The 56626-nt window shown below is 72.2% G+C and carries 47 protein-coding genes, 1 tRNA gene and 2 pseudogenes (1 of these 50 only partly in view); 15 read left to right on the top strand and 35 right to left on the bottom strand.

Translation table 11 applies throughout. The features are described 5' to 3' along the window. Positions 1 to 429 carry the 5' portion of a GNAT family N-acetyltransferase gene (locus AB0M16_RS23725; RefSeq protein ID WP_365346023.1) on the bottom strand. Its footprint begins 132 nt before the window's first position, so 429 of the gene's 561 nt are visible here — the first part of the coding sequence; the start codon lies at positions 427 to 429; the stop codon falls past the left edge of the window. Further along, positions 426 to 587, bottom strand: a pseudogene (locus tag AB0M16_RS23730) (GntR family transcriptional regulator); the annotation flags it as partial. The gene AB0M16_RS23725 and the pseudogene AB0M16_RS23730, both read right to left, overlap by 4 nt. Before the next feature lie 191 nt (positions 588 to 778). Here AB0M16_RS23730 and AB0M16_RS23735 point away from each other — a divergent pair. After that, positions 779 to 982, top strand: coding sequence for a helix-turn-helix domain-containing protein (locus AB0M16_RS23735; RefSeq protein ID WP_365346025.1), 204 nt, complete (start codon positions 779 to 781; stop codon positions 980 to 982). Between the two features lie 63 nt (positions 983 to 1045). Then, positions 1046 to 2233, top strand: a complete 1188-nt coding sequence (locus tag AB0M16_RS23740) for an integrase (RefSeq protein WP_365346027.1) — start codon at positions 1046 to 1048, stop codon at positions 2231 to 2233. Positions 2234 to 2279: 46 nt separating this feature from the next. Here the strand turns inward: AB0M16_RS23740 and AB0M16_RS23745 are convergent. From AB0M16_RS23745 to AB0M16_RS23815, 15 genes are all read right to left on the bottom strand, one after another. After that, a tRNA-Thr gene (locus tag AB0M16_RS23745) sits at positions 2280 to 2353 on the bottom strand. A 96-nt stretch (positions 2354 to 2449) separates the two neighbouring features. After that, entirely contained in the window at positions 2450 to 4006 is a 1557-nt protein-coding gene (locus tag AB0M16_RS23750; RefSeq protein WP_365346029.1) for an alpha/beta hydrolase, read from the bottom strand. Positions 4007 to 4116: 110 nt separating this feature from the next. Beyond that, positions 4117 to 5319, bottom strand: coding sequence for a DNA polymerase III subunit delta' (locus tag AB0M16_RS23755; RefSeq protein ID WP_365346031.1), 1203 nt, complete (start codon positions 5317 to 5319; stop codon positions 4117 to 4119). Between the two features lie 94 nt (positions 5320 to 5413). Beyond that, positions 5414 to 8737 (bottom strand): dTMP kinase, encoded by a 3324-nt coding sequence (tmk, locus tag AB0M16_RS23760; RefSeq protein ID WP_365346033.1) that lies wholly within the window; start codon positions 8735 to 8737, stop codon positions 5414 to 5416. A 119-nt stretch (positions 8738 to 8856) separates the two neighbouring features. Further along, positions 8857 to 11682, bottom strand: coding sequence for a type I DNA topoisomerase (topA, locus tag AB0M16_RS23765; RefSeq protein ID WP_365346035.1), 2826 nt, complete (start codon positions 11680 to 11682; stop codon positions 8857 to 8859). A gap of 236 nt (positions 11683 to 11918) precedes the next feature. Then, on the bottom strand, positions 11919 to 12116 hold the full coding sequence (locus AB0M16_RS23770) for a hypothetical protein (RefSeq protein ID WP_365346036.1): 198 nt from the start codon (positions 12114 to 12116) through the stop codon (positions 11919 to 11921). A 303-nt stretch (positions 12117 to 12419) separates the two neighbouring features. Beyond that, positions 12420 to 13211, bottom strand: a complete 792-nt coding sequence (locus AB0M16_RS23775) for an ABC transporter permease (protein WP_365346038.1) — start codon at positions 13209 to 13211, stop codon at positions 12420 to 12422. Between the two features lie 39 nt (positions 13212 to 13250). Beyond that, complete coding sequence (locus AB0M16_RS23780) at positions 13251 to 14021, bottom strand: ABC transporter permease (RefSeq protein WP_365346152.1); 771 nt, start codon at positions 14019 to 14021, stop codon at positions 13251 to 13253. Beyond that, complete coding sequence (locus AB0M16_RS23785; RefSeq protein ID WP_365346040.1) at positions 14021 to 15112, bottom strand: ABC transporter ATP-binding protein; 1092 nt, start codon at positions 15110 to 15112, stop codon at positions 14021 to 14023. Before AB0M16_RS23785 ends, AB0M16_RS23780 begins: the two co-directional genes overlap by 1 nt. 269 nt (positions 15113 to 15381) lie before the next feature. Next, the gene (locus AB0M16_RS23790) at positions 15382 to 16386 is read right to left on the bottom strand and encodes a helix-turn-helix domain-containing protein (protein WP_365346042.1); all 1005 of its coding nucleotides are present in this window, start codon (positions 16384 to 16386) and stop codon (positions 15382 to 15384) included. Further along, positions 16383 to 17954 (bottom strand): methyltransferase, encoded by a 1572-nt coding sequence (locus AB0M16_RS23795; RefSeq protein ID WP_365346045.1) that lies wholly within the window; start codon positions 17952 to 17954, stop codon positions 16383 to 16385. The genes AB0M16_RS23790 and AB0M16_RS23795 overlap by 4 nt, the downstream gene beginning before the upstream one ends. 181 nt (positions 17955 to 18135) lie before the next feature. Next, positions 18136 to 18765 (bottom strand): small secreted protein, encoded by a 630-nt coding sequence (locus AB0M16_RS23800; protein ID WP_365346047.1) that lies wholly within the window; start codon positions 18763 to 18765, stop codon positions 18136 to 18138. 190 nt (positions 18766 to 18955) lie between these two features. After that, positions 18956 to 21310 (bottom strand): sodium-translocating pyrophosphatase, encoded by a 2355-nt coding sequence (locus AB0M16_RS23805; RefSeq protein ID WP_365346049.1) that lies wholly within the window; start codon positions 21308 to 21310, stop codon positions 18956 to 18958. A gap of 266 nt (positions 21311 to 21576) precedes the next feature. Next, positions 21577 to 22035 (bottom strand): ATP-binding protein, encoded by a 459-nt coding sequence (locus tag AB0M16_RS23810; RefSeq protein ID WP_365346051.1) that lies wholly within the window; start codon positions 22033 to 22035, stop codon positions 21577 to 21579. A gap of 56 nt (positions 22036 to 22091) precedes the next feature. Beyond that, a complete protein-coding gene (locus AB0M16_RS23815; RefSeq protein WP_265865258.1) occupies positions 22092 to 22445 on the bottom strand; it encodes an STAS domain-containing protein in 354 nt (117 codons plus the stop codon). Between the two features lie 79 nt (positions 22446 to 22524). Here AB0M16_RS23815 and AB0M16_RS23820 point away from each other — a divergent pair, with 79 nt between their 5' ends. Next, positions 22525 to 25092: a DEAD/DEAH box helicase gene (locus tag AB0M16_RS23820; RefSeq protein WP_365346053.1), complete on the top strand. Its 2568-nt coding sequence runs from the start codon at positions 22525 to 22527 to the stop codon at positions 25090 to 25092. A gap of 40 nt (positions 25093 to 25132) precedes the next feature. Here AB0M16_RS23820 and AB0M16_RS23825 read toward each other — a convergent pair. The 7 genes and pseudogenes from AB0M16_RS23825 to ssd all read right to left on the bottom strand — a co-directional run. Next, positions 25133 to 25402: pseudogene (locus AB0M16_RS23825) on the bottom strand (Rv3654c family TadE-like protein); the annotation flags it as partial. Beyond that, positions 25399 to 25755, bottom strand: coding sequence for a TadE family type IV pilus minor pilin (locus AB0M16_RS23830; RefSeq protein WP_365346055.1), 357 nt, complete (start codon positions 25753 to 25755; stop codon positions 25399 to 25401). The pseudogene AB0M16_RS23825 and the gene AB0M16_RS23830, both read right to left, overlap by 4 nt. After that, entirely contained in the window at positions 25742 to 25939 is a 198-nt protein-coding gene (locus tag AB0M16_RS23835; protein WP_365346154.1) for a DUF4244 domain-containing protein, read from the bottom strand. Before AB0M16_RS23835 ends, AB0M16_RS23830 begins: the two co-directional genes overlap by 14 nt. Positions 25940 to 25987: 48 nt before the next feature. After that, on the bottom strand, positions 25988 to 26737 hold the full coding sequence (locus AB0M16_RS23840; protein ID WP_365346156.1) for a type II secretion system F family protein: 750 nt from the start codon (positions 26735 to 26737) through the stop codon (positions 25988 to 25990). 2 nt (positions 26738 to 26739) lie between these two features. Next, entirely contained in the window at positions 26740 to 27600 is an 861-nt protein-coding gene (locus tag AB0M16_RS23845; RefSeq protein ID WP_365346158.1) for a type II secretion system F family protein, read from the bottom strand. Between the two features lie 5 nt (positions 27601 to 27605). Further along, entirely contained in the window at positions 27606 to 28757 is a 1152-nt protein-coding gene (locus AB0M16_RS23850) for a TadA family conjugal transfer-associated ATPase (protein ID WP_365346057.1), read from the bottom strand. Continuing rightward, the gene (gene ssd, locus AB0M16_RS23855; RefSeq protein WP_365346160.1) at positions 28754 to 29860 is read right to left on the bottom strand and encodes a septum site-determining protein Ssd; all 1107 of its coding nucleotides are present in this window, start codon (positions 29858 to 29860) and stop codon (positions 28754 to 28756) included. The genes AB0M16_RS23850 and ssd overlap by 4 nt, the downstream gene beginning before the upstream one ends. A 481-nt stretch (positions 29861 to 30341) precedes the next feature. Between ssd and AB0M16_RS23860 the strand changes: the two genes are divergently transcribed. Further along, a complete protein-coding gene (locus AB0M16_RS23860) occupies positions 30342 to 31196 on the top strand; it encodes an HAD-IB family hydrolase (RefSeq protein ID WP_365346059.1) in 855 nt (284 codons plus the stop codon). A 341-nt stretch (positions 31197 to 31537) separates the two neighbouring features. Here the strand turns inward: AB0M16_RS23860 and AB0M16_RS23865 are convergent, their stop codons facing one another. After that, entirely contained in the window at positions 31538 to 32356 is an 819-nt protein-coding gene (locus AB0M16_RS23865) for an oxidoreductase (RefSeq protein WP_365346061.1), read from the bottom strand. Between the two features lie 103 nt (positions 32357 to 32459). Here AB0M16_RS23865 and AB0M16_RS23870 point away from each other — a divergent pair, with 103 nt between their 5' ends. Next, the gene (locus AB0M16_RS23870; RefSeq protein ID WP_365346063.1) at positions 32460 to 33446 is read left to right on the top strand and encodes an ATP-binding protein; all 987 of its coding nucleotides are present in this window, start codon (positions 32460 to 32462) and stop codon (positions 33444 to 33446) included. A gap of 171 nt (positions 33447 to 33617) precedes the next feature. On the opposite strand, the gene AB0M16_RS23875 is transcribed toward AB0M16_RS23870, so the two are convergent. After that, a complete protein-coding gene (locus AB0M16_RS23875) occupies positions 33618 to 34943 on the bottom strand; it encodes a hypothetical protein (RefSeq protein WP_365346065.1) in 1326 nt (441 codons plus the stop codon). Between the two features lie 278 nt (positions 34944 to 35221). On the opposite strand from AB0M16_RS23875, the gene AB0M16_RS23880 reads away from it, so the two are divergent. The 6 genes from AB0M16_RS23880 to AB0M16_RS23905 all read left to right on the top strand — a co-directional run bounded on the left by AB0M16_RS23880 (position 35222) and on the right by AB0M16_RS23905 (position 43261). Continuing rightward, positions 35222 to 37666, top strand: a complete 2445-nt coding sequence (locus AB0M16_RS23880) for a SulP family inorganic anion transporter (protein ID WP_365346067.1) — start codon at positions 35222 to 35224, stop codon at positions 37664 to 37666. Positions 37667 to 37859: 193 nt separating this feature from the next. Then, a complete protein-coding gene (gene acs / locus AB0M16_RS23885; protein ID WP_365346069.1) occupies positions 37860 to 39815 on the top strand; it encodes an acetate--CoA ligase in 1956 nt (651 codons plus the stop codon). A 256-nt stretch (positions 39816 to 40071) separates the two neighbouring features. Then, on the top strand, positions 40072 to 41475 hold the full coding sequence (gene nhaA / locus AB0M16_RS23890) for a Na+/H+ antiporter NhaA (RefSeq protein WP_365346071.1): 1404 nt from the start codon (positions 40072 to 40074) through the stop codon (positions 41473 to 41475). A 37-nt stretch (positions 41476 to 41512) separates the two neighbouring features. Next, positions 41513 to 42007, top strand: coding sequence for a phage holin family protein (locus tag AB0M16_RS23895; RefSeq protein WP_365346073.1), 495 nt, complete (start codon positions 41513 to 41515; stop codon positions 42005 to 42007). Beyond that, positions 42004 to 42951 carry an alpha/beta hydrolase gene (locus tag AB0M16_RS23900; protein ID WP_365346075.1) on the top strand — a complete coding sequence of 316 codons (948 nt, stop codon included), beginning with the start codon at positions 42004 to 42006 and terminating at the stop codon, positions 42949 to 42951. Before AB0M16_RS23895 ends, AB0M16_RS23900 begins: the two co-directional genes overlap by 4 nt. A gap of 121 nt (positions 42952 to 43072) precedes the next feature. Beyond that, on the top strand, positions 43073 to 43261 hold the full coding sequence (locus tag AB0M16_RS23905) for a hypothetical protein (protein WP_365346077.1): 189 nt from the start codon (positions 43073 to 43075) through the stop codon (positions 43259 to 43261). Between the two features lie 81 nt (positions 43262 to 43342). On the opposite strand, the gene AB0M16_RS23910 is transcribed toward AB0M16_RS23905, so the two are convergent. The 3 genes from AB0M16_RS23910 to nth all read right to left on the bottom strand — a co-directional run bounded on the left by AB0M16_RS23910 (position 43343) and on the right by nth (position 46523). Next, the gene (locus AB0M16_RS23910; protein WP_365346079.1) at positions 43343 to 44542 is read right to left on the bottom strand and encodes a MarP family serine protease; all 1200 of its coding nucleotides are present in this window, start codon (positions 44540 to 44542) and stop codon (positions 43343 to 43345) included. A 47-nt stretch (positions 44543 to 44589) separates the two neighbouring features. Further along, on the bottom strand, positions 44590 to 45288 hold the full coding sequence (locus tag AB0M16_RS23915) for a CoA pyrophosphatase (protein ID WP_365346081.1): 699 nt from the start codon (positions 45286 to 45288) through the stop codon (positions 44590 to 44592). A gap of 164 nt (positions 45289 to 45452) precedes the next feature. Continuing rightward, on the bottom strand, positions 45453 to 46523 hold the full coding sequence (gene nth / locus AB0M16_RS23920) for an endonuclease III (protein ID WP_365346083.1): 1071 nt from the start codon (positions 46521 to 46523) through the stop codon (positions 45453 to 45455). Between the two features lie 144 nt (positions 46524 to 46667). Between nth and AB0M16_RS23925 the strand changes: the two genes are divergently transcribed. Next, positions 46668 to 47342 (top strand): Crp/Fnr family transcriptional regulator, encoded by a 675-nt coding sequence (locus AB0M16_RS23925; RefSeq protein WP_046910193.1) that lies wholly within the window; start codon positions 46668 to 46670, stop codon positions 47340 to 47342. A 79-nt stretch (positions 47343 to 47421) separates the two neighbouring features. Here AB0M16_RS23925 and AB0M16_RS23930 read toward each other — a convergent pair whose 3' ends face one another. The 5 genes from AB0M16_RS23930 to AB0M16_RS23950 form a co-directional block, all read right to left on the bottom strand. After that, complete coding sequence (locus tag AB0M16_RS23930; RefSeq protein ID WP_365346085.1) at positions 47422 to 48306, bottom strand: SPFH domain-containing protein; 885 nt, start codon at positions 48304 to 48306, stop codon at positions 47422 to 47424. Between the two features lie 82 nt (positions 48307 to 48388). Further along, on the bottom strand, positions 48389 to 49219 hold the full coding sequence (locus AB0M16_RS23935; RefSeq protein ID WP_365346087.1) for an MBL fold metallo-hydrolase: 831 nt from the start codon (positions 49217 to 49219) through the stop codon (positions 48389 to 48391). Continuing rightward, positions 49216 to 50115: an NUDIX hydrolase gene (locus AB0M16_RS23940; protein WP_365346089.1), complete on the bottom strand. Its 900-nt coding sequence runs from the start codon at positions 50113 to 50115 to the stop codon at positions 49216 to 49218. Before AB0M16_RS23940 ends, AB0M16_RS23935 begins: the two co-directional genes overlap by 4 nt. A gap of 179 nt (positions 50116 to 50294) precedes the next feature. Beyond that, on the bottom strand, positions 50295 to 50771 hold the full coding sequence (locus AB0M16_RS23945) for a RidA family protein (protein ID WP_365346091.1): 477 nt from the start codon (positions 50769 to 50771) through the stop codon (positions 50295 to 50297). Continuing rightward, on the bottom strand, positions 50768 to 50929 hold the full coding sequence (locus AB0M16_RS23950; RefSeq protein ID WP_005314434.1) for a DUF4177 domain-containing protein: 162 nt from the start codon (positions 50927 to 50929) through the stop codon (positions 50768 to 50770). Before AB0M16_RS23950 ends, AB0M16_RS23945 begins: the two co-directional genes overlap by 4 nt. A 114-nt stretch (positions 50930 to 51043) precedes the next feature. Here AB0M16_RS23950 and AB0M16_RS23955 point away from each other — a divergent pair, with 114 nt between their 5' ends. Beyond that, positions 51044 to 52006, top strand: coding sequence for an ArsA-related P-loop ATPase (locus AB0M16_RS23955; protein ID WP_365346093.1), 963 nt, complete (start codon positions 51044 to 51046; stop codon positions 52004 to 52006). Between the two features lie 122 nt (positions 52007 to 52128). Beyond that, the gene (locus AB0M16_RS23960; protein WP_365346162.1) at positions 52129 to 53427 is read left to right on the top strand and encodes an ArsA family ATPase; all 1299 of its coding nucleotides are present in this window, start codon (positions 52129 to 52131) and stop codon (positions 53425 to 53427) included. Positions 53428 to 53471: 44 nt separating this feature from the next. On the opposite strand, the gene AB0M16_RS23965 is transcribed toward AB0M16_RS23960, so the two are convergent. Continuing rightward, positions 53472 to 53816 (bottom strand): WhiB family transcriptional regulator, encoded by a 345-nt coding sequence (locus tag AB0M16_RS23965; RefSeq protein ID WP_046910200.1) that lies wholly within the window; start codon positions 53814 to 53816, stop codon positions 53472 to 53474. Positions 53817 to 54177: 361 nt separating this feature from the next. Between AB0M16_RS23965 and AB0M16_RS23970 the strand changes: the two genes are divergently transcribed. Further along, a complete protein-coding gene (locus AB0M16_RS23970) occupies positions 54178 to 56412 on the top strand; it encodes a transglycosylase domain-containing protein (RefSeq protein WP_365346096.1) in 2235 nt (744 codons plus the stop codon). Positions 56413 to 56626: the final 214 nt, after the last annotated feature.

Consider the following 56626-nt stretch of genomic DNA (forward strand, 5'->3'; position numbering starts at 1 on the left):
GTACTCAAAGCCGTGCCGCAGGTAGTAGTCCTGAAGCGGCTTGTTTGTGGTCCACGCGTCGAGCCGGAGCCACTTGGCGCCGGAACGATACGCCTGATCACCCGCCCAATCGAGCAGCCGCCCACCGAGGTCTTGCCCGGCATGCGTGCGCGCCACGGTCAGCTTGTTCACGAACCGGGACTCCTCCCGGAGTTCCTGGTCCGTCCATAGTCCATCTTCCGCTTCCGGGGTCAACGTGATCGTCGCGGCAGTCGCCGAACCGTCACGAACCATGAACACCACTCCGGCCTCGATCGTGGCGAGAAGCCTGTCGGCCGGGTACGGGCGCTGCCACTGGTCCGTACCGAGGGCCGTGAGCCACGACGCGGCTTCCTGACGGAACGCGAGCAGCACATCCAAGTCATCTGCGGTCGCTCGCTCGATGATCACTGCGGTTCGTCCTCCTGCCGAGCGGACAGCGTGCCGATCTCGTAGTTCATCCGGTTCAAGTCACCCCGGAAGGTCGTGATCGTGCAGCGGATGGCCTTGTCCGCCGAGTAGCCAGTGCGCGTCCAGATCAGCACCGGGACGCCGGCGCCAATGTCGACCTGATGTAGCGGCTACGCGATCAGCCCCCGGTTCGGCGCGTAGCCGCTACACGACCCCTCATCCGCTACACGACCCCTCATCCGCTACACAAAAACACCCGCTGACCTGCGATGTAGTGGATGTAGCGGATGTGGCGGACTTCCCAGAACGGGGTCGATAGGCCCCGGCATCCACGCAGGAGGCATGCGCAGTGACCACCGCCGTGAAGCCCGCCACCGCCCGCGCACTGTTCACCGTCGAGGCGGCCGCCGAATACCTCTCCTTCGGACGCTCGACCGTCTACGAACTGATGGCCGCTGGGGACCTGCCGTACGTGAAGGTGGGTCGCTCCCGCCGTATCCGACTGGTCGAACTGGACGCGTTTGTGGCGCAGTTGCAGCCCCAGACCAACTGACCTACGAACACCCAGAGGCGCTTCCGGAGTTCACCGGGGGCGCCTCCCTCATGGAAGGAAGCAATGAGCCCCCGCAAGCTGAATATGGAGTCGTCCGTCTACTTCGGAGCGGATGGCTGGTGGCACGGACGGGTCACCATGGGTGTGAAGTCCGACGGCAGCCCCGACCGCCGTCACCGCCGCGCCAAGACGGAGACCGAGGTCCGTCGGAAGGTCAAGGAGCTGGAGAAACTCCGGGACGAGCAGCGTGCGCCGAAGGCTGGCCGAGTGCCGACCGTCGCGCAGTGGATGGAGACCTATCTGACCACGATCGCAAGCCTGACGCTCAAGCCGCGATCGCTCGACGACTACTGGTCCAAGACCCGCAACGACATCGTCCCCGGCGTGGGGCAGCATCGACTGAACAAGCTGGAACCGGAGCACCTGGAGACCATGCATGCGGCCATGCTGCGGGCGGGGCACGCGCCCTCCCACGTGCTGAAGGTCCACCGGATTCTGTCGCGTGCGCTGAAGATTGCCCACAGGCGCCGGATGATTGTGGAGAACGTGGCGACGCTGGTCGACCCGCCCAGCGTGGACGAGACGGAAGCCAACCCCTTCACGAAGGAGCAGGCGCGAGCCTTCCTGGAGGCCGCCGCAAAGCGACCCACGTTCATGCGCTGGATGGTCGGCGTCGGGCTCGGATTCCGACAGGGCGAGACCCTGGGGCTGCGGTGGCGCTACGTCGACCTTGAGGCCGAGCTCTTCCACCCCCGCTGGCAGCTCCAACGGCTGACGTGGCGGCACGGCTGCTCCGACCCACAAGCGTGTGGCGAGCGCCTGCACCGCTTCGAGTCATGCCCGCCGAACTGCGGCACCCACAAGGGGTACACCCGCGGGTGTCCGAAGCCCTGCGAGAAGACGTGCTCCAAGCACGCGAGCGCCTGTCCCGAGCGGCAGGGAGGCGGCCTCACCTTCACCCGGCCGAAGACGAAGAAGAGCCGGAACCCCGTCCCCATCCCTCAGCCGTTCCTGCCTTACCTCCAGGAACACAAGGTGCAGCAGGCGGAAGAGCGTGCCGCCGCCGGAGACCTGTGGGAGGACCACGATGCCGTGTTCACCCGCCCCGACGGCCGGCCGCTGCGGCGGATGGGCGACACGTTCCTGCCTCAGCTCCAGCGGGGCACACCGCCCGCGCCCGTGACTGAGACCACAACTGAGACCACCGACAGCCGAGCGGCCCGCGCACGGCTTCGACGTCGCGTTCGGTAAATAAAAAAGCCCCAGGTCACGGCGAGTGAGTCCTGGGGCTGATCCGAGCCGCCTTCGGGATTCGAACCCGAGACCTACGCATTACGAGTGCGTTGCTCTGGCCAACTGAGCTAAGGCGGCATGCCCTGCGTTCCCATGGTGGGTGCAGCAGCGTCGCCAAGTCTACACAGTTTCCGGGGGTGCTCCGACCACCCCCGGCGCAGGCGGCGGCAGGGGCTATGAGCAGCGCTTTCCGTCCTTCGGGGCGGTGCCCTGCAGGAGGTAGGTGTTGATCGCGGTGTCGATGCAGTCGCTGCCGCGGCCGTAGGCGGTGTGGCCGTCGCCCTCGTAGGTGAGCAGGGTGCCGGAGGAGAGCTGGTCGGCGAGGGACTGGGCCCACTTGTAGGGGGTGGCGGGGTCGCGGGTGGTGCCGACCACGACGATCGGGGCGGCGCCCTCGGCGGTGATGCGGTGGGGGCGGCCGGTGGCCGGGGTGGGCCAGTAGGTGCAGTTCAGGGCGGCCCAGGCGAGGTTGCGGCCGAAGACCGGGGAGGCCTGCTCGAAGGAGGCGACCGACGTGTCGACGTCCGCCGGGCCGGAGAAGGCGGGCGGCAGGTCCAGGCAGTTCACGGCCGCGTTGGCGAACATCAGGTTCGCGTACGAGCCGTCCGGCTCCCGCTCGTAGTAGCTGTCGGCCAGGGCGAGCAGCGAGGAACCCTCACCGCCCATCGCGCGGGCCAGCGCCTCCCGCAGCTGCGGCCAGGCGGCCTCGTCGTACATCGCGGTGATCACCCCGGTCGTGGCGAGGGACTCGCCCAGCTGCCGGCTCTCGCTCGTCGGCACCGGCTTCGCGTCCGTCTCCCGGAAGAAGCGCTGGAGGTTGGCGAGGGCGGTCGGCACCGACTCCGTGCCCAGCGGGCAGTCGGTCTGCTTCACGCAGTCCGCGGCGAAGGCCTTGATCGCGGTCTGGAAGCCGCCGGTCTGCTCGCGGTTGAGGTCCTCGGCGGACAGGGACGGGTCCATCGCCCCGTCGAGCACCAGCCGCCCGACCCGCTGCGGGAACAACTCGGCGTAGGTGGCGCCGAGGAAGGTGCCGTACGAGGCGCCCACGTACGTCAGCTTCTCGTCGCCGAGCACCCCCCGCACGATGTCCATGTCGCGCGCCGCCTCGACGGTCGAGACGTGCGGCAGCACCTTCGCGGAGCGCTTCCGGCAGGCCGCCGCGAACTCCTTGTAGGCCACCTCCAGGGCCTTCTTCTCGGCCTCGCTGTCGGGCGTCACGTCCACCTGCGTGTACGTGTCCATCTGCGGGCCGGTGAGGCACTCCACCGGCGCGCTGCGGGCCACGCCCCGCGGGTCGACGCCCACGATGTCGTACTGCGCCCGGACCGGGGCGGGGTAGCCGATGCCCGCGTACCCCTGGAGATAGCCGACGGAGGAGCCGCCGGGCCCGCCCGGGTTGACCAGGAGCGAACCGAGGCGCTTGCCGGGGCCGGTGGCCTTCACCCGGGAGACGGCCAGGTCGATCTGCTCGCCCGCGGGCTTCGCGTAGTCGAGCGGGGCTTTCACCGTCGCGCACTGGAAGTTCGCGACTCCGCAGTCCTTCCAGGACACCTTCTGCGCGTAGTACTTCTGCAGCGCCGCCGACGGCACCCCGGCCGCGGCGGACGGCGTCCCGGCCGCTGTGGACGGCGGGGGCCCGGCCGCGTCGCTGCCGCCCGTGCAGCCGGAGAGGATGAGCCCGGCCGCCGCGAGGGCCGTGGCGGAGGTACGGAAGAGGCGCCTGGAGTCCATTCCCGGAGCGTATCGGGACCCGTACGTACCGTGTCCAATCGCCCATGTGGACAACCCGGTCCGCACACGGCTCGGTCGGCCCCGCCTGTGGACGACCCCCACGGCTCGCGTCAGTCGCGGAGCGCCATCGTCATCGCCTCCACCGCGAGCAGCGGCGCGACGTTCCGGTCGAGGGCCTCCCGACAGGCCAGCACGGCCTCGATCCGGCGCAGCGTCCGCTCCGGGGTCGTGTCGCGGGCGATCTGCTCCAGGGAGTCGCGGACGTCCTCGTTGGCCAGGGCCGACGCCGCGCGCATCTGCAGGGCGAGCACATCGCGGTAGAAGCCGGTCAGGTCGGTGAGCGCGAGGTCGAGACTGTCGCGCTGGGTGCGCGTACGGCGTCGCTTCTGACGCTCCTCCAGCTCCTTCATGGCCCCGGCCGTGCCCCGCGGCATCCGGCCGCCCTGGGCGGCGCCCAGCGCCGCCTTCAGCTCCTCGGTCTCCTTGACGTCGATCTCCTCGGCGACCTGCTTGGCGTCCTCGGCCGCCGCGTCGATCAGCTCCTGCGCCGCCCTCAGTCCGCCGCCGACGTCCCCGACCCGCAGCGGCAGCTTCAGCACCACGGAGCGGCGGGCCCGCGCCCGCTCGTCCGTGGCGAGCCGCCGCGCGCGGTCGATGTGGCCCTGGGTGGCCCGGGCCGCCGCCTGCGCGATCTCCGGCTCGACACCGTCACGGCGGATCAGCACGTCGGCGACGGCCGCCACGGAGGGCGTGCTCAGCGTCAGGTGCCGGCAGCGGGAGCGGATCGTCGGCAGGACGTCCTCAAGGGACGGCGCGCACAGCAGCCACACGGTGCGCGGCGCGGGCTCCTCCACCGCCTTCAGGAGGACGTTGGCCGCGCCCTCGGTCAGCCGGTCGGCGTCCTCCAGGACAATGACCTGCCAGCGGCGGCCCGCGGGGGACAGCTGAGCCCGGCGGACCAGGTCGCGGGTCTCCTTAACGCCGATGGAGAGCAGGTCCGTCCGCATCACCTCGACGTCGGCGTGCGTCCCGACGAGTGCCGTGTGGCAGCCGTCGCAGAAGCCGCAGCCCGGCGCCCCGCCGAGCGCCCGGTCCGGGCTCACGCACTGCAGCGCCGCCGCGAACGCCCGCGCCGCCGTGTCACGCCCGGCCCCCGGGGGGCCGGTGAACAGCCAGGCGTGCGTCATCTTGGACGCCTCGGGAGCGGGCTCGCCGGCGGCCTGCGCGGTCACGAGCGCGTCGGCGTCACGCGCGGCGGCGGCCAGCTGCTCCTCGACCCGCGGCTGACCCACGAGGTCGTCCCATACGGCCATGTCTGCTGCCCCTCCTCAGGTACGCCTCCCATTGTGGGGCAACGCTCTGACACTCCCGCCGGGCCGGCGGGCGGCCCTGGCGCCGGCCGGGCCGTCAGCGGCGGCGGCCGCGCCGGTCGTCGTCCTCGTCGTCGAACGCGCCCAGGAGCTCGTCCGCCAGGGTCGGCAGGTCGTCCAGCGGGGTCTCCTCCGCCCAGTCGGAGCGGCGCCGGGGCCGGCCCTGCTCGTCGACCTGGGGCAGCTCGCGGGTCCGGTCGTTCGACCCGGCCGACTCCGCTCGCCCGTCGCGCTCGTCCCGCGCGTCGCGCCCGTCGCGCCCATCGCTCTCGTCGCGGAAGAAGTCCTGCGGCACCCGGTCGACCGGATCCGTCCCCCGTACGGACGGGAGTACGGCGGTCTCGTCGACGTCCCCGATCCGCGGGATGACGGTGGTCTCCTCGTCGAGCTTCACGATCGGCGTGGGGACGGTGACCTCGTTCGGGGAGACGGTCGGCGCGGTGTCGCCCTCGGGCGCCTTCGCCGGCTCCGCGGCGCCGGCCTTCCCGTCCCGGGTTCCCCTTCCTGCCGCGTCGGGCTTCACGATGGGGGTCGCGACGGTGATCTCGTTCGCCGACGCCTCCGCGGCCTCGGCGGCGGCAGCGGCACGCGCCGCGGCGGCCTTCTCCGCCGCGGCCTTCTCCGCCGTGGCCCGCTCGGCCGCAGCCTTGGCCTCGGCCTCCTGGCGGGCGACCTCCGCCGCACGAGCGGCCTCCGCCGCGGCCTTACGGGCGGCCGCCTCGGCGGCCTCCTCCGCGGCCTTGCGCGCGGCCTCCTCGGCCGCCTTCCGGGCAGCCTCCTCAGCGGCCTTCGCCGCGGCGGCCTCCGCGAGCTTGCGGGCCTCCTCCGCGCGGACCAGGGCCTCTTCGGCCTTGCGCTGCTTCTCCAGGCGGCGCTCCTCGGCCTCGGCCCGCAGCCGGGCCTCCTCCTCGGCCTGCTTGCGGCGCCGTTCCTCCTCCTCGCGGCGGGCCTTCTCCTCGGCCTCGCGCCGCTTGCGCTCCTCCTCGGCGGCGATCCGCGCCTCCTCGGCGCGCAGCCGGGCCTCCTCCGCCTGGCGTTCTGCCTCCAGGCGACGGGCCTCTTCCTCCTCGGCCTTCCGCCGCGCCTCCTCCTCGGCGCGCAGCTTGGCGAGCTGCTCCTGGCGCTCGCGCTCCAGGCGCTCCTCCTCGGCCTTGCGGGCGGCCTCTTCCTCGGCGCGCTTGCGGGCGTCCTCCTCGGCCTTGCGGCGGGCCTCCTCCTGGGCCTTCACCTCGGCCTCGGAGAGCGGCAGCATCCGGTCGAGCCGGTGGCGTACGACGGTGGTGACGGCCTCGGGCTCCTGGCCGGCGTCGACGACCAGGTAGCGGCCGGGGTCGCCGGCGGCGAGGGCGAGGAAACCGGCCCGCACGCGCGCGTGGAACTCGGGCGGCTCGGACTCCAGCCGGTCGGGGGCCTCGGTGAAGCGCTCGCGGGCGGTCTCCGGGGAGACGTCGAGGAGCACGGTGAGGTGCGGGACGAGCCCGCCGGTCGCCCACCGGCTGATCCGGGCGATCTCGGTCGGGGACAGGTCCCGGCCGGCGCCCTGGTAGGCGACGGACGAGTCGATGTACCGGTCGGAGATCACGACCGCGCCGCGCTCCAGGGCCGGCCGGACGAGCGAGTCGACGTGCTCGGCGCGGTCGGCGGCGTAGAGCAGGGCCTCGGCGCGGTTGGACAGGCCGGCGCTGGAGACGTCGAGCAGGATCGAGCGGAGCCGCTTGCCGATGGGGGTGGCACCGGGCTCGCGGGTGACGACGACCTCGTGGCCCTTGGCGCGGATCCACTCGGCGAGCGCCTCGACCTGGGTGGACTTGCCGGCGCCGTCGCCGCCCTCCAGGGCGATGAAGAAGCCGGTCGCCGACAGGGCCTGCGCCGGGTCGGCGCCGCGCACCGCGTCGCGCAGGTCGCGGCGGAGCGGGACGCCCGCCCGGTCGTCGGTCTTGGCGAGGACGAGCGCGGCGACGGGCAGGAGCAGCGCACCGACCAGCATGAGGGTGAAGGCGGCGCCGCCGTGGGCGAAGACGAAGCTGCCGGAGGCGAGCCGGTGCGGGCCGATCGCGGCGGCGAGCAGCGGGGCGCCGAGGGCTCCGAGGCCCATGCCGACGCGGACGACGGCCTGCAGGTGCTCGGTGACGCGGGCCCGACGGGGCTCCTCGGTCTCCTGGTCGACGAGGCTGTGCCCGGTACGGGCGGCGACCCCGGCGGCGTACCCGGCGAAGGCGGCGATCATCAGCACGGTCGCGGTGTCCGGCACGAGGCCCATGGCGAGCAGGGCGATGCCCGTGGCGGCGAGCGCGAGGGCGAGCAGCCGGCGCCGGGAGAGCACGGTGAGCACGGATCCGGCAGTGCGGATGCCGACGGCGGTGGCGCCGCTGAGCGCCAGGATCAGCAGGGCGTACGTGACGGGCCCGCCGCCCAGGTCGTACGCGTGGAGCACGGCGACGGCCGCGGCGGCGGCGATGGCGCCGGCGACGGTGGCGCAGGCGAACACGAGCAGTCCGAGGGCGCCCGTGCGCCCCTTCTCGGCGCCCTGGTCTCCCGGGGCGGACGGCCGTCGCAGGCCCTCCAGCGGCGAGCGGGGGCGCGGGGTCTGGCCGCCCGGCAGTTCGACGAACCACAGCACGGAGACGGAGGCGGCGAAGAGTCCGGCGGCCACGTAGGAGCCGAGGGCGGCCTGGTGCTCGGTGAACCAGTCGATCCCGGTGCCGAGGAGGTTGCCGAGGAGCATCGCGAGCAGCAGGACGGCGGCGGCCGCGGGCACCGCGAGGAAGTTGGTGCGCAGGCTGAGGGTGCGCAGCGCGCCGAGGTGGTCGGGCAGCGGTCGGACGGCGGCGCCCTCGATCGGCGGGGCGGGCAGCAGCGCGGGCGCGGCGCCCTCCTTGGCGATCGTCCACAGGCGCTCGGCGGCGCCGGTGACGAAGACGGTGCCGAGCAGGAACCAGAGCGCCTTGTCGGGTGCCCAGTCGATCCACAGCGGAGCGATGACCAGCAGCGCGATCCGTACGCCGTCGGCGCCGATCATGGTCCAGCGGCGGTCGAGCGGGCCGCCGGGCGCGGTCAGCGCGGTGAGCGGGCCGAGCAGGACGGCGCCGAAGAGGACGGCGGCGAGCATCCGGGCGCCGATGACGGCGGCCACGGCGAGGGCTGCGCCCCGGTATCCGCCGCCGAGCGCGTCGGTGACGACGGCGGCCTGGAGGCCGAGCAGGATCAGGACGAGCAGGGCGAGGGCGTCGCCCGTACCGCCGACGAGCTGAGCGCTCCACAGCCTCCGCAGCGGCTGATGGCGCAAGAGGGCCCGTACCGCGCGTTCGCGGGAATCGGCGACGAGTGCGGCGTCGGTGTCTGGCTGCTCTGCTCGCGTCATCCGTCCACCCTATCCGGACCCCCTGGCTCCTCGTGGCCTCCGCCCGAACAAAGGAGCGGGGAGGGCGGGGGCCACGGCCCCCGCCCTCCCCGCGGTGTCGGGAGAGTCACTCCGGAACGTCACTCGGGCTTCGCGGCCGCCGTCTTCTTGGCAGCGGCGGCCGTCGTCTTCTTGGCCGTCGTGGTCTTCTTCGCCGCCGTCTTCTTGGCGGCGGTCTTCTTCGCCGTGGTGGCCTTCTTGGCGGCGGTCTTCTTCGCCGGCGCCTTCTTGGCCGCCTTCTTCGCGGGACCCTTGGCCCGCTTCTCGGCGAGCAGCTCGTAGCCGCGCTCGGGCGTGATCGTCTCCACGCTGTCGCCGGTGCGCAGGGTGGCGTTGGTCTCGCCGTCCGTCACGTACGGGCCGAAGCGGCCGTCCTTGACGACCACGGGCTTCTCGCTGACGGGGTCGGTGCCGAGCTCCTTCAGCGGCGGCTTGGCGGCCGCCCGGCCACGCTGCTTGGGCTGGGCGTAGATCGCCAGCGCCTCTTCCAGCGTGATCGTGAACAGCTGCTCCTCGTCGGTGAGGGAGCGCGAGTCCGTGCCCTTCTTCAGGTACGGGCCGTAGCGGCCGTTCTGCGCGGTGATCTCGACGCCCTCGGCATCGGCGCCGACGACGCGCGGCAGCGACATGAGCTTGAGGGCGTCCTCCAGCGTGACCGTGTCCAGGGACATCGACTTGAAGAGGGAGGCCGTACGCGGCTTGACCGCGTTCTTGCCGGTCTTCGGGGTGTCCTCGGGCAGGATCTCCGTCACGTACGGGCCGTAGCGGCCGTCCTTGGCGACGATCTGGTTGCCGCTGACCGGGTCGGTGCCCAGCTCGAAGTCGCCGCTCGGCTTGGCGAGCAGCTCCTCCGCATAGGCGACGGTGAGCTCGTCGGGCGCGAGGTCGTCGGGGACGTCGGCGCGCTGGTGGCCTTCCTGGTCCTTCTCACCGCGCTCGACGTACGGGCCGTAGCGGCCGACGCGCAGCACGATGCCGCTGCCGACGGGGAAGGAGGAGATCTCCCGGGCGTCGATGGCGCCGAGGTCGGTGACCAGCTCCTTCAGGCCGCCGAGGTGGTCGCCGTCACCGTTGCCGGCGTCCGCGGCGCCGCCCTCGCCGGAGCCGCCGCCCTCGCCGAAGTAGAAACGCTTCAGCCACGGCACCGCCTGGGCCTCGCCGCGCGCGATGCGGTCGAGGTCGTCCTCCATCTTGGCGGTGAAGTCGTAGTCGACGAGCCGCCCGAAGTGCTTCTCCAGGAGGTTGACGACGGCGAAGGAGAGGAACGACGGCACGAGCGCCGTCCCCTTCTTGAAGACGTAGCCGCGGTCGAGGATGGTGCCGATGATCGAGGCGTAGGTCGACGGGCGGCCGATCTCGCGCTCTTCCAGCTCCTTGACCAGGCTGGCCTCGGTGTAGCGGGCCGGCGGCTTGGTCGCGTGGCCGTCCGCGGTGATCTCCTGGGCGGCGAGCGCGTCGCCCTCGGCGACCTGGGGCAGGCGCCGCTCGCGGTCGTCGAGCTCCGCGTTCGGGTCGTCGGCGCCCTCCACGTAGGCCTTCATGAAGCCGTGGAACGTGATCGTCTTGCCGGAGGCCGAGAACTCGGCGTCCCGGCCGTCGGCCGCCGTGCCGGCGATCTTCACGGTGACCGAGTTACCGGTCGCGTCCTTCATCTGAGAGGCGACGGTCCGCTTCCAGATCAGCTCGTAGAGCTTGAACTGGTCGCCGGTCAGTCCGGTCTCCGCAGGGGTGCGGAAACGATCACCCGAAGGCCGGATCGCCTCGTGCGCCTCCTGGGCGTTCTTGACCTTGCCGGCGTAGACGCGCGGCTTCTCCGGCAGGTACTCGGCGCCGTAGAGCTGCGTGACCTGGGCACGGGCCGCCGTGACGGCCGTGTCGGACAGCACGGTGGAGTCCGTACGCATGTAGGTGATGAAGCCGTTCTCGTACAGCTTCTGGGCCACCTGCATGGTCGCCTTCGCACCGAAGCCGAGCTTCCGGCTCGCCTCCTGCTGGAGGGTCGTGGTGCGGAAGGGGGCGTACGGGGAGCGGCGGTACGGCTTCGACTCGACCGAGCGGACGGCGAAGCGGGTGTCGGCGAGGGAGGCGGCGAGCGCGCGGGCCTTCTCCTCGTCGAGGTGGAGCACGTTCGCGGTCTTCAGCTGCCCGTCGGCACCGAAGTCACGGCCCTGCGCGACACGCCTGCCGTCGACCGTCGCGAGCCGTGCGACCAGCGAGGACGGGTCGGAGGGGTCGCCGGCGCGGCCGGTGGAGAAGGTGCCGGTGAGGTCCCAGTACTCGGCGGAGCGGAAGGCGATGCGCTCGCGCTCACGCTCGACGACGAGCCGGGTGGCGACGGACTGGACACGGCCGGCGGACAGGCCGCGCATGACCTTCTTCCACAGCACCGGCGAGACCTCGTAGCCGTAGAGGCGGTCGAGGATGCGGCGGGTCTCCTGGGCGTCGACCATCCGCTTGTTCAACTCGCGCGGATTGCGGACGGCCTGCTGGATCGCGTCCTTGGTGATCTCGTGGAAGACCATCCGGTGGACCGGGACCTTGGGCTTCAGGACTTCCTGGAGGTGCCACGCGATGGCCTCGCCCTCGCGGTCCTCATCGGTGGCGAGGAAGAGCTCGTCCGACTCGGCGAGCAGGTCCTTCAGCTTCTTGACCTGGGCCTTCTTGTCGGCGTTGACGACATAGATGGGCTGGAAGTCGTGGTCGACGTCGACGCCGAGCCGGCGCACCTCGCCCGTGTACTTCTCGGGCACCTCGGCGGCGCCGCTCGGGAGGTCGCGGATGTGCCCGACGCTCGCCTCGACGACGTAGCCGGGGCCGAGGTAGCCCTTGATCGTCTTCGCCTTGGCAGGCGACTCGACGATGACGAGTCGGCGGCCGCCCTGTGCGGTCTCGCTGGTCGGGGACAACTTCGCTCTTCTCTCCGGTCGACGCTCTCTGGCACGTACTGCGTACGTGCGGCGCTGGCACGCACGGCAGCGGCACGTACGGTGACACTGTCGTCGCTGCGGAGTGTGACGGTACAACCCGCCCCCGTGTCAAACAGGGAAAGCCCGCAACGGCCACTCGAACGGTAACCCGACTCCTGCCCTTCCTGCCGCCCGGACTCCCGGACGGGCGGGGCGTCCATCCGGCCGGGCCCCCGTCAGAGGCGCCCGAAGCACCAGATCCCGAGCAGGAGGAAGACGGCGCCGAAGACGGTGGTGAGGGCGGCGGCGGCGCGCGGCTCGACCCCGAGCGCGACGGGCTGGCCCTGCCGGACCCGGACGCCCGTCCAGAGCAGCAGCGCGGCCCCGAACAGCACGAACGCCACTCCCGCGAAGACCGCCGGCCCGCTCTCCATGCCCGTACCCCGTTCCGTCGCCCGTGGCTCTTCTGCCCCCGGAGCCGAGGCTGGCACCTCCCGGCGTCGTGGGGGCGAATTCCCGGTGAACGGCGCGGACGGTCCCGAACGGTTTCACGAGGATGGCCGGTACTCCCCCTTGCCCCTCCCGTCCTTCGTCACGTCCTCCGGTCTCCTCGTTCGGTCACCTCCTTCTTCCGTCCGTTCCTTCCTTCTCCTCCTCTCCCCGCACCCGACGCCGTCCCACATGTCGGGTCGCTCACGTCGGGTCGCTCACGTCGGATCGCTCACATATCGCGTCTCTCACATCACGTCGAGCGTGGCGCGTCGCCGGCTGCCCCGCTCGAAGAGGGCGAGCAGCCCGACGGCGAGGACCGCGTAGCCCGCGCCGACCAGGAGCTCGGCCCCGAGCAGCCGCCCGTCGAGGCCGCCGCCCTCGGTCAGCCGGCGCGCCGCGTCCGCCGCGTGGGTCAGCGGCAGCAGCTCACCGGCGAGACGCAGCCCGTCCGGCAGGCTCTCCCTGGGCACGGCGGCGCCCGTCAGGAGCAGCAGCGCCGAGCTCGCCACGTTCGACACCAGGAACACGTCACGGAAGCGCAGCCCGAGCGCGCCGAGCGCGAGCCCGAACGCCGAGCACGCCCCGGCCCCCGCGAGCAGCACCAGACCGAGCCCGGGCAGGGCACCGGCAGGCACGGGCAGCCCGAGCAGCGTCGCGGCGGCCGCGAGCACGAAGGCGCTGACCAGCAGCCCGTTGAGCACGTACGGCAGAGCGCGACCCGCCCACAGCGGGACCCGGTGCCGGGGCGAGAGCAGGACGGCCCCGAGGGTGCCGTACCGGCGCTCGTTGGCGACGGCCATCGTGCCGCCGTACACGCAGGAGGCGGAAGCTGCGAGCACGGCGTTGCCGACAAGGTGGAAACGGGTGTCGGCGACGCCGAGTTCCCGTCCGAGGAACACGAAGAAGAAGACCTGGAGCAGCGGTCCCACCAGCAGCGTTCCGATGAACATGGGCGGGGTCGTCCAGTTGAACAGGGCGCGGTACGACAGGGTCCCGCCGACGAGCAGAAGCCGCGCGGAGCCGAGGAAACGGAACATCTCTGAGGGCCTTTCGGGGGCACGGTCCCGGACGGGAGGTCAGGCGAGGGCGAGGGTGGCGGCGGCCCGCGCCCGCCGCTCCACCCGGCCGAGGACGAGGACGGCGGCCAGGGCGTAGCCGGCACCGAGCGCCACGGCGGCGAGCAGCGGTGTCAGCACGTCCCCGCCCGAGGTCGCCGCGTGCACGGCCCGGGCGCCCCAGGTGGTGGGCAGCGCCCAGGACAACGGATGCGTCCAGGCGGGCAGCACGGTGACCGGCACGAGCAGTCCGGAGAGCAGCCAGACGGGCGTGTCGAGCGGATTGGCCAGGGCGTTGGCGTTGCGCAGCAGGACGAAGGTGGCGGCGAGCAGCAACCCCATCATCCCGAGGGCGAGCACGCAGACCGGCACGGCGACGAGGAAGAGCACCGGGTGTGCGAAGTCCAGCGGCACCCCGAAGAGCACCACACCCCACAACACGGTCGCGCCCATCGCGTACGTGCCGATCACGGCGGTCGCCAGCGTGATCGGGAGCAGCACCAGAGCGAGCGGCGTCGGCGCCACGACCAGGGTCTCCAGGGTGCCGAGCCACCGCTGGTTCTGGACGGCGCCGCCCGAACCGAACAGCACCGAGCCCCAGATGCCCATGAGTCCGGCGCCCACGGAGGCGGTGAGCAGCCGGTCGGGATCCCCGGCGGCGCGGAAGAGGTAGACGGCGAGGGTCGCGTAGACGAGGGGGACGAGGACGGCGAAGGTGATCTCGATCGGGGAGCGCGACATGTACGAGACATGGGTGCGCACCCCGACCCCGACGAGCCGCAGCAGGCGCATCACGCCGGCACCTCCCGCGACTCGGACCTGCCGTCCTCCGACGCCGGGTCCGCTTCCGCCCCCGAGTCCGCCTGCGCCTCCGACGCCGGATCCGCCTCCGACGCCGGGGCCGGCGCGTTCCGGGCGGCTTCCTCCACGATCGCGATGTAGGCGTCCTCCAGAGAGGGTTCGCGGCTGACGACCCGCCCGAGGCGAAGGCCGTCGAGGGCGGCCAGGACCTGTGCGTGCAGCTCCGCGCCGCGGTCGGTCTGCACGGTCAGCGTCTGGGCCGTACCCCGTTCCTCCACGCCCGCGCCCCGTACACCGGGCAGGGACCGGATCCGGTCGAGCCGGTCCTCGCCCGCCCCGTACACCTCGATCTCCAGCACGTCCCGCTCCCCGACACGGGACTTGAGGCTCTGGGGCGTGCCGAGGGCGCGGATGCGGCCGCCCGCGATGACGGCGATGCGGTCGCACAGCTCGTCCGCCTCGGCCATGTAGTGGGTGGTGAGCAGCACGGTGGTGCCGTCGGCGGCGAGGTCGGCGACGGTGCGGCGCAGGTCGCGGGCGGCCACCGGGTCGACGCCGATGGACGGCTCGTCGAGGAACAGCACGTCGGGGCGGTGCAGCAGGCCGCGCGCGATGTGCAGCCGCTGCCGCATGCCTCGCGAGTAGCCCTCGACCCGCTCCCGTTCGCGGCCCGTGAGGCCGACCAGGTCGAGGAGTTCGGCGATCCGTCGCCTCTGGTCGCGGGCCTCGACCCCGTACAGCTCCGCGAAGTAGCGCAGGTTGTCGAGCGCGCTGAGCCGGTCGTAGAGGCCGCGGTCACCACCGAAGACGTAGCCGATCCTGCGGCGCACGGCGACGGGGTCGCGGGCGACGTCATGGCCGAACACCCGCGCCGTGCCGGAGGTCGGCAGGAGCAGGGTGTTGAGCATCTTGATGGTGGTGGTCTTGCCGGCCCCGTTGGGCCCGAGCAGCCCGAACAGCTCCCCGGGTGCCACGTCGAAGGTGACCCCGCGCACGGCCTCGGTCTCGGTCCTGCGCGGCCGGAGCCAACCGGTCCTGCTGGTGTAGGTGCGGCGCAGCGCGTCCGCCTCGATCGCAAGCATGGCGCGGAGTCTGGCCCGGTCGGGCGGGCCCCGGCCATCGATTCGGAAGCCCCCGAATCGTCGGGCGGCAACGCCCGGGCGCCAAGCCCGCACCGGCCCCCCGGCGCCCGAGTCCGCGCAGCCGAGTCCACGCGGCCGAGTCCGCGTGGCCGAGTCCACGCGGCCGAGAGCCGGCGCCGGACTCCCGCACCCTGTGCGCGCCGGACTCCCCTCCCGGGTGCGCAAGCCGGACTCTCCTCCCGCACGCCGGAATCCCCGTCCGCGGACCGTCAGGCGACCGCGCCCAGGACGCCTTCCCCCACGAGCAGCGCGAGCAGCGAACGCCCGGTGTCCGTCAGCTGGTAGTAGACGGAGCGCCCCACCCGGTGCCGGGTGACGACGCCCGCGCCGGCGAGCAGCGACAGGTGCTCGGAGACGGTGCTGGGCGCGAGGCCGAGCCGGTCGGCGAGCCCGGCGGTGGTGAGGGGACCGGCCAGTTCACGCAGGACGGCCGCCCGGCCGCGCCCCAGCAGCAGCCCGAGGCGGTCGTCGGCGGCGGGCTCGACCGGTTCGCGCAGCGCGGCGGCGCCCCTGGCCTGGAAGGAGACGGCCAGGACCTCGGGGTCGTCGGTCGAGTAGAGCCGGCACCCCTCGGCGAAGACGAGCGGCACCAGCACGAGCCGGCGCTCACCCGCCGCGTACTCCGCCTCGACGTACTTGGTCAGTTCGAGCACGGGCCGTTCCCAGCGCGCACGGCTCTCCAGGCCGCTGAACAGCGCGTCGACGCCCTCGGTGGCGAAGGTCCGGGCCCGGACCAGGACTTCGTCCTCGACGAGCCGTCGCATCACCGGCCAGCACGGGGCGACGGCCTCCTCCCACCAGGCGGCGTACGCGTCGGCGAGCGCCGCGCAGGCGGCCTGCGGGTCCGTCAGATACGGCCGGAGGAAGGGCTCGTCGGCCATGCCCGGGTAGCAGACGGCGGCCTGGGCGCGGACGAAGGCGGGATCGGTGGCCCGCAGCAGGTCCAGCTCCTCGTACACGTCCGGGGTGCCGACCGGCCGGGGCAGCAGGAAGTCGGAGACCTCGTACCGCCCTTCGACGAACAGCTCCCGCAGCGGCCGCAGCCGCTCGTCCTCCCGCCACACCGCGCGGGCATGGCCCACCCACTCCTGGTACGGCCAGGACGGGTTCCGCCACGGGAGCTGGAGGTGCAGGGCGCAGAAGGCGTCCCGCAGCGGGCTCATCGCGATCCTGGTCGCGCCGAGCGCGGCCTCGTCGAGCTCGATCCGTATCAAGCGGTACCCCCGTCCACGTCCCCGGCACCGTCCCCGTCCTGGGCGGGCAGCAGGAAGCCCTCCTCCACGAGGAGCCGGATCGCCTGCGGGGTGCGGTCCCGCAGCATGACCGGGTCCTCGCCGGTGATCTGCCCGATGGCGTCGAGGATCCGCCCGGCGCTCAGCGTGCCGTCGCACACGCCGGCGAAGCCGGCGGCGACGTGGTCGACGCGGGTGGCGCGGCGCATTCCGCGGTTCTGTCGCAGCAGCACGTGCTCGGGGTCCTCGGCGCCGGGCAGGCCGACCTGCTCCTGAACGACCTCGTGGGCGAGGACGAAGCGGTCGGCGAGCAGTGCGGCGTCGTCGTGACCGCGCAGATAGTCCTGGCGCTCGAAGTGGGCGCGCACGGTGTCGCCGAGGGGCTGTTCGACGGGGTGCGGCCATTCCTCGAGGACGATCGACGGCTCGACCGCGCCTGAGGCGACGGCGGGGTTCTTGCGGAGGGTGATCCAGCCGAAGCCGATGGCCTTGGTCTTGCGGGCTTCGAACTCGTCGAGCCACCGCCCGTACGCCCGTCGGTACGCGTCCGGGTCGCCGCGGTGCTCACCGCTGTCGCGCAGCCACAGTTCGGTGTACTGGGTGATGTCCTGGACCTCGCGCTGCACGATCCAGGCGTCGCAGCCGCGCGGCACCCAGGAGCGCAGCCGGTCCTGCCACTCCTCGCCCTCGACGTGCTGCCAGTTGGCGAGGAACTGGGCGTATCCGCCGTCGTTGAGGCGCTCTCCGGCCTGCTGCACGAGCGTGCGGCACAGGTCGTCGCCGCCCATCCCGCCGTCCCGGTAGGTGAGTCCGGCGCCGGGGGAGATGACGAACGGCGGGTTGGACACGATCAGGTCGTACGTGTCGCCGTCGACCGGTTCGAAGAGCGAGCCCTCGAGCAGCTCGGCGCCGCGGGCCCCGGAGAGGGCGAGGGTGAGCCGCGTGAAGTCGAGGGCGCGCGGGTTGAGATCGGTGGCGGTGACCAGGGTGGCGTGCTGCGCGGCGTGCAGGGCCTGGATGCCGGAGCCGGTGCCGAGGTCGAGGGCGGTGGCGACGGGCTTGCGGACGGTGATGCCGGCGAGGGTGGTGGAGGCACCGCCGACGCCGAGGACGACCCCTTCGTCCTTCTTGCCGATGCCACCGGCACCGCCGACGGCGCAGCCGAGGTCGGAGACGATGAACCAGTCCTCGCCGTCCGGCCCGCCGTACGGCCGCACGTCGACGGTGGCGTACACGGTGTCGTCCTCGCGGACCAGCCAGCCGTCGGCGAGCGCCTCCTCCAGGGGCACCGCGGCGGCGGCCCGCTCGTGCTCGACGGCCCGCTGGAGCAGGAAGAGGCGGACGAGGGTCTCCAGCGGGGAGTCCCCGCGGGTGGCCCGGAGGGCGGGCACGGTCTCGCTGCGCGCGAGGGCCGCGTAGGCCTGGGCGCCGAGCAGGTCGAGCAGGCCGTCGGCGGTGAAGTCGGCGGCGAGCAGGGCCTCGCGCAGTCGGGCGGCGTGCGTGGGCACCGGAAGGCTGGGGGTCGTGCTGGTCGTACTCACGTGCCCCATTGTGACGGCCGCCACCGACAACCGTCGCCACCGACATCGGACGGGCACAGAGGTGCGGAGTGACGAACGGGCACGGGGACGGGCACGAGCACGGGGACGGGGACATGCCGGAGGGCGGGGCCGACGGACCGGCCGGCCGGCACGCCCGCCGGACCGGCCCGTCTTCCGCGCCCTGGCCCGACTACTCGCTCTTGGCGGAGGCGGACGGCGTGGTGGCCGGGGACGTGGCCGGGGCGCCGGCCTTCGGGGAGGCGCTCGGGGGGACGGAGGCCTTCGGGGTCTGGCAGCCCGGCTGCTTGGCCATGGCCTGGCCGAGTTCGCCGGCTTGGAGCTTCGCGACAGCGTCCTGGTCCATGGTCTGGATCTTCGCCAGGCTGTCGGAGACGACCTTGAGCCCGTCGGCGAACTTCTGCTGGTTCGTCGTGTCGAGCGCGTCGACCTGCTTCTTCAGTCCGTCGTACGCCACGGCCGTGGCGTTGAGCTCCTTGATGGCGTCCTGCTGGATCTTCTCGCCGTTCTCGACGGGAGGCGCCCCCGCGGACTCGACGGCCTTGGCCAGGGCGCGGTCGGCGGCGGCGATGTCCTGGAAGGCCTTCGAGTCGGCGGCCTTGATCGTGACGGGCTTGCTGTCGGCCGCCGTGGAGATGATCAGCTGGTTCGCGTTCGCCCGCTTCTGGATCTGCGGCTGTGCCTGGTCGCAGAAGGTCTTGGCCCAGTCGTTGACCTTGTCGCCCTCGTCGTCGCTGCAACCGGACAGCACGAGCATCAGTACCGCGCCGCCGGACAGTGCGGCCGCAAGCTTCTTGTTCACCGGATCGGTCCCTTCCAAGGCTCTCGGCCCCGGAACATACACGCCGTGCGGGTGACGTCCACCGATCGTGCGACCGTTTCATCCGATATTGCAGCCGTTTGAACCAAACAGACAGGGGCGGACGTCACGTCAGAACGCGACCTCCACCCCTGTTTTGACAGTGACTCATCAAACAGTGCCCGGCGTGGTCCTACGGAGTGACCGCGGCGTCCTTCGACGAGCCGTTCCGATCCGGCGAGTCGTTGCCGACGGCCACCGAACGCCGCTTGGAGACGCGTACGGCAGCCACGACGACGGCGATCGCCACGACGGCGACCAGCGTCCGTACCCACACGCTGGCGTCGTCCCCGTAACTGAACTGCACCACGGCCGGCGCGATCAGCAGGGCGACCAGGTTCATGACCTTCAGGAGCGGGTTGATCGCCGGCCCGGCGGTGTCCTTGAACGGGTCGCCGACCGTGTCGCCGATGACGGTCGCCGCGTGGGCGTCGCTGCCCTTGCCGCCGTGGTGCCCGTCCTCGACCAGCTTCTTGGCGTTGTCCCAGGCACCGCCCGAGTTGGCGAGGAAGACCGCCATCAGCGCGCCGGTGGCGATCGCCCCGGCGAGGTACGAGCCGAGGGCGCCGACGCCGAGGGTGAAGCCGACCGCGATCGGCGCCAGCACGGCGAGCAGCCCGGGCGTGGCGAGTTCGCGCAGCGCGTCCTTGGTGCAGATGTCGACGACCCGCCCGTACTCGGGGGTCTCGGTGTAGTCCATGATCCCGGGGTGCTCGCGGAACTGCCGGCGCACCTCGTAGACCACCGCCCCGGCCGAGCGGGACACCGCGTTGATGGCGAGCCCGGAGAAGAGGAAGACGACCGCCGCTCCGAGCACCATCCCGAAGAGGTTGTTGGGCTGCGAGATGTTCATCGACAGGTTCATCTCGCTCGCCTTCGCCCCGACCTCGGCGACCGAGGTCGCGATGGCGTCCCGGTAGGAGCCGAAGAGCGCGGCGGCGGCGAGGACGGCGGTGGCGATCGCGATGCCCTTGGTGATCGCCTTGGTGGTGTTGCCGACGGCGTCGAGATCGGTCAGGACCTGCGCGCCGGCGCCCTGGACGTCGCCGGACATCTCCGCGATGCCCTGCGCGTTGTCGGAGACCGGGCCGAAGGTGTCCATGGCGACGATCACGCCGACCGTGGTGAGCAGCCCGGTGCCGGCGAGCGCGATCGCGAACAGCGCCAGCATGATGGAGGCGCCGCCCAGCAGGAACGCCCCGTAGACGGCGAGGCCGATCAGCAGGGCCGTGTAGACGGCCGACTCCAGGCCGATGGAGATCCCGGCGAGGACGACGGTGGCGGGGCCGGTCAGCGAGGACTTGCCGATGTCGCGTACCGGGCGCCGGTCGGTCTCGGTGAAGTAGCCGGTGAGCTGCTGGATCAGGGCGGCGAGGACGATGCCGATGGCGACCGCGACCAGGGCGAGGACCCGCGGGTCGCCCCCGTGGGTGGGGATGCCGGGCTCGGTGACGCCCTTGAGGTCGGCGTAGGAGGACGGCAGGTAGGCGAAGACGGCCACGGCCACGAGCCCGAGCGAGATCAGCGCGGAGATGAAGAATCCGCGGTTGATCGCCGTCATCCCGCTGCGGTCGGCGCGCCGCGGGGCCACCGCGAAGATGCCGATCATCGCGGTGACCACGCCGATCGCCGGCACGATCAGGGGGAAGGCGAGGCCGAGGTCGCCGAAGGCGGCCTTGCCGAGGATGAGGGCGGCGACCAGGGTCACCGCGTACGACTCGAAGAGGTCGGCTGCCATGCCCGCGCAGTCGCCGACGTTGTCGCCCACGTTGTCGGCGATGGTGGCGGCGTTGCGGGGGTCGTCCTCGGGGATGCCCTGCTCGACCTTGCCCACCAGGTCCGCGCCGACGTCGGCGGCCTTGGTGAAGATGCCGCCGCCGACCCTCATGAACATCGCGATGAGCGCGGCGCCGAGGCCGAAGCCCTCCAGGACCTTCGGCGCGTCAGCGGCGTAGACGAGCACGACGCAGGACGCGCCGAGCAGCCCGAGCCCGACCGTGAACATGCCGACCACGCCACCGGTGCGGAACGCGATCTTCATGGCCCGGTGGGCGACCGAGGTCAGGTCCTTCTCCGGCTCCCCCTCGGCGGGGGTGGCCTCCCGGGCCGCGGCCGCGACCCGTACGTTCGCCCGTACGGCGAGCCGCATTCCGATGTATCCGGTGGCCGCCGAGAAAAGCGCGCCCACCAGGAAGAACAGAGAGCGTCCGGCCCGCTGCGACCAGTTGTCGGCCGGCAGCAGGAAGAGCAGGAAGAACACGACCACCGCGAAGACGCCGAGAGTGCGCAGCTGCCGGGCGAGATAGGCGTTCGCGCCTTCCTGCACGGCGGCCGCGATCTTCTTCATGGTTTCCGTGCCCTCGCCGGCCGCGAGGACCTGCCGTACCAGGAGCTGTGCCACCACCAGCGCCGCGAGCGCGACGCACGCGATGACGACCACGATCACGCGGTTCCCCTCGGTGAGCACCGCGGCTGCAAGACCCGCCATTCCGTCCTCCTTGACGTCGCGAGGTCAAGACAAGGCGGATTGTAAGGAGGGAAACCTGATCAAAACAGGGCGCCGCAATGGGAATTCCCGAATACCTCACAAGTACCGCCGAATGCGGTAATGGGACGAAAGCATTCGCAGCCGTCCGGGGGATCCGCCAGTGCTCCGTCCGGATCCTGGGAAACAGAGAAGAGGCCCTGCGTGGCAGGGCCTCTTCTCTGGCTTTAAAGCGACTGGGCCGTTCGGGTGGCGGGGCCACCGTGTCGTCAGGCGAGTGGGGCGTCCGGGTTGGCCGGCCAGCTCATCCGGATGGTGCCGCCGTCCTCGCCGGCGCTCACCTCGACGTCGTCGACGAGGCCGCGGATCACCGCGAGCCCCATCTCGTCCTCGCCGTCCGCGTCGTCGTAGTCCTCGGCCGGTGCCGCGTCCCGAGCGCCGGGCACGCCGACGGCGTCGGCGGCCGCCACGCCCGCGCCCGGTACCTCGTCGCCGACCTCGATGGAGAAGATCTTCTCCTCCTCGGTCAGCACGACCCGGACGGGAGTGGTGACCCCGTTGCTCCGATGCAGTCCGACCGCACGGGTACAGGCCTCGCCGACAGCGAGCCGGACCTCGTCGAGGACCGCCTCGTCGACCCCGGCCCGGCGAGCGACCGCAGCGGCCACGAGGCGGGCCGTGCGGACGTGCTCGGGCTGGGCGCTGAAGAGGAGTTCAACGGTGGCCATGTGATCCCCCTGGGATTCTCGGCGACTGCTGCGCGAAGCGGCGGCTGCGCGTGACCTCAGTCGGCGGCGTTGATGGCCTCTTCGACCGACGTGTGGATCGGGAACACCTTGGTGAGCCCGGTGATCCGGAAAATCTTGAGAATGCGCTCCTGGTTGCAGACCAGGCGCAGCGATCCCTCATGCGCGCGCACGCGCTTCAGGCCGCCCACAAGCACGCCGAGACCGGTCGAGTCGAGGAAGTCCACGCCTTCCATGTCGACAACCAGGTGGTAGCTGCCGTCGTTCACCAACTCGACCAACTGCTCGCGCAGCTTGGGCGCGGTATACACATCAATCTCGCCACCGACCTCGACGACCGTACGGTCGCCATTGGGGCCGGGCACAGTGCGAGTCGACAGAGACAGGTCCACGGGTCCTCCAGCACCTAGCTATCGAGCGGCCGTCCCTCGGGTCTCCCGGGCGGAGCCACGGGACGGAACGCCGGCCGCGATGGCATTCAATCACTTACCGGCAGCCATGCACGACGCCTTGGGAGCATTGTCCGTCACGCCGGTGACACACTCGGTGCCGATGGCCGAGAATCACCGCCCCAGCCGACCCGCCGGAGAAACGGGCTACCGCCCCTCTCCCGACGAGGTCCTCGACCGGCTCTCCAGAGGCGAGAGCCGGGCCGCGCGCATCACTCATACGGAGCATCTGCCCGCCCGCGCGGGCCGCCATGCCGTCTGGCCGCACCGCATCCGCGCGGAGGTGATCGCCGCCATCCAGCAGGCCGGGATCGAGCACCCTTGGGCCCACCAGGCCGAAGCCGCCGAGCACGCACTGGACGGCACCTCGGTGGTGATCGCCACGGGCACCGCCTCGGGCAAGTCGCTCGCCTATCTCACTCCCGTCCTCACGACCCTCCTGGACGGCGCCGAGGCCCCGAACGGGCGCGGCGCCACCGCCCTGTACCTGGCCCCCACCAAGGCGCTCGCCGCCGACCAGCGGCGCGCCGTGCGCGAGCTGGCCGCCCCGCTCGGCAACCGGATCCGGCCCGCCGTCTACGACGGCGACACCCCGGTCGAGGAGCGCGAGTGGGTCCGCCAGTACGCGAACTACGTGCTCACCAATCCCGACATGCTGCACCGGGGCATACTCCCGTCCCACCCCCGCTGGGCCTCCTTCCTGCGCTCCCTGCGCTACGTCGTCGTCGACGAGTGCCACACGTACCGGGGCGTCTTCGGCTCGCACGTCGCCCAGGTGCTGCGCCGGCTGCGCCGTGTCTGCGCCCGGTACGGATCCGAGCCCGTCTTCCTCCTCGCCTCGGCCACCTCCGCGGAGCCCGCCCTCGCCGCCGGCCGCCTCACCGGCCTGCCCGTCACGGAGGTCTCCGACGACGCCTCTCCGCGCGGCGAGCTGGTCTTCGCTCTCTGGGAGCCGCCGCTGACCGAGCTGCACGGCGAGCAGGGCGCCCCGGTCCGCCGCACCGCCACCGCCGAGACGGCCGACCTGCTGACCGACCTGACGGTGCAGGGCGTCCGCTCGGTCGCCTTCGTGCGCTCCCGGCGCGGCGCCGAGCTGATCTCGGTGATCGCCCAGGAACGCCTCGCCGAGGTGGACCGCTCGCTCGCCCGCCGCGTGGCCGCCTACCGGGGTGGCTATCTACCCGAGGAGCGGCGCGCCCTGGAGCAGGCCCTGCACTCCGGCGAGCTCCTCGGCCTGGCCGCCACGACCGCCCTGGAGCTGGGCGTGGACGTGTCGGGCCTGGACGCCGTGGTGATCGCCGGCTATCCGGGTACACGTGCCTCCCTGTGGCAGCAGGCGGGCCGCGCAGGCCGCTCGGGTGAGGGCGCGCTCGCGGTCCTCGTCGCCCGGGACGACCCCCTGGACACCTTCCTGGTCCACCACCCGGAGGCGATCTTCCGCCAGCCGGTCGAGTCGACCGTCCTCGATCCCGACAATCCTTACGTCCTCGCCCCCCATCTGTGCGCGGCGGCCTCTGAGCTGCCGCTGACCGAGGCCGACCTGGCGCTCTTCGGCCCGGCCGTGCCCGACCTGCTGCCCCAGCTGGAATCCGCCGGGCTGCTGCGCCGCCGTTCCACCGGCTGGTACTGGACCCGCCGGGAGCGGGCCGCCGACCTCACGGACATCCGGGGCGGCGGCGGCAGTCCGGTCCGGATCGTCGAGGCCGGCACCGGCAGACTGCTCGGCACGGTCGACGAGGCCGCCTCGCACACCGCCGTCCACGAGGGCGCCGTCCACCTCCACCAGGGCCGCACCTATCTGGTCCGCGAACTCGACCTGAAGGACTCCGTGGCCCTCGTCGAGCAGGCGAACCCTCCTTACTCGACCACCGCCCGCGACACCACCGCCATCTCCGTCCTGTCCACCGACACCGAGATCCCCTGGGGAGCCGGCCGCCTCTGCTACGGCTCCGTCGAGGTCACCAACCAGGTCGTCTCCTTCCTCCGCCGCCGCCTGATCACCGGCGAGGTGCTCGGCGAGACCAAGCTCGACCTGCCGCCCCGCACCCTGCGCACCCGGGCCGTGTGGTGGACGGTCACCGAGGACCAGCTGGACGCCGCCCGGATCAACCCGGAGATCCTCGGCGGAGCCCTGCACGCCGCCGAGCACGCCTCCATCGGCATGCTGCCGCTGTTCGCCACCTGTGACCGCTGGGACATCGGCGGCGTCTCCGTCCCGCTGCACCCCGACACGCTGCTGCCGACCGTCTTCGTCTACGACGGGCACCCCGGCGGCGCCGGCTTCGCCGAGCGCGCCTTCCACACCGCCCGCTCCTGGCTCACCGCCACCCGCGAGGCCATCGCGTCCTGCGAGTGCGACTCCGGCTGCCCCTCCTGCATCCAGTCCCCCAAGTGCGGCAACGGCAACGACCCGCTCCACAAGCGCGGTGCCGTCCGTCTGCTCACCGAACTCCTCCGAGAGGCTCCGGACGAGGGGCCTGCGGAGGAGGGGGAGCCGGATCCGCCGACGGAGCGTCAGGGCGCGGCGGCCCCGGAAGGCCCTGCGGATCCGGAATCGCCCACGGGGCCGGAGGGCCGGCTCTCGACCTGACCTCAGTGGTCCACGGGCCGAGGGACACGCTCGCGCTGACGTCCGCGACGTCCTCGCGGACAAGGCAGCGCGTCAGGGCCGCGCCCTGGGCGGTCGCCACGCGAGTGGCGGCGGCGCAGGCGTCCGTCTCGCCCCACAGGGCCCGGTCGGCGGCGGCGAGGGCGGCCAGGTCGGCCGCGCCGCCCGCCCGGTGCCTGGCGGTGACCGCCTGTCCGAGCGCGAGGACCGCGGCGAACACCACGCAGAGGGCGCACGCCACGAACGCGGTCCACACCGTCGCCACTCCGCGGTCGGCCCGGCCCCGTCTCATGACACCGCCTCCCCCACCGTGTCCTCGGCGAGCGCCGCGGCCCCTGCCCGGAGCGTCAGTCCCAGGCCGCCCGGACCGGGCGCCGTCGCTTCCACCGTCACCCGCCACAGCTCGCCCTCCCGTACGACGCTGACCCGGGCGGCCTCGGGCGCGGCGGCTCTCGCGGCGGCCTCGGCGGCCGCGACCGGCTCCGAGCGGGCGACCGCCCGCGCTCCCGCCCTGGCCGCGTCGACGCACCGGATCTGCGCGGCGGCCGCGGCCAGCGCCCACAGCAGGGCCGCCGTGAACAGGACCAGGGCCGGCAGCGCGACCGCCGCCTCCGCGGTCACCGAGCCCCGGTCAGAACGGCGCATCGAGGGCCTTCCCGATCACCGATTCCAGGGCCTTGGAGACCGCGCCGCTGGTGAGGACCTTGTAGAGCACGGCCGCGAAGGCCGCGGCGGCGATCGTGCCCATCGCGTACTCCGTCGTGCTCATTCCCGCGTCCCGTCCGGCCGCCGCCTTCCGGACCGCCCACCAGGCGCGCATGCGCCGCATGACCTTCATTCCACACTCCTCGTGTCGTCGGTGTCGCTTCGTTCGTGTTCATGTGCCGGCGAGCAGTCCGCTCGCCAGGCCGATCACCACCGGGGCCACCCCCACCGCCAGGAAGGCCGGCAGGAAGCACAGGCCGACCGGCGCGGTGATCAGCACCTCGGCCCGCTGGGCCCGGGCCGCCGCCGCGCGGGCGCGGGCCGCCCGGAGGGCCTCCGCGTGCCGCGCCACGGCCTCGGCCGCAGGCGCTCCGGAGGAGGCCGCGCGCTCCAGGCAGCGGGCCAGTCCCTCGGCGCCGGGTATGTCCCCGAACCTCCGCCACACCTCGGCCGGTTCGCCCCCGAGCCGCAGCTCGGCCGCCGTCCGGATCAGCCGCTCCCCGATCGGCCCGCCGAGCGACCTGCCCACCGCCTCGGCGGACTCCCCGGGTCCGGCTCCCGCCGAGGCGCAGGCCGCCAACAGGTCCGCTGCGAGCGGCAGCTGACGTGCCGTCTCCGCGTCGTCGACAGCACCCGGGGCCTCCTCGCGCGAGCGCCGTGCCCGCCAACGCCGCAGGCCCCAGGCGGCGGCGACACCCGCCAGAAGTCCGAGGAACCCGCCGATCAGCGCGTAGCCGGCGAGACCGAGCGCACACGGCACTCCCCAGCCCCGCAAGCGGGCCGGGATCACCGGCCTCCGGGCCCGGGCGATCGGCGCCACGGCGAACAGTCCGGTGATCCTCCGCCGGGCCCGCCGGGCGCGGCGGCGGTCGGCGAGCGCACCGCCCACCGCCGCGAGGCCGCAGAGCGCCGCGAGGAGCACCGTCACGGCCGCTCACCTCCCCGCACGATCCGCGCCGCCCACCACAGTCCGACCGCCTCCAGGACCGCGCCGATGGCCAGGCAGACCAGGCCGGCGGGGGTGTGGAGCAGCACCCGCAGCGGGCGGGCGCCCAGGGCGGCGCCGAGGCCGAGCCCGGCGACCGGCAGCACCGCGAGGACCGCCACCGTCGCCCAGGCCCCGGCCAGTTGGGCCCGCAGCCGCTCCCGCTGGTCCCTGTGCGCCCGCAGCGCGGCCTCCAGCCGGTCGAGGCCGGCGGCGAGACCCGCGCCGCCGTCGACGGCGACCTGCCAGCAGGCGGCCATCCCGGCCAGGCCGTCGGCCCCGTCCTGCCGCGACGCCCGTCGCAGCGCCGCCGGGACGTGCCCGCCGAACCGGGCCGCCGCGAGGACCGCGGCCTCCTGGTCGCCGAGCGCGCCCGTCGTCCGCGCCGCGAACGCCAGCGCCTGGGCGGGCTGCCAGCCGGCTCTCAGCTCTCCCGCGACCGCCCCGCACAGCGCCAGCACCCCGTCGGACCGCGCCTCCCGATCGCGCCTCGCCTCGGACCTCCTCAGTCCGCGTCCCACCAGCGGCACCGCCACCGCCCCCGCGAGCAGTGGCAGGGGTGAGGCGCCGAGGAGCGAGACCGCCGCCGCCATCGGCAGGCACAGCCACTCCCGCCGCCCGTGCACCGCGCTCCACCAGCGGGCGACGGCCGCCGCCCAGGGCGCCTCCGGGCCACCGGGCAGCGCCAGGACCGCCCGGGCCCTGCGGAGCGCACGCTCCCGTTCGGCCGCCCACCACAGCGCGAGCACCACGCACAGCACCGCCGCGCCCTGTGCCGGAAGGCCGCCCGGCACCGTCACCGCCGTCACCGCTCCCCTCCGATCAGGGACCCCAGCCGCTGCCAGCCCCGCTCCCGCTCGAACCCGCAGGCGGCCCAGCGCAGCGCGGGCACCGTCACCACCAGCCCGTCCCGGTCCCGTTCGAGGACGTGCACCTCGGCGATCCGGCGGCGCCCCGAGCGGTCGCGCACCAAATGGAGGACCGCCGACAGTCCGGCACCCAACTGGCTGTGCAGCGCGGCCCGGTCGAGCCCCGCGGCGGTGCCCAGGGCTTCCAGGCGGGCAGGCACGTCGGCCGCCGTGTTGGCGTGGAGAGTCCCGCAGCCCCCTTCGTGACCCGTGTTCAGGGCGGCCAGGAGGTCGACCGCCTCGGGCCCGCGGACCTCACCGACCACGAGCCGGTCCGGCCGCATCCGCAGCGCCTGCCGCACCAGGTCCCGCAGGGTCACGAGCCCGGCACCCTCCTGGTTGGGCGGGCGCGCCTCCAGGCGCACCACGTGCGGGTGGTCGGGACGCAGTTCGGCCGAGTCCTCGGCGATCACGATCCGCTCCCGCGGGCCCACCAGGCCCAACAGGGTGGACAGCAGGGTCGTCTTGCCCGATCCGGTGCCGCCGCTGACCAGGAACGAGACACGGGCCTCGACGAGCGCCCGCAGCACCGGCTCGCCGCCCGGCGGGACGGTGCCCGCCTCGGTCAGTTCCCCCACGGAGAAGGCCCTGGGCCGCACCACCCGCAGCGACAGACAGGTCGAGCCGACCGCGACCGGCGGCAGGACCGCGTGCATCCGGGTGCCGTCCGGAAGCCGGGCGTCCACCCAGGGCCGGGCGTCGTCGAGGCGCCGCCCTGCCACGGCCGCGAGTCGTTGCGCCAGTCGCCGTACCGCCGCCGCGTCCGGAAAGGTCACCCCGGTCGGTTCGAGTCCCGTGCCGCGGTCCACCCAGACGCGATCGGGCGCGGAGACCAGGACGTCGGTGACCCGGGGGTCGGCGAGCAGCGGTTCCAGCGGCCCCGTGCCGACCAGCTCGCTCCGCAGCTCCTCGGCGGCACCGAGCACTTCGGCGTCCCCCAACAGCCGGCCCTGGGCCCGCAGCGCGGCCGCGACGCGTGCCGGGGTCGGTTCGGCGCCGCTCTCCGCGAGCCGCTGCCGTACGGCTTCGAGCAGCCCCGCCCCGCTCATGCCGCGCTCTCCGGCACGAGCACACGCTGCCAGAACGCGGCGCAGAAGCGGGCGAGCCCTCCACGGGTGTCGGCGCCGGGTGGCGGGCCGCCCTCGCCGGCCGCCGAGAGCCCCGGGTCGTCGGGGAGTTCACCGGCGAGCGGCAGCCGCAGGGCGTCGGCGATCCAGGCCTCGTCCAGCCCGGGTGCGTAGGGGCCGCGCACGACCGCCCGCAGATCGCGCAGGACCGGGCCGACCGCCGTGGCCACCCGGTGGGCGGCGGTGACGGCGCGCAGCTCGCCGGGAACGAGCAGCAGTCCCAGGTCGAGCTGGGCGAGGGCCTCGGTGACGGCGTCGTCGACCCGTCGGGGCAGGTCGACGACGACCACTCCACCGCGTCGGCGGGCCGCGGCGAGCATCGAGCGCATGGCTTCGGGCGGCACGAGGACCGGGTCGCCCCGATCCCAGCTGAGCACGCGCACGCCGCGCACGGAGGGCAGTGACTCCTCCAGGGCCCCGCCCGCGACACGTCCCTTCGAGGCGGCGAAGTCGGGCCATCGCCGGCCTTCGACGCGCTCCCCGCCGAGCAGGACGTCGAGTCCGCCGCCGAGCGGGTCGGCGTCGACGAGGAGCGTGCGCTGCCCGGCCCGCGCGGCGGCGAGCGCCAGGGCGCAGGCGAGGGTCGAGGCCCCGGCGCCGCCGCGGCCGCCGATGACTCCGACGGTCGGCGCCTGCCGGCCGCCCCCTTCGACGGCGTCGGCGATCAGGTCGACGAGACGGCCCTCGGCGCCGGGCAGGAGCAGGACGTCCTCCGCCCCGCTCTCCACGGCACGCCGCCACACGGCCGGGTCGTCGCGCTCCCGGCCGACGAGCAGCACGCCCGGCCGGCGAGTGGCGCCGCGGCAGCGGGCCGCCGCGTCGTCGCCGACGAGGACGAGCGGCGGGTCGGTCCAGCCCGCCCGGCGCTCGGGCACGGTGTGGTGCACCTCGGGCTCGGCGCCCGCGGCGGCGCACAGCCGCAGCATGTCGTCGAGGAGCGCGAGGTCCTCGGTGACGATCAGCGGCCTGGCCGGCCGCACCCCTTCGCCGTCCGCGCCCGGGCGTACGGCGGACCCACCGCGCACCGGCGTTCCGGAAGCCTTCGATCCCTCCACGGCACACACCCCTCACGTGATTCCTGCGGTCCGCGAACTTCGCGACCGGAATCACCGTGCAGCCATCTCGGAAATCTTGTGGATCTTGCTCAAAAACTGTGGATAACCCCGCGCTTGTGAATAACTCCGCCACCCGAACCGGTACTGCTCGGAGAGCACTCCGTCGACTACTCTGAGTGACGAATCGGGAAGTCTCGCGGCCGTCCGGGCGCCGTCGGCGTGCGGGCCGGGAGGAGGGGTGGAGATGGTGGAATCACGGACCAAAACGTGTCCGGACATGCGACGACCCCCGCCGGGGGGGAGAGCGGGGGTCGTCTCTCCGGCCGACTCGGGGGGGGAGGAGCCGGTCCGGGTTAGCACGGTCGCGAACGATCCGTGACTTCCATGGTGTACCCGAGAGCCTTCTCAGGCAAACCCACGCGCCCCAGCGTACGCCGAATGGCGGGCACCTATGCTCGGGCTCGTGGAAAACCACTCGATGCCGCGCGCAGCCGCCTTCTTTGACCTGGACAAGACGGTCATTGCGAAGTCCTCGACGCTGACCTTCAGCAAGTCCTTCTACCGGGGCGGACTGATCAGTCGCCGTGCCGCGTTGCGGACGGCCTACATCCAGTTCGTGTTCCTGGTCGGCGGAGCCGATCACGACCAGATGGAGCGGATGCGCGAATATCTTTCCGCGCTCTGCAAAGGCTGGAACGTGGCACAGGTCAAGGAGCTCGTCGCGGAGACCCTGCACGACCTGATCGACCCGATCATCTACGACGAGGCGGCCTCTCTCATCGAGGACCACCACGCCGCCGGCCGGGACGTGGTGATCGTCTCGACCTCCGGGGCCGAGGTGGTCGGGCCGATCGGAGAGATGCTCGGCGCCGACCGGGTGGTCGCCACGCGGATGGTGGTCGGCGAGGACGGCTGCTTCACGGGCGAGGTGGAGTACTACGCGTACGGGCCGACCAAGGCGGAGGCGGTCCGCGAGCTCGCGGAGTCCGAGGGGTACGACCTGTCGCGCTGCTACGCCTACAGCGACTCGGCGACCGATCTGCCGATGCTGGAGGCCGTGGGCCATCCGTACGCCGTGAACCCCGACCGGTCCCTGCGCCGCGAGGCGGCCGCCCGGGACTGGCCGATCCTCGTCTTCGACCGGCCGGTCCGGCTCAAGCAGCGCCTGCCGGAGTTCCGGATGCCGCCTCGGCCCGCCCTCGTCGCCGCGGCGGCCGTGGGAGCCGCGGCGGCCACCGCGGGGCTCGTCTGGTACGCCAGCCGCCGCAGGCAGGCGGCCCTGACGCGGGCCGCGCGGACCGCCTGAGTCCGCACTCTTGCCGATCGCTTTGCCCGGATTTGGGGTGAAAGTAAAGAAGCGGATCCAGGACTTTCGCTTCGATCCGGACAGGAGTAGAAAGGAATCAGGCCCGCGAGACCTAGGACATCCGAGAGGATCACCTGTTGAGCAGAACGGCCCCACGGACCTGACGCACAGAAACCTGGCACCCACGCGACGTCGACCCTTCGATTAAGGGCCAGCCGCACCAGGCGTAGGGCAAAGTTCCCCGCCTGATGGGCACATATCGAGGACGCTTGGTAACTGGGTAGACGTGCCAGCGGCGGTACCGAAGTCTGGTACCGCCGCAACCCGTGTCCGGGGCCCGCTCAGGCCGCGCCGCGCTGCAGCGCCTCACACACGGCCGTCGACTCCCGCACCCCGAGCTCCACCGCGCGCCCGCAGTGCGCGATCCAGGCGCCCATGCCCTCCGGAGTCCCCGACAGGTACCCGTCGAAGGCCGCCAGATAGGCCGCCCGGCCCAGCTCCGCGTGCCCGACCTCGGCCGGGCAGATCGCCTTCGGGTCGAGGCCGCTGCCGATCAGCACGATCCGCTCCGCGGCGCGCGCGACCAGGCCGTTGTGCGAGGTGAAGGGGCGCAGGGCGAGCAGCTCGCCGTGCACGACGGCGGCCGCGACCAGGGCGGGGGCGCCGCTGCCGGCGATGATCAGGTCGGCGAGTCCGTCGAGCCGGCCGGAGACCTCCGCCGGGTCCGGCAGCGGCGCCTCGATCAGCGGCTCGTCCACCGGCTCGCCCGCGTGGCGCGGACGGCCCGTCGAGTCACGCGGCTCGCCCTCGGCGACCAGGTGCAGCCGGGCGAGCACCCGCAGCGGCGACTGGCGCCAGATGGAGAGCAGCTGGCCGCACTCGGCGCTCAGCCGCAGGGCCGCGCCGACCGTGCGAGCCTCGACGTCCGCGCTGAAGTCGGTACGCCGGCGGACCTCCTCCAGGGCCCAGTCGGCGCCCGAGAGCGCGGCCGAGGCACGCGCCCCGCGCAGCGCCGCCTCGGAGGTGATCTCGTTGCTGCGGCGGCGCATCACACGGTGGCCGTAGACCCGGTCGACGGCCTTGCGTACGGAGTCCACCGAGTCGGCGACGCCCGGCAGGGAGCCGAGGGCGGCCAGGGGGTCAGAGGCGTGCGTACTCATAAGTAGGGAGGCTACGCGCCCGGGGGGCCGCGCCCCACCTTGGAGTGGTCTTCTTCACGCACCTTGACCACGAGGCGCGAGCATGCCACTACGCTAGGTGAACATGAAGATCGCTTTCGTGGGGAAGGGCGGCAGTGGCAAGACGACGCTGTCCTCGCTCTTCATCCGACACCTCGCCGCCGCCGGAGCCCCGGTCGTCGCGGTCGACGCCGACATCAACCAGCACCTCGGAGCCGCGCTCGGCCTCTCCGACGAGGAAGCGGGGGCGCTGCCCGCGATGGGCGCGCACCTGCCGCTGATCAAGGAGTACCTGCGGGGCTCCAACCCGCGGATCGCCTCCGCGGACACGATGATCAAGACGACGCCGCCAGGGGAGGGTTCGCGGCTGCTCCGGGTCCGCGAGGACAACCCGGTCTACGAGGCCTGCGCCCGGCCCGTGCCGCTCGACGATGGCACGATCCGGCTGATGGCGACGGGCCCGTTCATGGAGTCGGACCTCGGCGTGGCCTGCTACCACTCGAAGGTCGGCGCGGTGGAGCTGTGCCTGAACCACCTGGTGGACGGGCCGGACGAGTACGTGGTCGTCGACATGACGGCCGGCTCCGACTCCTTCGCCTCCGGCATGTTCACCCGCTTCGACATGACCTTCCTGGTCGCCGAGCCGACCCGCAAGGGCGTGTCCGTCTACCGCCAGTACAAGGAGTACGCGAGGGACTTCGGGGTCGCCCTGAAGGTCGTCGGCAACAAGGTGCAGGGCGCGGACGACATCGACTTCCTGCGCGCCGAGGTCGGCGACGACCTCCTGGTGACGGTCGGCCACTCCGACTGGGTCCGCGCCATGGAGAAGGGCCGCCCTCCCCGATTCGAGCTCCTGGAGGCCGCCAACCGCACGGCCCTCCAGTCCCTCCAGAACGCGGCGGACGACTCGTACGCCCACCGCGACTGGGAGCGCTACACGCGCCAGATGGTCCACTTCCACCTGAAGAACGCCGAGAGCTGGGGCAACGCCAAAACGGGGGCCGACCTGGCGGCGCAGGTCGACCCCGGGTTCACCCTCGACGAACGACTGGCCGTCCCCCAGCCCAGCTGACACCCACGCCCTCCACCGCCGGGCGGAGTCCGGCGCAGCACCCCGAAGCCGGGCAGGCGCCCCGGCGCCGAACGGCGCGAGGAGGGCGAAGAAGCCGGGGCCGGGGGCCGACCTGGCGGCGCAGGTCGACCCCGGGTTCACCCTCGACGAACGCGGAGCCGTGGGGACGGTTCAGTGCTGGGGGGCGGGCTTGGCCGCCGCGGGGGCGCCGGCCGGAACGGCCGGCTGGGCGGCCAGGAAGGACTTCCAGCCGGCCGGCGGGGCCTCGCCGACCTTCAGGGTGCGGAGCTTGGCGACGACGGCCGGGTCCTGGGCGTCGAGCCAGTCGGCGAGCTGACGGAAGGAGACGCACTCGACGTCCTTCTGGACGCAGACCTTGGCGATCGTCTCCTCGATGGCGCGCATGTACGTGCCGCCGTTCCAGGACTCGAAGTGGTTGCCGATGATCAGCGGCGCGCGGTTTCCCCGGTACGAGCGCTCGAAGGCCTGCACGAGGCCGTCGCGCATCTGGTTGCCCCAGTACTCGTGCATCGACGGGTTGCCCTTCGTCGTGCCCGACTGGTTCACGAGGAAGTTGTAGTCCATCGAGAGGGTCTGGAAGGCGCGGCCGGGGACCGGGACGAGCTGCATCGACAGGTCCCACAGGCCCTCGTCCTTCTTGGGCCAGATCTGGTCGTTGACGCCGCTCGTGTCGTAGCGGAAGCCCATCTGCGAGGCCGCCCGGACGAAGTTCTTGCGGCCCTCCAGGCACGGCGTCCGGGCGCCGACCAGCTCCTTGTCGTAGTCGAACGGGAGCGGCTTCTCGTCCTTCAGGCCGGCGTTGGTCTTCCAGTTCTTGACGAAGGACTTGGCCTGGTTGATCTCGCTCTTCCACTCGTCGACCGACCAGGTGCCCACACCCCCGTCGCTGCCGCAGAAGTGCCCGTTGAAGTGTGTGCCGACCTCGTTGCCCTCCTCCCACGCGCCGCGCAGTTCACGCACGGTGTCGCGGATGCCCTGGACGTCGTTGAAGCCGATGTCGGAGCGGCCCGGGGAGTGCTGCGGCGGGTCGTAGAGCTCGCGCTTGTCCTCCGGCAGGAGGTACACGCCGCTGAGGAAGTACGTCATCGTCGCGCCGTAACGCTTGCCGACCTTGCGGAAGTGCGAGAAGAGCTTCTGGCTGTCCTCGCCCGCGCCGTCCCAGGAGAACACCACGAACTGCGGCGGCTGCTGACCGGGGGCCAGCTTCCGCCAGACCGGCTGGTGGGGCTGGGCGCCGGTGAAGGCGGTGGAGCCGTCGCCGATCAGCCGCACCGCGTTCTGCGGGGCCGCGGCCGGGGCCTTCTTGGCGCCCGTGTCGCCCCGCGCCCCCGCGGGGCCCGAACCGCCGGAGCCCGGACCTCCGGAGCCCGAGCAGCCGGCCAGGCCGGACGTCAGTGCGATGGCGAGGGCACCGACGGCGAGCACCCTCTTCCGGACAGTGTTCCTTCTCCCGGCGCTGCTCCCGGCGACTGACATCCGCCCACCTCTTTTCCGCTTCTCGGATTTCCGTACAAGCGGCGTCAACCTCGCACCAGGACGGCCGAAGAGCGTCAACGACAAGCGGCACGGCTACGTTCTGTCACCGGAACCGGTGAATCCTTGCCCCGTTTGCCCCGAAAATAATGCCGCACTCTTTACTCTCCATTACCATCCATTTACCGAGCGTTGCCTCGGAACTGCCCCCTGTTCATCGATGGACCCGCCGCTGCACCCCGCACGAGCCGCGACCGCGCTGCCCCGGAGGAGACGGGAACATGACCCTTTGCACCCCTGACCGCACCACCACCCGGCCCCGCATCCAGCGGCCGCACAGTCCGCCGGACGGCCCACGCCGCCGCTTCCGCATCGCCGGCGCGGACCTGTCCGCGTCCGTCGCCGTCTTCCTGATCGCGCTGCCGCTCTCCCTCGGCATCGCCCTCGCCACCGGCGCGCCGCTCCAGGCCGGCCTGGTGGCCGCCGCCGTCGGCGGCATCGTCGCCGGGCGCCTCGGCGGCTCCCCGCTCCAGGTCAGCGGCCCCGCCGCCGGACTGACCGTGGTCACCGCCGAGTTGATCCAGCGCTACGGCTGGCGCACCACGTGCGCCATCACGGTCCTCGCCGGCCTCGCCCAACTCGGCCTGGCAGCCCTCAGAGTGGCCCGCTCCGCCCTGGCCGTCTCCCCCGCCATCGTGCACGGCATGCTCGCGGGCATCGGCGTCACCATCGCCCTCGCCCAGCTGCACATCGTGCTCGGCGGCAATCCGCAGAGCTCCGCCGTCGACAACGTCCTCGGCCTGCCCGCCCAGCTGGCGCACACCTCCGCCGCCGCGCTCGTCGTGAGCGCCCTCACCATCGGCCTGCTCCTGCTCTGGCCGCGTCTGCCCGGCCGTACGGGACGGAAGCTGCGCGCGGTGCCCGCCGCGCTCGTCGCGGTGGCCGCCGCCACGGGCGTCGCGACGCTCGCCGGGCTCGGCGTGCCGCGGGTCGACCTGCCCTCGTGGAGCAGCCACGCGCTGCCCGGGCTTCCTGAGGGGCCGCTCCTCGGGATCGCGGCCGGGGTGCTCACCATCACGCTGGTGACCAGCGTGCAGTCGCTGCTGTCCGCCGTCGCCGTCGACAAGCTGGTGGCGAAGCGCGCCGCCGACACCGGAGTGTCCGCCGCCCCCCGCTCGCGGCTCGACCGCGAACTCGCGGGCCAGGGCGCGGCGAACATGGTGTCCGGGGCGCTCGGCGGCCTGCCCGTGGCCGGAGTCGCGGTGCGCAGCGTCGCGAACGTCTCGGCGGGGGCCGTCAGCCGGAACTCGTCGATACTGCACGGCGTGTGGATCGTGCTCGCGGCGCTGCTGCTCGCCCCGGCCCTCGACCTCATCCCGCTGTCCGCGCTCGCCGCCCTCGTCATGGTCGTCGGCATCCAGATGGTCAGCATCACGCACATCCGCACCGTCACCCGTCACCGTGAAGTCCTGGTGTACATCGTGACGCTGGCGGGTGTGGTGTTCGTCGGCATCCTGGAGGGCGTGGCCGTCGGGATCGCGGTGGCGGTCGCCGTCGCGCTGCACCGCCTGGCCCGCACCCGGATCACCCGGGAAGAGACGGACGGACGCCATCTGGTGCGCATCCGAGGTCAGTTGACCTTCCTCGCGGTGCCCCGGCTGAGCCGGGCCCTGCACCAGATCCCCTCGGGCGCCGACGTGGTGGTGGAGCTGGACGGCTCCTTCATGGACCACGCGGCGTACGAGGCACTGCACGACTGGCAGACCGCGCATCTGGCCCGTGGCGGCGCGGTGGAGACGACCGGCCCCTCCGGCGGTCGGCTCGCCGACCCAAGCCAGGCCCTCACCGCGCCGGACGCGTCCGGCGACGGAGCCGGGTCGGAGTCCGGCAGGCACCCTTGCTGCCGCCCGTGGACGCCGTGGCGCAACCACCAGTGCGGAGAGCAGCGGTCCGCCGACGGCGCCGCCGGCCCGGACGAGGCTGCCGGCGCCGACGAGACGGCGGCCACCGGGCACCGGTTGGCGAGCGGCATCGGCGCCTTCCAGCGGGACACGGCACCGCTGGTGCGGGACGAGCTGGCGCGCCTCGCGCGGGAGGGGCAGCGACCCTCGCAGCTCTTCCTGACCTGTGCCGACTCCCGGCTGGTCACCAGCATGATCACGTCGAGCGGCCCGGGCGACCTCTTCACCGTGCGCAACGTGGGCAATCTGGTCCCGCTGCCCGGCGAGGAGAGCGGGGACGATTCGGTGGCCGCGGCCATCGAGTACGCGGTGGAAGTGCTGCGGGTCGAGTCGATCACGGTCTGCGGCCACTCCGGCTGCGGCGCGATGCAGGCCCTGCTGAACAGCGGCCCGGACGATCCGCCCAGCCCGCTGCGGCGCTGGCTGCGGCACGGCAGGCCGAGCCTGGCGCGGATGGCGAGCCGTCGGCACGCCTGGGCCAGGATCTCCGGGCGGCTGCCCGCGGACGCGGTCGAGCAGCTGTGCCTGACCAATGTGGTGCAGCAGCTGGAGCACCTGCGGGCGTACGAGCCGGTGGCGCGGCGGCTCGCCGAAGGCACGCTGACGCTGCACGGGATGTACTTCCACGTGGGCGAGGCCCAGGCCTATCTGCTGGCCGGCACGGACGAGGTGCACAGCTACGACGACGTCTTCAACCACGTGCCGCCCGCGTCGGGGCGGACGGAGTCCGGGACGGAGGCGAGGGAGATCGCCCGCGCGTCCTGAACCTTCCGTTCCGTTCGTCCGTGCCAGTGTGTGTGGCCGCCGCCCCCTTCCGCTCGGGGGGCGGCGGCCACCCCCGCATACCCTCACAGGTCTAAACCAATTGCCGGGAGGCTCTTGTCACCCGGGCATCCGCCTGATGAGCTATGAGGCGGGACACACAGGCACATAGGACGCCCTGGGAAAGGGAGATGTCGTGAGCAACGAATCCTTGGCCAATCTGCTCAAGGAAGAGCGCCGCTTCGCGCCGCCCGCGGAGCTGGCCGCGAACGCCAACGTGACGGCGGAGGCGTACGAGCAGGCCAAGGCGGACAGGCTGGGTTTCTGGGCCGAGCAGGCCAAGCGGCTCACCTGGGCCACCGAGCCGACCGAGACCCTCGACTGGTCGAACCCGCCGTTCGCCAAGTGGTTCGCCGACGGCGAGCTGAACGTCGCATACAACTGCGTCGACCGGCACGTCGAGGCCGGCAACGGTGACCGGGTCGCCATCCACTTCGAGGGCGAGCCCGGCGACAGCCGCTCCCTCACCTACGCCGAGCTCAAGGACGAGGTCTCCCGGGCCGCCAACGCCCTGACCGAGCTGGGCGTCCGCAAGGGCGACCGCGTCGCCGTCTACCTGCCCATGATCCCCGAGGCGGCCATCACCATGCTGGCCTGCGCCCGCATCGGCGCAGCCCACTCCGTGGTCTTCGGCGGCTTCTCGGCCGACGCCGTCGCCTCCCGCATCCAGGACGCCGACGCCAAGCTGGTCGTCACCGCCGACGGCGGCTACCGCCGCGGCAAGCCGTCCGCGCTCAAGCCGGCCATCGACGAGGCCGTGTCCCGCTGCCCGCAGGTCGAGCACGTCCTCGTGGTCCGCCGCACCGGCCAGGACACCGCCTTCACCGAGGGCCGCGACGTCTGGTGGGACGACATCGTCGCCCGCCAGTCCGCCGAGCACACCCCGGAGGCCTTCGAGGCGGAGCACCCGCTCTTCATCCTCTACACCTCCGGCACGACCGGTAAGCCGAAGGGCATCCTGCACACCTCCGGCGGCTACCTGACGCAGGCCGCGTACACCCACCACGCCGTCTTCGACCTCAAGCCGGAGACCGACGTCTACTGGTGCACCGCCGACATCGGCTGGGTCACCGGCCACTCGTACATCGTCTACGGGCCGCTGGCCAACGGCGCCACCCAGGTCATGTACGAGGGCACCCCGGACACCCCGCACCAGGGCCGGTTCTGGGAGATCGTGCAGAAGTACGGCGTCACCATCCTCTACACGGCGCCGACCGCGATCCGCACCTTCATGAAGTGGGGCGACGACATCCCCGCCAAGTTCGACCTGTCGTCGCTGCGCGTCCTCGGCTCGGTCGGCGAGCCGATCAACCCCGAGGCCTGGGTCTGGTACCGCAAGCACATCGGTGCCGACAAGTGCCCCATCGTGGACACCTGGTGGCAGACCGAGACCGGCGCGATGATGATCTCGCCGCTGCCCGGCGTCACCGAGACCAAGCCCGGCTCGGCGCAGCGCCCGCTGCCCGGAATCTCCGCCACCGTCGTCGACGACGAGGCGACCGAGGTCCCGAACGGGGGCGGCGGCTACCTGGTCCTCACCGAGCCGTGGCCGTCCATGCTCCGCACCATCTGGGGCGACGACCAGCGCTTCATCGACACCTACTGGTCGCGCTTCGAGGGCAAGTACTTCGCGGGCGACGGTGCCAAGCGGGACGACGACGGCGACATCTGGCTGCTCGGCCGCGTCGACGACGTCATGCTCGTCTCGGGCCACAACATCTCCACCACCGAGGTCGAGTCCGCGCTGGTCTCCCACCCGTCCGTCGCCGAGGCGGCCGTCGTCGGCGCCGCCGACGAGACCACCGGCCAGGCGATCGTCGCCTTCGTGATCCTGCGCGGCACGGCCAGCGAGGACGAGGGGCTCGTCGCCGAGCTGCGCAACCACGTCGGCGCGACCCTCGGCCCGATCGCCAAGCCGAAGCGGATCCTGCCGGTGGCCGAGCTGCCGAAGACCCGCTCGGGCAAGATCATGCGGCGCCTGCTGCGGGACGTCGCCGAGAACCGGGAGCTGGGTGACGTCACCACGCTGACCGACTCGTCGGTGATGGACCTCATCCAGACGAAGCTGCCGGCGGCGGGCAGCGAGGACTGAGCCTCGTCACGGCACCGAGGCGCCCGTCCCCGACGTGGGGGCGGGCGCCTTCGCGCTGTGCCCCAGGGTTGTCCACAGGCCGTTGTCCACAGGGGGTGCTGGTGTCCGCCTATGCACCTAAAGTGAAGATCACCGGACACCACCGAGCATCTTTAGGTAAAGTAAGGATCGCGTCAGTGACGCGACAAGAACACCTAGGTGCGCCGGGAAGTCTGGTCGGCATGTGCTCTGTGCTGCCCACCGACCGGAGGTCCTCGTGCCCGCGACCACGCCCGCCCCCACCGACCGCAAGTTCCTCGGTCGACTCTCGCTGCCCGAGCGCCGGTACGTCGCCGACGCGCTGCGCACCGAGACCGTCGGTGGCGTGCTGCTCCTGGTCGCCGCCGTCGTCGCGCTCGTCTGGGCCAACACGCCCCTCAAGGACAGCTACGCGACCGTCTCGGACTTCCACATCGGTCCGGCCGCCCTCGGGCTCGACCTGTCCATCCAGCACTGGGCCGCCGACGGGCTGCTCGCGATCTTCTTCTTCGTCGCCGGGATCGAGCTCAAGCGCGAGCTCGTCGCGGGTGAGCTGCGCGACCCCAAGGCCGCCGCCCTGCCCGTCATCGCCGCGATATGCGGCATGGCCGTGCCCGCCGTCGTCTACACGCTGGTGAACGTCGCCGGCGGCGGCAGCCTCGACGGCTGGGCCGTGCCCACGGCCACCGACATCGCCTTCGCGCTCGCCGTCCTCGCCGTGATCGGCACCTCGCTGCCGTCCGCGCTGCGGGCCTTCCTGCTCACGCTCGCCGTCGTCGACGACCTGTTCGCGATCCTTATCATCGCGATCTTCTTCACCGGCGACCTGAACTTCGCCGCCCTCGGCGGCGCCTTCGCCGGACTCGCCCTCTTCTGGCTGCTGCTGCGCAAGGGCGTGCGCGGCTGGTACGTGTACGTCCCGCTCGCCCTGGTCATCTGGGGTCTGATGTACAACAGCGGCGTCCACGCCACCATCGCCGGCGTCGCCATGGGCCTGATGCTGCGCTGCACCACCCGGGAGGGCGAGCAGCACTCCCCCGGCGAGCACATCGAGCACCTGGTGCGCCCGATCTCCGCGGGTCTGGCCGTGCCGCTCTTCGCCCTCTTCTCCGCCGGGGTCACGGTGTCCGGTGGGGCCATCACCGACGTCTTCACGCAGCCCGTCACCCTCGGTGTGGTGCTCGGACTCGTGGTCGGCAAGGCGGTCGGCATCTTCGGCGGCACCTGGCTCGCCGCCCGATTCACCAGGGCCTCGCTCAACCCCGACCTGGCCTGGCCGGACGTCTTCGCCGTCGCCTCGCTCGCCGGCATCGGCTTCACCGTGTCGCTGCTCATCGGCGAGCTCGCCTTCACGGACGACCCCGTCCTCACCGACGAGGTGAAGGCCTCCGTCCTCATCGGCTCCCTGATAGCCGCCGTCCTCGCCTCGGTGCTGCTGAAACTGCGGGTCCGCAAGTACCAGGCGCTGGTCGTCGAGGAGGAGCGCGACGAGGACCACGACGGCATCCCCGACGTCTACGAGGAGCACAACCCGGAGTACCACCTGAGGATGGCCGAGATCTACGAAGCCAAGGCCGCCGAGCACCGGAAGCGCGCCGAACTGGCGGGGGCATCGCGCGACGAGGCCGACCGTCCGGCATGATCTGAGGTCGGACCGTACAGGAGGAGAGGGAGCAGCGATGAGCGACCCGTTCGACGGAACCGAGCGCAGCCTCGGCCAGCTGGTCGCCTCGGCGACCGCCGAGATGTCCGCCCTGGTGCACGACGAGATCGCCTTGGCGAAGGCCGAGATCCGGCAGGACGTGAAGCGTGGTGCGATCGGCAGCGCCGCCGGCATCGCCGCCGGCGTGGTGCTGCTGTTCTCGCTGCCGCTGCTGAGCTTCGCGCTCGCCTACGCCATCAACACGTGGACCGGCGGCCACAACGGCAACGGCGGCTGGAACATGGTCTGGTGCTTCCTGCTCTCGTTCACGGCGAACGTGCTGATCGCCGGGCTGTTCGGCCTCCTCGCCTACGCGAAGTTCCGCAAGCTGAAGAAGCCGGAGAAGTCGATCGCCTCCGCGAAGCAGACCGCGGCGATCATGCAGAACGTCAAGCCGCACCCGCGCCCGGCGGCCGACGCGACCCCGGTCGCCCTGGACAAGGCCGCGTCTGTGGGACGCTCGTCTGTATGACCGTCCCTGAGAGCAGCAGCGCCAACAGCGCGAGCCCGATCCGCATCGACGGACCGTGGACCCACCGCGACGTGGCGGCCAACGGTGCCCGCTTCCACATCGCCGAGATGGGCGACGGACCGCTGGTGCTGCTGCTGCACGGCTTCCCGCAGTTCTGGTGGACCTGGCGGCACCAGCTGCCCGCCCTGGCGGAGGCCGGCTTCCGGGCCGTGGCCATGGACCTGCGCGGCGTGGGCGGCAGCGACCGCACGCCGCGCGGTTACGACCCGGCCAACCTGGCCCTCGACATCACGGGTGTGGTCCGCTCGCTCGGCGAGCCGGACGCGGCGCTCGTCGGCCACGACCTCGGCGGCTATCTGGCGTGGACGGCGGCCGTGATGCGCCCGAAGCTGGTGCGCCGACTCGTCGTCTCCTCGATGCCGCACCCGCGCCGCTGGCGCTCGGCGATGCTCTCCGACTTCGCCCAGTCGCGGGCCGGCTCGTACGTGTGGGGCTTCCAGCGCCCGTGGCTGCCGGAGCGTCAGCTCGTCGCGGACGAGGCGGCACTGGTGGGCAGGCTGATCCAGGACTGGTCGGGGCCGAACCTCCGGTCGGCGACCGACGACAACGCGCTCGGCGTCTACCGGCGGGCCATGTGCATCCCGTCGACGGCGCACTGCTCGATCGAGCCGTACCGGTGGATGGTGCGGTCGCTGGCCCGGCCGGACGGCATCCAGTTCAACCGGCGCATGAAGCGGCCGGTACAGGTGCCGACGCTGCATCTGCACGGCTCGCTCGACCCGGTGATGCGGACCCGCAGCGCGGCGGGCTCCGGGCAGTTCGTGGAGGCCCCGTACCGCTGGCGGCTCTTCGACGGGCTGGGGCACTTCCCGCACGAGGAGGACCCGGCCGCGTTCACCTCGGAGCTCGTCAACTGGCTGAAGGACCCCGAGCCGGACCGCTGACACGCGCCTGCCACGCGGCCGCCGCACGGGCGTGCGTCGAACTGCCATGTGCCTCGCGCATACGCCAATTGGCGGGCCCCCGGGCGGTTACCGACCTTGGGCCCCGGGCAGACGTCCGGGTATGGGCTGGACGCACGACTACGGTGACACGGCACACGACCGCCGCTCGATCGGCGGATCCGGATCCCCGGACCGGGGGAGCACGCAGGACCAGGGACACCCGCACCCCGCGCGGGACGTGGGGATCTCGCGGATCCTCCGCCGCCGGGCCCGCTGGGTATCCGCCCGGCTGCGTCACGCCCGTACGTAGCCGCGGGAGGCCCCTCCACGACCGCCGCCAGGGCCCGGCCCCGTCCGGCCCCGATGGGCCGGAACGGGCCGGAGACACCGGCTAGAGCGCGCAGCCCTGGCTGTCGACCTGCTGGTTGGCGGAGCGGCCCCGGGAGATGTCGTCCCGGATCTCGTCGACCGTCAGCGCGTAGCCGGTGTTGGTGTCGTCGAGGGAGCGGGCGAAGATCACGCCGTAGACCTTGCCGTCCGCGGTGAGCAGCGGGCCGCCGGAGTTGCCCTGACGGACCGTCGCGTACAGCGAGTACACGTCCCTGCGCACCTCGCCGCGGTGGTAGATGTCCGGGCCGTCGGCGTTGATCCGGCCTCGGACACGCGCCGAGCGCACGTCGTACGCGCCGTTCTCCGGGAAGCCGGCCACGATCGCGTTGTCGCCGCTGCGGGCGTCGTCGTCGGTGAACTGGAGCGGCTCGGCGTCCAAGTCCGGCACGTCGAGGACGGCGATGTCGCGCTTCCAGTCGTAGAGCACGACCTTGGCGTCGTAGAGCCGTCCCTCGCCGCCTATCTGCACGGTCGGCTCGTCGACCCCGCCGACGACATGGGCGTTGGTCATGACGCGGCGGTCGGCGAAGACGAAGCCGGTGCCTTCGAGGACCTTGCCGCAGCTCGGGGCGGTACCGACGACCTTGACGATGGAGCGCTGGGCGCGGGCGGCGACCGGGCTGCCGGCGAGCGCCGGGTCGGGCGGACTGACCTCGGTGATGGGCTCGTTGGCGAACGGGCTGAAGACCTGCGGGAAGCCGTTCTGGGCGAGCATCGAGGTGAAGTTCGTGAACCAGGTCGACGCCTGATCGGGCATCACCTGCTCCACCCCGAGCAACACCTTGGAGCTGCGCACCTCCTTGCTCAGGGTGGGCATGGCGGTGCGGGCGAGCACGGAGCCGAGCAGCCAGGCCACGAGCAGCATCGCCACCACGTTCACCAGGGCGCCGCCGGTGGCGTCCAGGGCGCGGGCGGGCGACCAGGTGATGTGGCGGCGCAGCTTGTTGCCGAGGTGGGTGGTGAAGGCCTGGCCGACGGAGGCGCAGATGATCACCACCATCACGAAGACGACCGTCGCCGTGGTGGTGACCTGGCTGTGGTCGGTCAGCTGGTTCCAGATGACCGGCAGCAGCAGGACGGCGACGAGTCCGCCGCCCAGGAACCCGATCACCGAGAGGATGCCGACCACGAAGCCCTGGCGGTAACCGATGATCGCGAACCACACGGCGGCGAGCAGCAACAAGATGTCCAGCACGTTCACCGTCAATAGCCTCGCAGATTCGTCTCGGTCGCCCCGGGGTCAGCCTGTCATGACCTCCAGTCGAGCGGGACCTGCTTGGACCGGTCCCAGGGGCGCTCCCAGCCCGCGTAGTGCAGGATCCGGTCGATCACTCCGGCCGTAAAACCCCAGACCAGGGCCGATGCGACCAGGAATGCGGGGCCCTGGTGACCGCTGGGGTGGATCGTGGTCGCGCGGTTCCCGGGGTCCGTGAGATCCGCCACGGGGACGGTGAAGACCCGGGCGGTCTCGGCGGGGTCCACGACGCCGACGGGGCTGGGCTCGCGCCACCAGCCGAGGACTGGGGTGACGACGAAGCCGCTCACCGGGATGTAGAGCCGGGGCAGCACGCCGAAGAGCTGGACACCGGCCGGGTCGAGCCCGGTCTCCTCCCGGGCCTCGCGCAGCGCGGCCCGCAGCAGCCCGCCCTCGGCCGGGTCGCCGTCCTCGGGGTCCAGGGCGCCGCCGGGGAAGGAGGGCTGGCCGGCGTGCGAGCGGAGGCTGCCCGAGCGCTCCATGAGCAGCAGCTCGGGGCCGCGCGGGCCCTCGCCGAAGAGGATCAGCACGGCGGACTGCCGGCCCGCGCCGTTCTTGGGCGGCAGGAACCGGCTCAGCTGCTCGGGCGCGACCGTGCGGGCCGCCCGGTCGACCGGCGCGAGCCATTCGGGCAGGCCCTCGCGGTCGAGCAGCCCGCCCGTTCCGTGGATCTCTTCACCAGTGCGCGTCATAGGCACCCCCGTGGTTCACAACGCGATCGACATACGGGTTCGTTCCCCCGGGGCGTCGTTCCCCGGGGCTGCGATCCCCGAGGCTGCCTTCCCGGGGCCTCGCACCCCGGCGCCTCGCACCCCGGGGCCTCGCACCCAGGGGCCTCGTGGGGCCCGGCCGGGGTTCACTCGTCCGCTCCCAGCGGGGGCGCCGGGCGGCCGGGGTAGTCCGGGGGCGGGTTGAGCCGCTGGCCGGGGAAGCCGCCCTTCTCGTACTTCAGGAGCTTCCTGGCCTTCTCCGGGTCCGTCTCGCCCTCCCCGTATGCGGGGCAGAGGTGGGTGATCGGACAGGCACCGCAGGCGGGCTTGCGGGCGTGGCAGATGCGGCGGCCGTGGAAGATCACCCGGTGCGAGAGCATGGTCCAGTCGCTCTTGGGAAAGATGGCGGCGACCTCGGCCTCGATCTTCACCGGGTCGTCGGACTCGGTCCACTTCCAGCGCCGGGCGAGCCGCATGAAGTGGGTGTCGACGGTGATGCCGGGGACACCGAAGGCATTGCCCAGGACCACGAAGGCGGTCTTGCGGCCGACGCCGGGCAGCTTGACCAGGTCCTCCAGGCGGCCGGGCACCTCGCCCGCGAAGTCGTCCCGGAGGGCGGCGGCGAGGCCCATGATCGACTTGGTCTTGGCGCGGAAGAACCCGGTCGGCCGAATCAGCTCCTCGACGTCCTCGGGGACGGCGGCGGCCAGGTCCTCGGGGGTCGGGTACTTCGCGAACAGCGCCGGGGTGGTCTGGTTGACCCGCAGGTCGGTGGTCTGGGCCGAGAGCACCGTGGCGACCAGGAGCTCGAAGGGATTGCGGAAGTCGAGCTCCGGATGGGCGTACGGGTAGACCTCGGCCAGCTCCCGGTTGATCCTCCGGGCCCGCCGGACCATGGCGAGGTGCGACTCGGGCTTGGCGGGCCTGGCGGCCTTCCCGGCCCCGGCGGTGCCCTTCGCCGCTGGCCCGGTCTCCTTCGCCGTCGACTTGGCCTCGTTCGCCGCCTTCACCGTCTTTGCCGCCTTGGTCGCCTTGGTCGCCTTCGGAGCCTTCACCGGCTCCTCCGACGGCGTCGACTTCGCCCCGGAACGCTTCGACGGCGCGCGTTTCGTCACTTTTGTCTGTTTCGACACTCCGTGTTCGCCCACAGCGGAATTACCCTCGTCCCGCACTCTTCCAGCCCCCTTGGCCTGTGCTCTCACCGGCGAGTTGGACACCCGGCCAGCCTAGGGGCCGCCACCGACATCCGCCCCGCGCGCACCGGATCGCGACCCAATCGGGCCCCTGACGTACGGAAAGGCCCTCCGGTGAGTCAAACTTGTTGTGATTGATCGCACTGAGGTCGACATAGGAGAGAACTCGTGGACGACGTTCTGCGACGCGCCCCGCTGTTCGCGGCGCTCGACGACGAGCAGGCCGCTGAGCTGCGCGCCTCGATGAGTGAGGCGACGCTTGCCCGAGGCGACGCGCTCTTCCACGAGGGCGACCCGGGTGACCGGCTCTACGTGGTCACCGAGGGCAAGGTGAAGCTGCACCGGACGTCCCCCGACGGCCGCGAGAACATGCTGGCGGTCCTCGGCCCCGGAGAGCTCATCGGCGAGCTGTCGCTGTTCGACCCGGGCCCGCGCACCGCCACGGCGACCGCGCTGACCGAGGTCAAGCTGCTCGGCCTCGGCCACGGCGACCTCCAGCCCTGGCTGAACGCGCGCCCCGAGGTGGCCAGCGCCCTGCTGCGCGCCGTCGCCCGCCGCCTGCGCAAGACCAACGACCAGATGTCCGACCTGGTCTTCTCCGACGTCCCGGGCCGTGTCGCCCGCGCGCTCCTCGACCTGTCGCGCCGCTTCGGCGTGCAGTCGGAGGAGGGCATCCACGTCGTGCACGACCTCACGCAGGAGGAGCTGGCCCAGCTGGTCGGCGCCTCCCGCGAGACGGTCAACAAGGCGCTCGCCGACTTCGCCCAGCGCGGCTGGCTGCGCCTGGAGGCCCGCGCCGTGATCCTGCTGGACGTGGAGCGCCTCGCGAAGCGCTCCCGGTAAGCGGAGCCGCACAGCACACGGAAGGGGCCGCCCGGTCGAACCGGGCGGCCCCCTTCCGTGTGCTGTTCAGCGTCCGGGCTCAGCGCTTGGTGCCGTCCACGATCAGCGGGTTCGAGCCGCCGCCACCGCAGGGCACCGCGTAGACCGGGTTCTTCGCCGCGGCCTCCTTGTAGGCGTCGATGCACTGGTTCATGAGGACCTTGTCGGTCAGCGAGTCGTTGAGGATCTTGTTGGCGCGGGCGATGCCCTCGGCCTCGATCCGGCGCCGGTCGGACTCCGCCTTGGCGGTACGGGCGGCCTCCAGGGCGCGCTCGGTGGCCTGCTGCTGCTGGATCTTGCGGTCGATCTGGTCCTGCAGGGCCTGCGAGGGCTTCACGTTGCGCAGGTTGACGGTGGTGACGTCGATGCCGCGCGGGGCGAGGCGCTCCTTGATGAGCTGGGCGATCTCGGCGTTGATCTTCTCGCGGTCGGAGGCGTAGCCCTGCTCGCTCGTGTAGCGGGCGAAGACGTTGCGGACGATCTCCCGGCTGTCCGGGTAGACCAGCCGCTGCTGGATGGCGTCCTCGCTGCCGGCCAGCTTGTAGAGCTCGACTGCCTTGGACGGGTGGACCGCCCACTTCACGGTGACCTCGGCGTACATCACGCCGCCCTGCGAGGAGCGGACCTCGACCACGTCCTTGTCGGAGAGGTTGAGGTCCACGGGCCGGGTGGAGAAGGTCGTGACGTTCGTGAACGGCGACTTCACGTGCATGCCGGAGGTCATCGGCGTGCCGACCTTGCCGAAGGCGACCGGGACGCCGACCTCGTACGCGCTGATCACGTAGGTCATGCTGACGACCAGCGAGAACACGCCGGCGATCACCGCGCCGAGCGCGCCCAGCTTGAGGCCGCGGGTGTCGTTCGCGCGGCCGATGAAGTAGAGCACCGCTGCCGCTATGACGAGCAGGATGGCTATGACGAACACGGGCTTCCCCCCGAGAGCTACGGCCAGATGTAAGCGGAGCGTAAGACACCTGGCGGCGCCTCCCGGTTGCGGGTCCCCCTCGTCAGATCAGGCCGTGCTCCTTCAGGTAGTCCAGTTGCGCCCGGACGGAGAGCTCCGCGGCGGGCCACAGCGAGCGGTCCACGTCCGCGTACACGTGGGCCACGACCTCCGGAGCCGTCCGGTGACCGCTCTCGACGGCCGTCTCGACCTGGGCCAGCCGGCTCGCGCGGTGCGCCAGGTAGAACTCCACGGCCCCCTGCGCGTCCTCCAGGACCGGCCCGTGACCCGGCAGGACCGTGTGGACCCCGTCGTCGAGGGTGAGCGCGCGCAGCCGCCGCAGCGAGTCCAGGTAGTCGCCGAGCCGCCCGTCGGGGTGCGCCACCATCGTCGTGCCGCGCCCCAGGATCGTGTCCCCGGTCAGCACCGCCCGGTCGGCCGGGATGTGGAAACAGAGCGAGTCCGAGGTGTGCCCGGGCGTGGGGACCACCCGCAGTTCGAGCCCGCCGGTGGTGATCACGTCCCCCGCGGCCAGGCCCTCGTCGCCGAGCCGCAGCGCGGGGTCGAGCGCCCGCACCGTGGTCCGGGTGATCTCGGCGAACCGCGCCGCGCCCTCGGCGTGGTCCGGGTGCCCGTGGGTGAGCAGGGTGAGCCCGATCCGCTTGCCGAGCTTCTCGGCGGTCTCGACGACCCGCCGCAGATGCCCCTCGTCGAGCGGCCCGGGGTCGATGACGACGGCCAGGTCGGAGTCCGGCTCGGCGACGATCCAGGTGTTGGTGCCGTCCAGGGTCATCGCGGACGGGTTGGGCGCGAGGACGTTGTACGCGCGCGTGGTGCCGGGTCCCGAGACCACGGCGCCGCGCGGCTGCCCCGGGAGGGCGGCGGCGTCGCTCATGACGCACCCCCGGCGGATCCCCCGGACGGTTCCGTGGGGATGTGCTTGGTGAACTCGTCGTGCCCCGGCCAGCTCAGGACCAGGCGGTCGCCGTCGAGCCGGGCCTGCGCGAGGACGGGGGTCATGTCCTGGCCGACCGCCGCGGCCAGGGCCGCCGCGGCGCTCCCATACCCCTGGATGCCGCGGAGGGTGGAGATGGTCGGCGGCATCATCGTGAACTCGCCCCGGTCGTAGCCGGCCGCGGCGTCCGCCGGGCGGATCCAGACGGTGCGGTCGGCCTCGGTGGAGGCGTTCCGGGTGCGCTGGCCGGCCGGCAGCGCCGCCACGAAGAACCACGTGTCGTAGCGCCGCTGCTCGAACTCGGGCGTGATCCAGCGGGCCCACTCGCCGAGCAGGTCCGAGCGCAGCACGAGCCCGCGCCGGTCGAGGAAGTCGGCGAAGGACAGCTCGCGGGCCACCAGGGCCTCGCGGTCCTTCTCCCAGTCCTCGCCGGTCGTGTCGCCGACGACCGTGTCCTCGGTCTCGCCGGCGAGCAGGACGCCCGCCTCCTCGTACGTCTCGCGGACCGCCGCGCACACCACCGCCTGCGCCTCGGCGGGATCCGTGAGCCCGAGCCGGGCCGCCCACTCCTCGCGGGAGGGGCCTGCCCAGCGCACGGGGTGCTCGTCCCGCGGATCGACACCGCCGCCGGGGTAGGCGTACGCGCCGCCCGCGAAGGCCATGGAGGCACGACGGCGCAGCATGTGGACGAGGGGGCCGTCCGGGCCGTCCTTCAGGAGCAGCACGGTGGCGGCCCGCCTGGGTGTCGCGGGGACGAGCTCACCGGCCGCGAGGGCCCGGATGCGGTCGGGCCATTCCGGTGGGTACCACTGACCATTCGACTGACCATTCGACATGGCCGGATGCTATGCGCAAGCATCGAAATGCACGAGAGCCGATTCCCTCCGGGCGGGAGGAAACCGGCTCTACGAGGCTCCGCGAGCGCCCCGAGCGGACTCTGCGGGCGCCCCGAGCGGACTCCGCGGGCGTGGCCCGCGCGGACTCCGCGGGCGTGGCCCGCGCGGGACGACGGGGCTCAGTCCTGGACGAGCTCCACCTGGACCTCGAGCTCGACCGGGGCGTCCAGCGGGAGGACCGTGACGCCGACGGCGCTGCGGGCGTGCACGCCCTTGTCTCCGAGGACGGCACCGAGCAGTTCGCTGGCGCCGTTGATGACGCCGGGCTGGCCGGTGAAGTCGGGGGCGGAGGCGACGAAGCCGACCACCTTCACGACGCGCTTGATCCGGTCCAGGTCACCGGCGATCGACTTCACGGCGGCCAGGGCGTTCAGCGCGCAGGTGGCGGCGAGCTCCTTGGCCTCCTCGGCCGTGACCTCCGCGCCGACCTTGCCGGTGATGGGCAGCTTGCCCGCCACCATCGGGAGCTGGCCCGAGGTGTAGACGTACACGCCGGACTGCACGGCCGGCTGGTAGGCGGCGATCGGCGGAACGACCTCGGGCAGGGTCAGGCCCAGCTCGGCGATCTTCGCCTCGACGGCTCCGGCCCCGCTCACGAGGACTTCTCCCGCTTCAGGTAGGCCACGAGCTGCTCGGGGTTGTTCGGCCCGGGCACGACCTGGACGAGCTCCCAGCCGTCCTCGCCCCAGGTGTCAAGAATCTGCTTCGTCGCGTGCACCAGCAGCGGCACAGTCGCGTACTCCCACTTGGTCATGAGCCGACTGTAGCCGCTGCGGCGCAGCGCCCTGTTCCCGTAGGGGCTCATTCAGGGGCGCGTCCGGGGCGGCCCTCTGATTGGGCCGGGCCGCCAGTGGTTAGGCTCGAAGGCGTGAGCAGGCTCCAGGTCGTCAGCGGCAAGGGCGGTACCGGTAAGACGACGGTGGCCGCCGCACTCGCGCTCGCCCTCGCCACCGAGGGAAAGCGCACCCTCCTGGTCGAGGTGGAGGGGAGGCAGGGCATCGCGCAGCTCTTCGAGACGGAGGCGTTGCCGTACGAGGAGCGGAAGATCGCCGTCGCTCCGGGCGGCGGCGAGGTCTTCGCCCTGGCGATCGACGCCGAGCGCGCCCTCCTCGACTACCTCCAGATGTTCTACAAACTCGGCAGCGCGGGCCGGGCCCTGAAGAAGCTCGGCGCGATCGACTTCGCCACGACGATAGCGCCGGGCGTCCGCGACGTGCTGCTGACCGGCAAGGCGTGCGAGGCGGTCCGCCGCCGCGAGAAGCAGGGCGGCTTCACCTACGACTACGTGGTGATGGACGCGCCGCCGACCGGCCGCATCACCCGCTTCCTCAACGTCAACGACGAGGTGGCGGGCCTGGCGAGGATCGGCCCGATACACAATCAGGCCCAGGCCATCATGCGCTTCCTGAAGTCCCCGGACACGGCGGTGCATCTGGTGACGCTCCTGGAGGAGATGCCGGTCCAGGAGACCGCCGACGGCATCGCCGAGCTGCGCGCGGCCGAACTGCCCGTGGGCCGCGCCATCGTGAACATGGTCCGGCCGCACGTCCTGGACGAGGCGGCGGTACGGGCCGCCTCCGGCGCCCACCGGGAAGCCATCGCCGGAACGCTGGCGTCGGTCGGCATCAAGGGCGGGGCGAAGCTGGTCGAGCCGCTGCTCGACCAGGCCGCGGAGCACGCCCAGCGCGTGGAGCTGGAGCGGGCCCAGCGGGAGGCGCTGAACGGCATCGGGGTGCCGACGTTCGAGCTGCCCTTCCTGGGGGACGGGGCGGACATCGCCGGGCTCTACCGGCTGGCGAAGGAGCTGCGCAGACAAGGGGTGGGCGCGTGACGGAGAAGACGGCGGCCTCGGCGACGGACGCGACCGGGAACTCGGCGACGGACGCGACGACGGACTCGACCGGGAACTCGACGACGGACGCGGCCGGGCATTCGGCGACGGCGTCGAACGGTCTGGACACCGCGCCCGTCCTGGAGCTCGATCCGCTCATCGACGACCCGGCCACCCGCATCATCGTGTGCTGCGGCGCGGGCGGCGTCGGCAAGACGACGACCGCGGCGGCCCTCGGGGTGAGGGCGGCGGAGCGCGGCCGACGGGTGGTGGTGCTCACCATCGACCCGGCGCGCCGGCTCGCCCAGTCGATGGGCATCGACTCGCTGGACAACGTGCCGCGCAAGGTCGAGGGCATCAAGGGCTCCGACGGCGGCGAACTGCACGCGATGATGCTCGACATGAAGCGGACCTTCGACGAGATCGTCGAGGCGCACGCGGACGCCGACCGGGCCCGCGCGATCCTGGAGAACCCCTTCTACCAGTCCCTGTCGGCCGGCTTCGCCGGCACGCAGGAGTACATGGCGATGGAGAAGCTGGGCCAGCTGCGGGCCAGGGACGAGTGGGACCTGATCGTGGTCGACACGCCGCCGTCCCGGTCGGCGCTGGACTTCCTGGACGCGCCGAAGCGGCTCGGGTCCTTCCTGGACGGGAAGTTCATCAAGCTCCTGATGGCGCCCGCGAAGGTGGGCGGCCGGGCCGGGATGAAGTTCCTGAACGTCGGCATGTCGATGATGACGGGCACGCTGGGGAAGCTGCTCGGGGGGCAGTTCCTGAAGGACGTGCAGACCTTCGTGGCGGCGATGGACACGATGTTCGGCGGTTTCCGGACGCGCGCGGACGCCACGTACAAGCTGCTCCAGGCCCCGGGCACGGCCTTCCTCGTGGTCGCCACCCCGGAGCGGGACGCGCTGCGCGAGGCGGCGTACTTCGTGGAGCGGCTGGCCGCGGAGGAGATGCCGCTGGCCGGTCTCGTCCTCAATCGCGTCCACGGCAGCGGCGCCGCCCGGCTGTCGGCCGAGCGGGCGCGGGCCGCCGCAGAAAATCTTGACGAGGGGCGCATTGTGGATCAGGGGGCCGGGAAGGCTCCTGGGCGTGGCTCCCGGGCCACTTCCCCCGAGCCGTCAGACCCCGCTGCGGACCCCGCCGCAGACCTCGCCACCGCCGCCGCACGTTCCGCGTCCGAGGCTGCCCCCACAGCCGAGCCGGACACGGATGTACAGCAACTGACCGCAGGACTGCTCCGTCTCCATGCCGAGCGGATGCAGGTGCTCGCACGCGAACAGCGCACGCGCGATCGCTTCACCGCGCTCCACCCCGAGGTGGCGGTCGCCGAAGTGGCCGCCCTGCCCGGCGATGTGCACGACCTCGACGGGCTACGGGCGATCGGTGACCGTCTGACGGTCGGTCGTATGCCCTGACGGGCACGCCGACCAGTACGGCGTGGTGGGACGGGCCCTCGGGCCTAGCCCACCGCCGCGTACGTCTCGTACGTCGCGTCGTCGTCCATCGCCACGGGCAGCAGGCCCGCTCCCCGCTCGTACTCGGTGCGCGCGGTCTCCAGGAGCCGGCGCCACGAGGTGACGGTCGGCCGGCGGCGCAGCAACGCGCGCCGCTCGCGCTCCGTCATGCCGCCCCACACGCCGAATTCCACGCGGTTGTCGAGGGCGTCGGCGAGGCACTCGGTCCGCACCGGACATCCGGTGCACACCGCCTTTGCCCTGTTCTGCGCCGCACCCTGCACGAAAAGTTCATCCGGATCGGTAGTGCGGCAGGCCGCCTGCGCACTCCAGTCAGCTACCCAGCCCATACCGGCGCCGTCCTCTCCCGAATCGAGGCTCCCCCACGGCGGTAGCGGCATATTCACCGCTGCCAGTTGGGACGTTACGGAAGGTGGGGACAGCGCAACACCCCCTTCGGGCCCAATCTTGAATGGCCCGAACGGACTATGCGTGCGCGTGAGGTCACCCAGGGGAGTGACCCCAGGACATCATGCCCATATCGGACATGAGCCGGATTCAGGCATGAACTCACCGCGCTTCGGGTACGCGGGAATTCACGCCGACGTCACGCACGGGTCTTGATGTGGGACCACACTGCTGTGACAGTTGAGAGCAGCTTAGGCCAAGGCATATACGTGTGTCCGGCGAATGAGAACGTAGGCTGCCCCCATGCCAAAGAAGCGCTCGGGCGGAGGTCTGACCGGGACCCAGCAGGCCGCCAAGTTCCTCGGTGTCAGTGTGCTCTCCGGAGCCGTGCTGGCGGGCATCGCCCTGCCCGCGGCCGGAGCGCTGGGGCTGGCGGCGAAAGGCACGGTCGAGGGATTCGACGAGATCCCGTCCAACCTGAAGACGCCGCCGCTGAGTCAGCGCACCACCATCCTCGACTCCGAGGGCGGCCACATCGCCACGGTGTACTCGCGCGACCGGAAGGTCGTGCCGATCGAGAAGATCTCGCCGTACATGCAGAAGGCGATCGTCGCCATCGAGGACTCGCGCTTCTACGAGCACGGCGCGATCGACCTCAAGGGCGTGCTGCGCGCCATCAACCGCAACGCGCAGTCGGGCGGGGTCGCGCAGGGCGCGTCCACGCTCACCCAGCAGTACGTGAAGAACGTCTTCGTCGAGGAGGCCGGCGACGACCCCGAGAAGGTCGCCCAGGCCACCCAGCAGACCATGGGCCGCAAGGTGCGCGAGCTGAAGTTCGCCATCCAGGTCGAGGAGGAGCTGGGCAAGAAGAAGATCCTGGAGAACTACCTCAACATCACGTTCTTCGGGCAGCAGGCGTACGGCATCGAGGCCGCGTCGCAGCGCTACTTCTCGAAGCGCGCCGCCGACCTCACCCTCCCCGAGGCCGCCATGATGGCCGGCCTCGTGCAGTCGCCGAGCCGCTACGACCCGGTCAACGACATCCAGGAGGCCACCAAGCGCCGGAACGTCGTGCTCCAGCGCATGGCCGACGTCAAGGACATCAGCCAGGCGGAGGCCGACCAGGCGAAGGCCACCCCGATCAAGCTGAAGGTGAAGACGCCGAAGAACGGCTGCATCACCGCCGTGGACGGCGCAGGCTTCTTCTGCGACTACGTCCGCAAGACGATCCTCAACGACCCGGTCTTCGGCAAGACGGCCGAGGAGCGCCAGAAGCTGTGGAACCTGGGCGGCCTGACGATCAGGACCACCCTCGACCCGCGCGCCCAGGCCGCCGCCAACGAGGCCGCCGTGGCCAAGGTGGACAAGGACGACCCGGTCGCCGCCTCGGTGGTCCAGGTCAAGCCCGGCACCGGCAAGATCCTGTCGATGGGCCAGTCCCGCCCGTACGGCCTCGACCAGAAGCTGCACCAGACGACGCTCAACCTCGCGGTCGGCAAGAAGATGGGCGGCACGACCTACGGCTTCCAGGTCGGCTCGACGTTCAAGCCGATCACGGCCGCGGCCGCCCTGGAGAAGGGCCTCAGCCCGGCGCAGTCCTTCACGACGCCGTGGAAGATCTCGGTGCCGATGAGCTCGTACAACACCTGCGCGGGCGGCCCCTCCGGCGGCGGCAACTGGGACCTGCAGAACGAGATGAAGGAGGAGGCCGGCAGCTGGGACATGACCAGCGCGCTCGGCAAGTCCATCAACACGTACTTCGCGCAGCTGGAGCAGATGACCGGCCTGTGCGAGACGGTGACCATGGCGCAGAAGATGGGGTACGAGAGGGAGCTCGGCAAGAAGCTGAAGGAGCTCCCCTCCATCACCCTCGGCGGCCAGGAGGCCACCCCGCTCGACATGGCCTCCGTGTACGCGACCTTCGCGAACCGTGGCACGTACTGCACCCCGATCGCCATCGAGTCGATCACGACGGCCAACGGCGAGAAGCTGAAGGTCCCGCAGACCGAGTGCTCGAAGGCGATGAGCGAGCGGACCGCCGACACCGTCAACCAGATGCTCAAGGGCGTCGTCGAGGACGGCACGGGTACCCGGGCCGGTCTGAGCGACCGCGACAACGCGGGCAAGACGGGTACGACCAACGACCGCAAGGACGCCTGGTTCGTCGGCTACACGCCGAACCTGTCCACGGCGGTGTGGGTCGGTGACGACGTCGGCGAGAAGAAGTCGATGTACGACATCACCATCGGCGGCCAGTACTACGACAAGGTCTGCGGTGGCTGCCTCCCGGGCCCGATCTGGCGGATCGCGATGACCGGCGCGCTCAACGCCGGCGAGACCCCCTCCTTCGTCCCGATCGCCGTGCCGCGCGGCGCGCAGCCCGAGGACAAGGAGAAGGACAAGAACAAGCGCCCCGGCGACAACAAGCCGGTCGGCCCGAACCCGGGCACCACGCTGCCGGGCGGAATCACCCTCCCGCCGGACCTGATCGGCGGGACCACCGGGCGCGGCGGCGGACACGGCGGCCGCAACGGCTAGCCCGTCGCCGTGACGCCGCCGGCCCTTCCCGGCACTCGTCACGCCGAAGGCGCCCCTCCCGGTCCTCCCGGGTGGGGCGCCTTCGGCGTACGGCGCGCAGGGCGCGCAGGGCTACGGGTGCGCGTACGGGACCGCGTCGGGACGCGGGCGGGTACGCACGGGGTACGGGTACGCACGGGGTACGGGTGCGCACGGGGTACGGGTGCGCACGGGG

The organism is Streptomyces sp. NPDC051921 (assembly GCF_040680975.1).
Classification (GTDB): domain Bacteria; phylum Actinomycetota; class Actinomycetes; order Streptomycetales; family Streptomycetaceae; genus Streptomyces.

What these genes read in the sequence shown, in the direction of transcription:
- AB0M16_RS23740 (WP_365346027.1), top strand. Translation starts at nt 1,046, where the DNA reads ATGAGCCCCCGCAAGCTGAATATGGAGTCGTCCGTCTACTTCGGAGCG.
- AB0M16_RS23750 (WP_365346029.1), bottom strand. Translation starts at nt 4,006, where the DNA reads ATGGACTCCAGGCGCCTCTTCCGTACCTCCGCCACGGCCCTCGCGGCG.
- AB0M16_RS23755 (WP_365346031.1), bottom strand. Translation starts at nt 5,319, where the DNA reads ATGGCCGTATGGGACGACCTCGTGGGTCAGCCGCGGGTCGAGGAGCAG.
- tmk (WP_365346033.1), bottom strand. Translation starts at nt 8,737, where the DNA reads ATGACGCGAGCAGAGCAGCCAGACACCGACGCCGCACTCGTCGCCGAT.
- AB0M16_RS23770 (WP_365346036.1), bottom strand. Translation starts at nt 12,116, where the DNA reads ATGGAGAGCGGGCCGGCGGTCTTCGCGGGAGTGGCGTTCGTGCTGTTC.
- AB0M16_RS23775 (WP_365346038.1), bottom strand. Translation starts at nt 13,211, where the DNA reads ATGTTCCGTTTCCTCGGCTCCGCGCGGCTTCTGCTCGTCGGCGGGACC.
- AB0M16_RS23780 (WP_365346152.1), bottom strand. Translation starts at nt 14,021, where the DNA reads ATGCGCCTGCTGCGGCTCGTCGGGGTCGGGGTGCGCACCCATGTCTCG.
- AB0M16_RS23785 (WP_365346040.1), bottom strand. Translation starts at nt 15,112, where the DNA reads ATGCTTGCGATCGAGGCGGACGCGCTGCGCCGCACCTACACCAGCAGG.
- AB0M16_RS23795 (WP_365346045.1), bottom strand. Translation starts at nt 17,954, where the DNA reads ATGGGGCACGTGAGTACGACCAGCACGACCCCCAGCCTTCCGGTGCCC.
- AB0M16_RS23805 (WP_365346049.1), bottom strand. Translation starts at nt 21,310, where the DNA reads ATGGCGGGTCTTGCAGCCGCGGTGCTCACCGAGGGGAACCGCGTGATC.
- AB0M16_RS23810 (WP_365346051.1), bottom strand. Translation starts at nt 22,035, where the DNA reads ATGGCCACCGTTGAACTCCTCTTCAGCGCCCAGCCCGAGCACGTCCGC.
- AB0M16_RS23820 (WP_365346053.1), top strand. Translation starts at nt 22,525, where the DNA reads ATGGCATTCAATCACTTACCGGCAGCCATGCACGACGCCTTGGGAGCA.
- AB0M16_RS23830 (WP_365346055.1), bottom strand. Translation starts at nt 25,755, where the DNA reads ATGCGCCGTTCTGACCGGGGCTCGGTGACCGCGGAGGCGGCGGTCGCG.
- AB0M16_RS23835 (WP_365346154.1), bottom strand. Translation starts at nt 25,939, where the DNA reads ATGCGGCGCATGCGCGCCTGGTGGGCGGTCCGGAAGGCGGCGGCCGGA.
- AB0M16_RS23850 (WP_365346057.1), bottom strand. Translation starts at nt 28,757, where the DNA reads ATGAGCGGGGCGGGGCTGCTCGAAGCCGTACGGCAGCGGCTCGCGGAG.
- AB0M16_RS23860 (WP_365346059.1), top strand. Translation starts at nt 30,342, where the DNA reads ATGCTCGGGCTCGTGGAAAACCACTCGATGCCGCGCGCAGCCGCCTTC.
- AB0M16_RS23865 (WP_365346061.1), bottom strand. Translation starts at nt 32,356, where the DNA reads ATGAGTACGCACGCCTCTGACCCCCTGGCCGCCCTCGGCTCCCTGCCG.
- AB0M16_RS23870 (WP_365346063.1), top strand. Translation starts at nt 32,460, where the DNA reads ATGAAGATCGCTTTCGTGGGGAAGGGCGGCAGTGGCAAGACGACGCTG.
- AB0M16_RS23875 (WP_365346065.1), bottom strand. Translation starts at nt 34,943, where the DNA reads ATGTCAGTCGCCGGGAGCAGCGCCGGGAGAAGGAACACTGTCCGGAAG.
- AB0M16_RS23880 (WP_365346067.1), top strand. Translation starts at nt 35,222, where the DNA reads ATGACCCTTTGCACCCCTGACCGCACCACCACCCGGCCCCGCATCCAG.
- AB0M16_RS23895 (WP_365346073.1), top strand. Translation starts at nt 41,513, where the DNA reads ATGAGCGACCCGTTCGACGGAACCGAGCGCAGCCTCGGCCAGCTGGTC.
- AB0M16_RS23900 (WP_365346075.1), top strand. Translation starts at nt 42,004, where the DNA reads ATGACCGTCCCTGAGAGCAGCAGCGCCAACAGCGCGAGCCCGATCCGC.
- AB0M16_RS23905 (WP_365346077.1), top strand. Translation starts at nt 43,073, where the DNA reads ATGGGCTGGACGCACGACTACGGTGACACGGCACACGACCGCCGCTCG.
- AB0M16_RS23915 (WP_365346081.1), bottom strand. Translation starts at nt 45,288, where the DNA reads ATGACGCGCACTGGTGAAGAGATCCACGGAACGGGCGGGCTGCTCGAC.
- AB0M16_RS23935 (WP_365346087.1), bottom strand. Translation starts at nt 49,219, where the DNA reads ATGAGCGACGCCGCCGCCCTCCCGGGGCAGCCGCGCGGCGCCGTGGTC.
- AB0M16_RS23940 (WP_365346089.1), bottom strand. Translation starts at nt 50,115, where the DNA reads ATGTCGAATGGTCAGTCGAATGGTCAGTGGTACCCACCGGAATGGCCC.
- AB0M16_RS23950 (WP_005314434.1), bottom strand. Translation starts at nt 50,929, where the DNA reads ATGACCAAGTGGGAGTACGCGACTGTGCCGCTGCTGGTGCACGCGACG.
- AB0M16_RS23965 (WP_046910200.1), bottom strand. Translation starts at nt 53,816, where the DNA reads ATGGGCTGGGTAGCTGACTGGAGTGCGCAGGCGGCCTGCCGCACTACC.
- AB0M16_RS23970 (WP_365346096.1), top strand. Translation starts at nt 54,178, where the DNA reads ATGCCAAAGAAGCGCTCGGGCGGAGGTCTGACCGGGACCCAGCAGGCC.